Source organism: Micromonospora sp. NPDC005707 (assembly GCF_040631005.1).
Classification (GTDB): Bacteria; Actinomycetota; Actinomycetes; order Mycobacteriales; family Micromonosporaceae; genus Micromonospora.
This window is the reverse complement of sequence record NZ_JBEXYR010000001.1, coordinates 56017-113687: the sequence shown is the minus strand read 5'-3', so window position 1 is coordinate 113687 and position 57671 is coordinate 56017. Positions and strand designations below refer to the sequence as shown.

The window sequence follows — 57671 nt, the reverse complement described above, 5'->3', positions numbered from 1 at the left end:
AGCTCGCCCGAGCCGCCCAGCACCGCCACGGCGATGGCCAGGTCGAACGCGGAGCCGTATTTCGGCAGGGTGGCCGGCAGCAGGTTGAGGGTGATCCGGCGGTTCGGCCATTTCTGGCCCGAGTTGACGATGGCCGCGCGGACCCGGTCCCGGGCCTCGTGCAGCGCGGTGTCCGGCAGGCCGGAGATCACCACGCCGGGCAGCCCGGGGGCCAGGTCGGCCTCCACCTCCACCACGTGCCCGGCCACCCCGACCAGGCCGACGCAGAGCACCTTGGCGTAGCTCATGTCAGAACGCGCCCCTCACGTGCTCGACCCGGGCCGGCCCGGCGACCGGGAGCCGGACCGCCAGGACGTCGAAGCGGACCTCCTCGGCGGTGGTGCCCGTCGCGGCGAGCCAGCGTGCCGCCAGCCCGCGCAACCGCCGCGCCTTGGCCCGCACCACCGCCTCGGCCGGGCTGCCGAAATCCTCCGTGCGCCGGGTCTTCACCTCGCAGAAGGCGAGCACCGGCCCCTCCCAGGCGATGATGTCGATCTCGCCCTCGGGGCACCGCCAGTTCCGGGCGACCGGGCGCAGCCCCGCCTCGATCAGGTGCCGGACCGCGCACCGCTCGCCGTACGCCCCGACGGCCTGGTTCCGCTTCGTCATGCCGGCCAGCCTGCGGCGGCCGGGTGGGGGACGGGTCCCGAGCGGGGCGCCCTGTGGACGGCGGGGGCCCCTGTGGACGGACCCACGATCATGCTGCTGCTGTGCTAGAGCCTGGCACCGTCCTCGGTCGACCCGAGGAGGGTGACACCGGCCCTGTGCCCGGTAGGCCCGCCGCTGAGCCAGGTGCCCGTGATGACCGGCTATGTCGTCCGTGACCAGCGGCGATGCTCCGAGCGGCCCGAATGGCGCGCGTGGTGCCGGTCGCATACCGTGCCGGTCGTGGACGGACGACGGAGCTTTCCCGACGATCAGCAGGGGTCGCCCTGGGGCGACCGCGGGTACGAGCCGGACTGGCGCGCCGCCGGCGAACCGCGCTACCGCGACGACAACCTCCGGACCCCCGAGCAGCGCACGGGCGAGGACCGGTACGGCGACCCGGGCCGGTTCGGGACCGCCAACCCGCTGAGCGACGACACGGACGGCTGGCGGCCCCACCGGCTGGACGACCCGGTGGAGACCTCCGGTGAGCTGCCGGGGGAGCGCGGCGGCCGGCGGGCGGCCCGCGAGTCCGCCGATCCGCTCGGCACGGACCGCGCCGCCGATCCCCTGCGTGCCGCTCCGGTGGGCGGCTACCCCGCCCGCGAGTCCGCCGATCCGCTCGCCGCGGACCGCGCCGCCGATCCTCTGCGTGCCGCTCCGGTGGGCGGCTACCCGGTCGTCGAGGCGGGCCGTCCGGCCCACACCGGAGCGGCGCCGATCACCATGGCGGACCGGCCCGGTCCCGGCGCGGCGACCCCGCTGGTCGTCGGGGAGCGCCCGGGCGGCCCCGCGCCGGAGATGACGGCCGGGCCGACGCCGCACCCCCTGGAGATGCCGACCGGCCCCATGCCGTCGGTCGCGCCCCGGCCCGACGGCCCGCCGCCCGGCGACGGGGTCTACCGGACCCGGCGCCCGGCTCTCGCGGTGCTGCTCGCCGTGATGGTGCTGGTCCTGGAGGTCCCCGCGCTGCGCGTGCTGCTGCGCGGCGTGGTCGGCGACCCGGTTTCCACCTCGCACGTCGTGGTGGGCACGTTCCTGGTGCTCGGGCTGCCGATCTTCGGCACCGGCCTGTACGGGCTGCGCACCGGAGGACTGGCGCTCGCCGACGGCAGCCGCGGCTGGCTCCGCCCGCCGACCGCCTACCTGACCGTCGGACTGGTGCTCTTCCTCGCCGCCGCCCTCGCGGCCCGCTGACCCACCGTCCCGGCCGGCGAATCCCCGCTCGGACGGCCCGCCGCCCGCCCGACGGCCCCGCAGCCCGGGCGGCCCGGCCTGACGGCCCCGCGGCCCGGGTCCGGACCCTCCACCGCAGGGCTCGCCGCGCCGCGCGGAGCGCCCGGAAAGGGGCCGGACGGGCGTTCCCGAACCCCGGGACCTGGGGGCGGAGAAGGGGCGTACACTGGTCGACTGGCGACCGCCTTGCGCGGTCGACCTCGCGCGCCCTCTCCACGGATCTCGTGGGGCGGCGGCCTCCCTGGTCCCGATCCTGATCGGGCCCATCATGGCCGGCGACCGGGCGCCAGGCGTCCGGCCGCCGGCCGGACGGGACAACCAGGGACAAACAGGGAGTACCCACCATGGCCGTCGTGACCATGCGTCAGCTGCTGGAGAGCGGTGTCCACTTCGGGCACCAGACCCGGCGCTGGAACCCGAAGATGAAGCGCTTCATCTTCACCGAGCGCAACGGTATCTACATCATCGACCTGCGCCAGACCCTCGACTACATCGAGAAGGCGTACGACTTCGTGCGCACCACGGTGGCCGGGGGCGGCAGCATCCTCTTCGTCGGCACCAAGAAGCAGGCCCAGGAGGCCATCGCCGAGCAGGCGACCCGGGTCGGCCAGCCGTACGTGAACCACCGCTGGCTCGGCGGCATGCTGACCAACTTCCAGACGGTGTACAAGCGGCTCCAGCGGATGAAGGAGCTCGAGGCCCTGGGTGACCTGAGCGGCACGGCCGCCGGTTACACCAAGAAGGAGACCCTCCAGCTCTCCCGCGAGAAGGTGAAGCTGTCCAAGACCCTCGGTGGCCTGCGCGACATGCAGAAGCTCCCGGCCGCGGTCTGGATCGTCGACACCAAGAAGGAGCACATCGCCGTCGACGAGGCCCGCAAGCTGGGCATCCCGGTGATCGCCGTGCTCGACACCAACTGCGACCCGGACGAGGTCGACTTCCCGATCCCGGGCAACGACGACGCGATCCGCTCGGCCGAGCTGCTGACCAAGGTCGTCGCGGCCGCCGTCGCCGACGGTCTGATCGCCCGCTCCGGCCGTGGCCGTGGCGGCGACGAGAAGCCGGAGCCGGGCCAGGTCGGCGCCGACGAGCCGCTGGCCGAGTGGGAGCGCGAGCTGCTCGAGGAGCCGAAGAAGGCCGACGAGCAGCCGGCGACCGCCGCCGAGCAGCCCGCCGCCGAGCAGCCGGCCGCCGAGCAGCCGGCCGCCGAGCAGCCGGCGACCGCCGCCGCGGAGTGATCTCGCCGTCGCGTCCCCACCGTCCGTTTTCACGGTCGGTGGGGCGCGACGGGTACGCCGGGCAGAACCGGCCCGGAGCCGGGCAGACCGGCGGCCAGAAATCCGGGTAACCGGCAGCCAGACATCCGAACGCAGTCTCAAACACCGAAGAGAGAGTCATGTCCAACTTCACCGCCGCGGACGTCAAGAAGCTCCGCGACCTCACCGGCGCCGGCATGATGGACTCCAAGAAGGCGCTGACCGAGGCCGAGGGCGACTTCGACAAGGCCATCGAGATCCTGCGCGTCAAGGGCGCCAAGGACGTCGGCAAGCGGGCCGGTCGCACGGCCGCCAACGGCCTCATCGCCCACGCCGGCCAGGCGCTGCTCGAGCTCAACTGCGAGACCGACTTCGTCGCCAAGAACGACGCCTTCATCGCGCTGGCCCAGCAGCTGGTCGAGCACGGTGTGGCCAGCGGCGCGACCAACGCCGAGGAGCTGCTCGCCAGCACCATCGACGGTAAGACCGTGGCCGACCTGATCCAGGAGCAGTCGGCCAAGATCGGCGAGAAGCTGGTGCTCAACCGCTTCGCCAAGCTCGACGGCACCACCGCGGTCTACCTGCACCGCAAGAGCCAGGACCTGCCCCCGGCGGTCGGCGTGCTGGTGCAGTACTCGGGCAAGGCGGACGAGGCCGGCGACGCGGACGCCCGCGGCGTGGCCATGCAGATCGCCGCCATGCGCCCGAAGTACCTGACCCGCGACGAGGTCCCGGCCGAGACCGTCGAGTCCGAGCGGCGCATCGCCGAGCAGACGGCCCGCGAGGAGAACAAGCCCGAGGCCGCGCTGCCGAAGATCGTCGAGGGCCGGGTCAACGCCTTCTTCAAGGACTTCGTCCTGCTGGAGCAGGCGGCGGTCGCCGACAACAAGAAGACGGTGAAGCAGCTGCTGGCCGACGCCGGCATCGAGGTCACCCGTTTCGTGCGGTTCGAGGTCGGCCAGGCCTGAGCCGCCGCACCGGGCGCTTGACGCGCCCGTGCGCAGGGAAATCTTCGACGAGGAGGCCGCCGGTGTACGTGACAGGCACCGCGGCCTCCTCGTCACATAGGGTCGGCAGCGGCAGGTACGCGGTACGCGGCGCCCACGAGGTGCGCGACGGAAGGGGCGTGTCGGATGACGCAGGTTGTGAGTGACCGGAGCCTGGCGGCGGATGACCCGACCGCCCCGCCTCCCGGTCGGGCCCGCCGGGTGGTGCTGAAGCTCTCCGGTGAGGTCTTCGGCGGCGGCGCGATCGGCGTCGACCCCGACGTCGTGCAGGCCATCGCCCGGCAGATCGCCACCGTGGTGCGCCGCGGCGTGCAGGTCTCCGTGGTGGTCGGCGGCGGCAACTTCTTCCGCGGCGCCGAGCTGCAGAAGCGCGGTATGGACCGGGCCCGCGCCGACTACATGGGCATGCTGGGCACGGTGATGAACTGCCTGGCCCTCCAGGACTTCCTGGAGAAGGAGGGCATCGAGACCCGGGTGCAGAGCGCCATCACCATGGCCCAGGTCGCCGAGCCGTACATCCCGCTGCGCGCGATCCGGCACCTGGAGAAGGGCCGCGTGGTCATTTTCGGCGCGGGCGCCGGGATGCCCTACTTCTCCACCGACACGGTGGCCGCCCAGCGGGCGCTGGAGATCCGCGCCGACGTGGTGCTGATGAGCAAGAACGGCGTGGACGCGGTCTACACCGCCGACCCCCGGATCGACCCGTCGGCGAGCAAGCTCGACTCGATCACCTTCTCCGAGGTGCTGCGCCGCAACCTGCGGGTGGCCGATGCCGCGGCGTTCAGCCTCTGCATGGAGAACGGCCTGCCGATGCTGGTCTTCGGCGCCCAGGGCGACGACACGATCGTCCGTGCCGTCGGCGGTGAGAAGATCGGCACGCTGATCACCGCCTGACCGGTTTTGCCGAGCCGGCAGCGGTCCTCCGACAACAGCAGCACCAGCAGAGCCCACGACGAGCGACAGAAGGAGGCGAGGAGACCGGTGATCGACGACACCCTCCTCGAGGCAGAGGAGAAGATGGAGCGTGCCATCGAGCACGCCAAGGAGGAGTTCGGCGGGATCCGCACCGGTCGCGCCAACGCCGCCATGTTCTCCCGGATCGTCATCGACTACTACGGCAGCCCGACCCCGCTGCCGCAGATGGCGTCCATCGCCGTGCCGGAGCCGCGCATGGTGATCATCAAGCCGTACGACAACTCGCAGCTGAACGCCATGGAGAAGGCGATCCGCGACTCGGACCTCGGGGTCAACCCGAACAACGAGGGCAACCAGCTGCGCATCGTGCTCCCGCAGATGACCGAGGAGCGGCGCCGCGAGATGATCAAGGTCGCCCGGCACAAGGGCGAGGAGGCCAAGGTGGCGGTCCGCAACATCCGCCGCAAGGGCAAGGAAGAGCTGGACCGCCTGGTCAAGGACGGCGAGGTCGGCGAGGACGAGGGTCGGCGCGCGGAGAAGGAGCTGGACGACCTGACCCAGCGCTTCGTCGCCAACGTCGACGAGCTGGTCAAGCACAAGGAGAACGAGCTGCTCGAGGTCTGAGCGCCCGCGTACCGTCACGGCACCGGTGTGCCGCCGCCCGCCCGGGTGGCGGCCCGGTGCCGTCGTCGTGCCGGCCCACGTCCGCCGTGCGGGCTTCCCGGGTGCAGTAGGCTCGGCAGGATTCCCGCCCACCACGGGGTGAACGGCGGGGGTCGGCCGGCCGTCCGGCCGGTCAACCGGAACTGCTCGCGGCTGTAGGGGATGGTCTTGGTCTTGCGTCATGTGGTGGCTCCCGTACCGCCTGCCGGTGCGTGATGTCCCACCCCGACCCCTACGGCAACGCCGAGCCGCGCGGCTGGGACCGCCCGGCCCCGCTGCCCTGGCCGGAGACCGACCTGGAGCCCGGCCCCTGGCGCCGGGCGGGTGCCGGCCCGGAGGCGTACGCGCGCCCGCCCGGCCGTCCCGCCACCGACCCGCACGCCCGGCCGGCTGACGGCTACGACGCGTCGCGCGGTCGCCGCCCGTACGACGGACCGCCGGCCCCGGAGCGGGGCTGGCGCGACGAGCCGGCCCCCCGCGGCCCGGGCCACGTGGACGCGGCCCGCCGGGACGCCGGTCCCGGTGGTTTCCCGACCGCGGACCAGGAGCTGTGGGACCACGGCCCGCGCGACCGGAGCCGGGGCGCCGACCCGAGGGAACGCCAGGACGCGACCCCGCGGGGCCGGAGCTACGACCGGCCCGACGACGAGTACCCGACGGCCCAGATCGCTCCGGTACGCGACGAGCCGACCACCCAGCTCCCGGCGGTGCGCGACGATCCCGGACCGGACCCGGAGCCGGCGGCCCGCCGGTCGAGGGGCCGGCGGCGGGCCAGCGCGGACCGTCCGCCGACCGCCCAGCCGAAGGCGTCCAGGGCGGGGCGCAACCTGCCGGCCGCGATCGGCGTCGGGCTGGCCCTCGGCGCGGCGATCGTCGTGCCGCTCTTCTTCTACCTGCCGGCGTTCCTCGCGGTGGTCGCCGCCGCGGTGGCGATCGGCTGCTGGGAGATGGCCCGTGCGGTCCGCCGCAGCGGCGCCCACCCGCCGCTGGTGCCGCTGGTCGCCGGTGGCGTGATCACCGTGGGGCTGGCCTGGTTCGCCGGCCCGGACGCGCTCTGCCTCGGCCTGCTGGTCACCGTGCTGGGCACGATGATCTGGCGGCTGGGCGACGGGCCGGGCAACTACCAGCGGGATCTCACCGCGGCCACCCTTATCGCGGTCTACGTGCCGTTCCTCGGCGGTTTCGCGGCGATGCTGGCGGCCGCCCCCGACGACGGTCACCTGCGGGTGCTGGTCACGCTGGTCGCCGTGGTGCTCTCCGACACCGGCGGGTACGCGGCCGGCGTCGCCTTCGGCAAGCACCCGATGGCTCCCACGATCAGCCCGAAGAAGTCCTGGGAGGGCTTCGCCGGCTCGGTGACCGCGGCCGCCGCGGGCAGTGCCCTGCTGCTCTGGCTGCTGCTCGACGTGGCCCCGTGGTGGGGTGCGCTGTTCGGGGTGGCGATCGCCGGCGCGGCGGTCCTCGGCGACCTCGCCGAGTCCATGATCAAGCGGGATCTCGGGGTGAAGGACATGAGCAACCTGCTCCCGGGGCACGGCGGCCTGATGGACCGTCTCGACTCGATCCTGTTCGCGGTGCCGACCGCCTACCTGCTGCTGGCGATCTTCGTGCCGATGGCGGGCTGAGGCGTGAATCACGCGGGTGGCGTCGCCTCGGCCGGCCGGCCGGTGCCGATTCGGCACGCACGGACAGGTGCGTCCCCCGTTCGGCGTGTCAGACTGGACGCGCCATGACGAGCCTCCCGCTGATTTCCGTAGACCCCGACGCCCGCGGCCGCCGGCCCGCGATGCCACCCCGTCACCTCGCCGACCTGGACCTGCCGGGCCGGCAGGCGCTCGTCACCGAGCTGGGTGAGCCGGCGTTCCGCGCCAAGCAGGTCTCGAACCACTACTTCGGCCGTCTGGTCCGCGACCCGGCGCAGATGACCGACCTGCCGGCGGCGACCCGTGAGCGGCTGGCGGGCACGCTGCTGCCCACCCTGCTCAACCCCGTACGCGAGATGGCCTGCGACGACGGCGCCACGCGCAAGGCGCTCTGGCGGCTGCACGACGGCTCGTTGGTCGAGAGCGTGCTGATGGGCTACCCGGACCGGGTCACGGTCTGCATCTCCAGCCAGGCGGGCTGCGGCATGGCCTGCCCGTTCTGCGCCACCGGTCAGGCCGGGCTGACCCGGAACCTCTCCACCGCCGAGATCGTCGACCAGGCCGTCTACCTGGCCGGGGTGGCCGCCTCGGGGGCGGTGGCGGGTTCGCCGCCGCGCCTGTCGCACGTGGTGTTCATGGGCATGGGCGAGCCGCTGGCCAACTACGCCCGGGTGGTGGCGGCGATCCGCCGGCTGGTCGCCCCGGCGCCGGAGGGCCTCGGCCTGTCCCAGCGGCACATCACCGTTTCCACGGTCGGCCTGGTTCCGGCCATCCGCCGACTGGCCAGCGAAGACCTCTCAGTGACCCTTGCGTTGTCGCTGCACGCCCCCGATGATGAGCTGCGCGACGAACTCGTGCCGGTCAACCAGCGCTGGAAGGTGTCCGAGGTGCTGGACGCGGCGTGGGACTACGCGGACACGACGGGGCGTCGCGTGTCCATCGAATACGCGATGATCAAGGACGTGAACGACCAGCCGTGGAGAGCCGATCTGCTCGGGCGGCTGCTGGCCGGCAAGCTGGCCCACGTGAACCTGATCCCGCTCAACCCGACTCCGGGCAGCCGCTGGGACGCCAGCCCGAAGCCGGTCGAGCGGGAGTTCGTCCGGCGGTTGCGCGACGCCGGGGTGTCCACCACGGTGCGGGACACCCGGGGTCGCGAGATCGACGGGGCGTGTGGGCAGCTCGCCGCCGCCGAGGACAGGGACAGCGACCCACGCGCCGCAACGGCGTGACGGCGTAGCGGTAGAGACCAGGAGACATAGTGGCGAGTCAGGGTCAGCGTTTCCGGCGTAAGGCGCTCCGCCGGGGATACAAGGTCGACGAGGTGGACGCCTTCCTGGACCGGGTGGAGGCGACACTCGCCGGCCAGCCGGTCGGCGCGCCCGTGGCCTCCCAGGAGGTCCACGACGTCGTCTTCCGGGTCCGCTTCAACGGCTACGACGAGTGGCAGGTCGACCTGCACCTCGACCGGGTCGAGCGGCAGCTCGCCGAGCTGGAGGAGCGCGGCGGCGCCCCCGGCGGGCGGGGTGGCGACCCCCGGATGGCCGACCGGCTCGGCCCGCCGATGCGCGACGACCGTGGCCTCTCGCCCGTGCCGCAACCCCCGATGCCGCCCCGGCCGATGCCCGCGCAGGCCGGCCCGCCCGCCGACCGCTACGGCAACCGCTACGACGAGCCGACCGGCGCCTTCGCCGGCGGTTACGACGGCCCGCGCGGCGGCTACGACGCGCCCCGCGGCCCGGGCGGCCCCGGCCCGATGGGTCCGGGCGCCCCGATGGGGCACGGCGGCCCGCCCTCCCGTGGCCTGCCGCCCGGCCCGAGCGGCTACGGCCAGGACGAGCGCTTCGACGGTTTCGAGGCCGGCCGGCACGGCCACGCCGACATGACCGCCGAGTTCCGGATGCCGGAGCGGGACATGCGCGACCCGCGCGGTCGTGGCCCGGCCGGCCCGCCGCAGCTGCCGCAACAGGGCTACGGCCCGGACCAGGGCTACGGTGCCCCCGAGCAGGGCTACGGTGGCCCGGACCAGGGCTACGGCGGCGGCCCGGGGATGTCCGGCCCGCCCATGGCCGGTCCGCCGATGGTGGGACCGCCGATGGCCGGCCCGCCCGGCAGCGACCTCTACCGCGTGGACCAGATCCGCCGCAGCTTCCAGGTGCGCCGCTTCGGCAGCGGGTACGACCCGGACCAGGTCGACCGGTTCTTCGAGACCCTGCTCGGTGGCATGCAGGGCCGCAACCCGATGCCGGTGAACCCGAAGGACCTGGACACCCTGCGCTTCGGGCTGGTGCCCGGCGGCTACTTCGAGGCCGAGGTCGACGCCGCGCTCAAGGACGTGCAGGACATCCTGCTCGGCCGCTGAGCCCCCGCACGACGACGAAGGGCCCGCCCCCGATCGGGGGCGGGCCCTTTCGCGTACGGGTCGAGCGCGTGTGGGTCAGGACCGCAGGCCGTTGCGGCGCAGCACCGCGTCGCCGATGACGATGGCCAGCAGCAGCGCCGCGAGCCCGAACAGCCAGATGTTCTCCACGTTGCCCTCGTGGTTGCCGCAGAGCGCCATGACCACCAACACCACCGCCGAGAGCACCGCGCCGATCCGCCCCGACTTGCGGTGCCCCGGCCGGTGCTGGTCGGGCGCGGTTACCGGCTCACTTCCTGCCACTGTCGGTCCTTCCCTCGCGATCGGATCTCCGGTTAGTCTGGCACGCCCCGTGGCGGCGCCGGTGCGGGGTCCGACCTGATGGTGGGGGAGACATGACCCGCGAGGACGACCGCGAGCTGTACAAGCGGGCCCAGCAGGCGTGGGACGCCGAGGACTGGCCGGTCGCCGGTGAGCTGTGGGAGCGCCTGGCCCGGCGGTACCCGGACCTCCCCGCGGCCGAGTCGTGGTGGTACAACGCCGCGCTGGCGTACAAGTTCCTGCGGAACTGGGCCAAGGCGTACGAGCTGGGGCGGGAGGCGGCCGCCCGCTCGACGCCCGGCAGCGAGGACCCGGCGTTCTGGAACCTGGGCATCGCGGCGACGATCGTGGAGGACTGGGCGACGGCGCGGCAGGCCTGGTCGGGGTACGGGCTGGACATCCCGGACGGTGAGGGCGAGATCGAGGCGGACTTCGGCGTCACGCCGATCCGGCTCAGCGGCGGCGGTGAGGTGGTCTGGGCCCGGCGGCTCTGCCCCACCCGGGCCCGCGTGCTGAACGTGCCGACGCCGGGTTCGGGCCGCCGGTTCGGCGAGGTCGTGGTGCACGACGGTGCGCCCAACGGCGAGCGGGCGGTCGACGGGCGGACGTACCCGGTCTTCGACGAGCTGCTGCTGTTCCGGGCCTCGGAGCTGCCGACCACCACCGTCGAGGTGGCCGCCGCCACGCCGGAGGACGTCCGCGCGCTGGCCGCGCTCTTCGACGAGCACGGGTACGCGGCGGAGCCGGCCAGCGGCGTGCGGGCCCTGTGTGCCTGCTGCAGCGAGGGGACCGTGCACCAGGACCGCGACCACCAGGTCGCCGGCGGTCAGCGGGTACACCTCGCGGCGCCGGTGGACCGTATCGCCGGGCTGATGGACGCCTGGTGCGCGTCGGCCCCGCAGCGGCGGACCTGGACCGGAGTGATCGAGGGCTGACGCCGCCGGGCCGTTGGACCCGGCCGGCCGGGGCGGAAGGTCACTACCGGCGTCGCGGGACGGCGACCACACTGCCTCCGGTAGCGTCTTGACGTACGCCTGATGCCTTTTTGAGGGGGACTACGGTGCGAGTGACCGGTACGGGCCATGCCAGCATGCGGATCGACACGGCCGCGGGCAGCATCCTGTGCGACCCGTGGGTCAATCCCGCCTACTTCGCCTCCTGGTTCCCCTTCCCGGACAACTCCCAGCTCGACTGGGCGACCCTGGGCCAGTGCGACTACCTCTACGTGTCGCACCTGCACCGGGACCACTTCGACGCCAGGCACCTGCGCGACCACATCTCCAAGGACGCCACCGTCCTGCTGCCCGAGTTCCCCACCTCGGAGATGGAGGACGAGCTGCGGGAGCTGGGCTTCACGAAGTTCCTCAAGGCCCCGAACGAGCAGGTCGTGGAGCTGCCCGGCGGCCTGAAGATCATGATTCAGGCGCTGACCAGCCCGACCGACGGCCCGATCGGCGACTCGTCGCTCTGGGTGGAGTACGACGGGGTCCGGCTGCTCAACCAGAACGACGCCCGCCCCACCGACCTGACCGTCTTCGCCGAGCTGGGCCACGTGCACGCGCACCTGCTCCAGTTCTCCGGCGCGATCTGGTACCCGATGGTCTACGAGCTGCCCCAGGCGGCGAAGACCGCGTTCGGGAAGCAGAAGCGGGAGCGGCAGTTCGACCGCACCTGGCGCTACATCGACGACCTGAAGGCCGACCACGTCTTCCCGATCGCCGGCCCGCCCTGCTTCCTCGACGACGAGCTGTTCCAGTTCAACGACGTGTTCGGCGACGAGGGGAACATCTTCCCCGACCAGTCGGTGTTCCTGTCCGAGTACGCCAAGGTCGGCGGGACCAACGGCATCGTGCTGCTGCCGGGCAGCGTCGCGGAGGTGACCACCGACGGCGCGACCACCACCCACCCGGTGCCGGTCGAGGAGTTCTTCGCGAACAAGCGGGCCCACCTGGAGGAGATGCGGGAGCGCAAGCGCCCGATCATCGAGGCGGAGAAGGCGTCCTGGCGGCACCCCGAGGTCGACGTGCTCGGTGAGATGAAGCGCCGGATCGAGCCGCTGCTGGACGAGTCGATCTACCTGGCCAAGGGTGTGGGCGGGCCGGTCCGGTTCGACCTGGTCGGGTACGACGGCGAGAGCGTCGAGTCGATCGTGGTGGACTTCCCGGGCAAGGAGGTCCGGCCGTACGCGGACGAGAAGGTCCGCTACCGGTTCCGCACCGAGCGGGCGCTGATCGAGCACCTGCTGCACATCGGCGAGGTGGACTGGGTCAACTCGCTCTTCCTCTCCTGCCGGTTCTCGGCGGCCCGGATCGGCCAGTACAACGAGTTCGTCTACGCGTTCTTCAAGTGCTTGTCGGAGGAGCGTCTCCAGTACGCCGAGGGCTGGTACGACGAGCACGAGCGGGCCGTCGACGCCGAGGACATCACCCTGGACGGCTGGGTGGTGCAGCGCCGCTGCCCGCACCTGAAGGCGGACCTGAGCCGGTTCGGCATCGTCGAGGGCGACCAGCTCACCTGCCAGTTGCACGGGTGGAAGTTCGACATGGCGAGCGGCCGCTGCCTGACCAGCGTCGGCCACAAGATCCGCGCGCACCGCGCCGACGCGGAGACCCCCGCCCCCGCCGGCGAGGCGATCAGCTGAGTTTCCGCCCGCCCGCCGCCCCCGCCGGGTGACCATCAGGTCGGAAGGGGGCGGCGTGGCGGACGGCGCGGGCGGGAGCGGGTACCGGTTCGGGCGCGACCGGGAGATGACCCGGGACGCCTCCCGGGTGGAGACGTTCAGCGACGGCGTCTTCGCCGTCGTGCTGACCGTGATGGCCGTCGAGCTGCTGCAGAACGGCCCGGCCCGGGACCCCGGGAAGGAGCTCCCCGACGCCCTCGTCCAGGCCTGGCCGACCTACCTGGCGTACGTGATCACCTTCCTGATCGCCGGCCAGATCTGGCTCGGCCATCACAACATGTGGCGGTACGTGGTCCGGGTCGACCAGGTGCTGCTCATGTTCAACCTGCTCGTGCTGCTCTTCGTGGCGGCGATCCCGTTCACCGCCGACCTGCTGGCGGACAACCTGCGCGGCAGCGACACCGAGCAGCGGCTGACCGCCGCCCTCTACCTCGGCACCGTGCTGGGCGAGTCGCTCTTCTTCAACCTGAGCTGGTGGTGGGCCCGCCGGCGCCGGCTGCTCCACCCCGACCTGGACCCGCAACTGGCCCGGGCGGTCTCCCGGCGGCTGGTGGTGCGCCCGCTGCTCTACGCCTTCGCCTTCGCCTTCGTCTTCGTCGACCCGATCCTCAGCCTGCTCCTCTACCTGCTGCTGCTCGTCGGCCTCTCCCTCGTCCGCCGCCCCGGCGACCTGCCCCGCGCCGCCGAGGCCGGCGGTGCGGTCAGCGACCGAGGTCGCTGAGGATGCGCTGGGCGGCGTTGTGCCCGGCCGCGCCGATCACGCTGCCGGCCGGGTGGCAGCCGGCGCTGCCCGCGTAGACGCCGTCGACCCCGGTGGCGTAGGGCATCCGGTCGGTGAACGAGACGGTGTTGTCGACGTGGTGGATGTGCCCGCCGGTGATGCCGAAGTGCGCCTCGATGCCCGGCGGGGGCAGCGGCACCGCGTCGGCGATCAGGTCGCGGGTGCCCGGCGCGTACCGCTCGCAGATGTCGAGCAGGCGGTCGACGTAGCCGGGCAGCGCCGCGTCCCAGGTGGTGCCGGCCAGCTCGTAGGGGACCGACTGGACGAAGAGCGCCGACGAGTGGTGCCCGGCGCCGTCGGAGAGCGACGGGTCGACGGTGGTGTGCAGGTACCACTCGATGGTCGGCTCCTCGGGCAGCCGGCCGGCCTGCACGTCCGCCCACATGCCGCGCAGCGCGGCCATGGGCGCCTCGCCGCCGGCGCCGACCAGCGAGGCTGACCCGGGGAGCAGGTGGATGGTGGACCCGAACGGGCTCGGCGCGTCCGCCGGCAGGCAGGAGAAGCGGGGCAGGCCGGTGAGCGCCAGGTTGAGCTTGAGCGTGGTGCCGGGCCGGCGGACCGCCGCCATCCGCGCGCCCAGCTCCGCCGGGAGCGCGCCGTCGGGCAGCAGCTCCATCAACCGGTACGGGTCGCAGGCGCCGAGCACCACGGAGGCGGCCACCTCCCGCCCGTCGGCCAGCACCACCCCGCCCGCCGCGCCGCCGTTGAGGGTGACGGCGGTGACGGGCGTGCCGGTGACGATGCGGGCGCCGGCCGCCCGGGCCGCGTCGGCGAAGGTTCGGGAGACGGTGCCCATCCCGCCCTGGGCGATCATCCAGGTGCCCTCCGAGCCGGGCAGCCGGCACATGTTGTGCACCAGGAAGTTGTGCCCGGTGCCCGGGTCGTCCGGCCCGGCGTTGAGCCCGGAGAGGCCGTCGGTGACCGCGTACATGCTGACCAGCAGCTCGGAGCGGAAGTCGAAGCGTGCCAGGTAGTCGGCGACCGAGCCGCGGACCAGGTCGACGAAGACCTTCCGGAGGGCGGGCCGCACGTACCGTTCGGCGGTGTCCTCCACCGGCAGCGGCTCGGCCAGCCAGGCCGGCGCCAGGTCCTCCCGCAGCTGGGCCAGCTCCGCCTGGAGCGCGTCGTCGGCGGCCACGTCGGCGGGCGAGAAGAACTCCGCCAGCTGCCGCCGGGTGCTCGCCGTGTCGCTGCCGAAGAGCAGGTACGGCGAGCCGAGACCGCCCGGGGTGGGCAGGAAGTAGTGCGGGTCGCGGCGCAGCACCGGGATCGTCACGTCGAGGGTGGCGAGCAGCTCCGGCGGCATCAGCCCGAGCAGGTACGACCCGGTGGAGTGCCGCAGCCCGGGCACCTTGGGGAACGGGTTCTCGGTGCGGGTGGCCCCGCCGATCACCTCGGCCGCCTCCAGCACCAGCACGTCGAGGCCGGCGCGGGCCAGCAGGATCGCCGAGACCAGACCGTTGTGCCCGGAGCCGACCACGACGACGTCGGCGCGGGACGGCAGCTCACTCGCTTCGCTCATGCCCGGGCAGCCTAGCGGCGCGGGGCCCGGTCCGGGGAGAGGTCGGCGGGCGGAGCCGCGCCTCGCGCGCCGAGTCGGGCCGCCGCGGCCTCCGGCAGGCCCGGCCCGGCAGGCCCGGCCCCGGCAGGCCCGGCCCGGCAGGCCCGGCCCCGGCAGGCCCGGCAGGCCCGGCCCCGGCAGGCCCGGCAGGCCGGCCCCGGCGGTCAGGCGCGGGCGGCCGCCCGGGTGGCCCGCCAGCGGGAGAGCGCCAGGGTGGCCGAGTAGCCGGCCAGCACGATCACGTGGAACAGGTAGAGCCAGAGCAGCACGGCCACCCCGCCGCCGATCTCGTCGAACCCGCCGAACGGGGCTCCCAGGTCCAGCGGCAGCGAGCAGAACAGCACGAACCCGTGCAGGAACCCGGACAGGTTCGCCGCGGTGAACGAGCCCAGGCCCAGCGTGGCGAGCCAGTCCGGGGCGGCCGGCCCGACCACCCGGAACACCCACACCAGGACCGGGGTGAGCACCAGCCAGGTGGCCAGGAAGGACAGCACCACACCCAGCGCCCCGAGCCAGCCGCCCTGCTTGACCAGGTGGGTGGTGAGCGGCAGCGCCAGCAGCACCGACAGCAGCAGCGCCGGGGCCGGGGCGAGCAGGGGGAGCAGCAGCAGCCGCCCGCGCCAGCCGACCAGGGTCCCCGCCTGGCCGGGCGGGGTGGCGACCGAGACGAACGCCCGGCGCAGCCCCTCGCCGTAGAGCGACGCCGGCAGCAGCGAGGCCAGCGCCAGCAGCGGGGTCAGCCCCAACCCGGCCTCCACGAGCGCGGCCACCGCCCGGTTGGCGCCGATGTCGGTGGGCAGCGTGTCGATGGCGTACGACGTGAGCCGGCGCACCCGACCGTCCCCGGCCACCAGCCCGGTGAGCCAGATCGCCAGCAGCGCCACCGGCACCACGGCGATCGCCCCGTAGAACGTGATCGCGGCGGCGTGCAGCGAGAGGTCCCGCCCGCGTACCGGCCGGAACGCCACGCCGGTGATCCGCTTCGCCCGCTGCCACCCCGCACCCATCGCCATCCTGTTCCCCGTGGGACGCCTCGGCACGCATTACGATCCCGCGTGTGATCACCTCGACCGAGCGGCTGGTGGTCCGGGACTGGACGGCGTCGCCGGACGACCTGGCCCGGATCTACGACATCTACTCCCGGGAGGAGGTGATGCGCTGGCTGGGCGGCGGCGCGGGGCGGATGACCGACCCGGCCGAGGCCCTCGGGCGCGTGCACTCCTGGCGCGAGCGCTACGCGCCGTACGACGGCCGCTGGGGCCTCTGGGCCATCGAGCCGCGCGGGGCCGGCGGGGCGGTCGGCAGCGTCCTGCTCAAGCCGCTGCCCGGGCGCGACGGGGTCACGCCCACCGACGACATCGAGGTCGGCTGGCACCTGCACCCCGACGCGCAGGGGCACGGCTACGCCACCGAGGCGGCCCGGGCCGTGCTGGAGCGCGAGTTCGCCGCCGGCACCCGGCAGGTCCACGCCGTGGTGATGGCTGGCAACGAGCCGTCGATGGCGGTGGCCCGGCGACTGGGCATGACCCACGTCGGCACCCGCACCGACTGGTACGGCGGCGCCGAACTGGAGACCTTCGTCCTGGCCAGCCCGGCGTAGCCGTCCGGCGTCCGCCGGACGTATCGTCTCCGCTCGTGTTGATCACGTTTACGGCGCAGCCAGACCGGAAGCTGTTCGGCGTCGCGCTGCGCCGGGCCTTCCGCCGGACCCTGATCGTGTTGTGGCTCTGCCCCGGCGTGTCGGCGCTGGTGGCCCTCCTGGCGTGGTCCGGGGGTGACACCGCCGGGGTGGTGGTGGCGAGTGCCGCCGCCGTCGCGCTCGCGCTGGTCGCCTGGTGGGCCGGCCGCCGGACGGTCAGCATCAACTGGAAGCTCTACGGCCGCCCCATCGTCTGGACCGTCGGCGACGAGGGGGTGCGCTACGACGGCGAACTGGTGGACTGCCTGGTGCGCTGGCCCGCCGTGGAAGGGGTCGAGCCCGTCCCGTACCACCTGATCTTCCGGATCGGCCGGCACCAGGTGCTCCCCGCCCGGGTCGACGGGCTGGACGCGGAGCAACGCGACGGCCTGCTCGCCTTCCTGCATGCCCGGGGCCTGCTCGGCCAGCCGGCGGAGGAGGCCGCCCGTCGCCTCGCCCTCGCCCGCTAGAGCGCGCCGAATCTTGGCGACCTACCGTTCGTCACGAACCGGAAGTCGCCAAGATCCGCGCGCCGTCGACGACAGATGGGGCGGGGGAGTGAGGCTCCCAGCGGGCGCTCAGGAGGGCTGGGGAAGAATGGGCGGGTGACGTCTCCCCGCGCCCTCGTCCTGCTCGGCTCGACCGGGTCGGTCGGCACCCAGGCCATCGACATCGTCCGGCGTAACCCGGACCGGTTCCGGGTGGTGGCCCTCGGCGCCGGCGGCGGCAACGTGGAGCTGCTCGCCGGGCAGGCCCTGGAGCTGAGGGTGGAGGCGGTCGGGGTGGCCCGGGCGTCCGCCGCCCAGGACCTCCAGCTCGCGTTCTACGCCGAGGCGAGCCGGCGCGGCTGGGCCACGGGCGACTTCAAGCTTCCCAAGATCGTGGCCGGGCCGGACGCGATGACCGAGCTGGCCGGGTGGCCCTGCGACGTGGTCCTCAACGGGGTGGTCGGCTCGCTCGGGCTCGCGCCGACCCTCGCGGCGCTGCGCGCCGGGCGTACCCTCGCCCTGGCCAACAAGGAGTCCCTCGTCGCCGGCGGCCCGCTGGTCCGGGCCGCGGTGGCGCGGCCGGGGCAGATCGTTCCCGTCGACTCCGAGCACTCGGCGCTGGCGCAGTGCCTGCGCGGGGGCGCCCGGGGCGAGGTGCGCCGGCTGGTGGTGACCGCCAGCGGCGGGCCGTTCCGGGGCCGTCGGCGCGACGAGTTGACCGAGGTCACGCCGGAGCAGGCGCTGGCACACCCCACCTGGAACATGGGGCCCGTGGTGACGATCAACTCCGCCACCATGGTCAACAAGGCCCTTGAGGTGATCGAGGCGCACGAGCTGTTCGACGTGCCCTACGCCGACATCGAGGTGATGGTCCACCCGCAGTCGGTGATCCACTCGATGGTCGAGTTCACCGACGGCTCCACCCTCGCCCAGGCCAGCCCGCCCGACATGCGGCTGCCCATCGCCCTCGGCCTCGGCTGGCCGGACCGGGTGCCCGGTGCCGCCGCCGCGGTCGACTGGACGAAGGCCCACAGCTGGGAGTTCTTCCCGCTCGACGACGCCGCGTTCCCGGCGGTCGCCCTCGCGAAGGCGGCCGGCGAGGCCGGGCGGTGCCGGCCGGCGATCTACAACGCGGCCAACGAGGAGTGCGTGGCGGCCTTCGTGGCCGGGCGGCTGCCCTTCCTGGGCATCGTCGACACCCTGGAACGGGTGTTGGAGGACGCTCCGGACTTCGACGAACCAGGTACCGTCGAGGACGTGCTCGCCGCCGAGTCGTGGGCACGGGGGCACGCCCAGGCGATCATCGCCGGGTCGCTGGAAGGAGCTTGATGAGTTACCTGCTCGGGGTGGCGCTGTTTGCCCTGGCGATCCTCATCTCGGTGAGCCTGCACGAGGCGGGGCACATGCTCACCGCCAAGGCGTTCGGGATGAAGGTGACCCGCTACTTCGTCGGTTTCGGGCCGACGCTCTGGTCGTTCAAGCGGGGCGAGACCGAGTACGGCGTCAAGGGCATCCCGCTCGGCGGCTTCTGCAAGATCGTCGGAATGACCCCGCAGGACGACGACGTCGAACCGGGGGACGAGAAGCGCGCCATGTGGCGCTACCCGGTGTGGAAGCGGACGATCGTGATGTCCGCGGGCTCCATCACCCACTTCGCCCTGGCCCTCGTCACCCTCTGGATCCTCGCGGTCTCCGCCGGCCTGCCCAACCCGGAGTTCCCGAACACCGAGGACGGCTTCAAGGCCGAGCCGGCCGTGATCGCCCTGGCCCCGTGCGTGGTGGTGGAGAACGCGGCCCGGGCCTGCCAGGCCGGTGACCCGGCCAGCCCGGCCTCGAAGGCCCGGCTCCAGGACGGCGACCGCATCACCGCCGTCAACGGCCGCCCGGTCTCCACCTGGGGCGACATGCTGGACGTGGTCCGCGCCACCAAGCCCGGCGCGGCCACCGTCGACTACGTGCGCGACGGCCGCCCGGCCACCGCCACGGTCGACCTGGCCGCCGTGCAGCGCCCGCCGTTGGGCGACCCGAAGGGCGCCACCTCGGCGGTGTCCGCCCTCGGCGTCGCGCTCCGGCCGACCACCCCCACCCGGGTCGAGTACGGTCCGGTCGCCGCGTTCGGCGCGACCGCCGACTTCACCGGCAACATGGCGGTGCAGACCCTGCACGCCATGCAGCGGATCCCGCAGAAGGTGCCCGCCCTGTGGACCGCGGTCACCGGCGGCGAGCGGGACGTGGACACCCCGATCAGCGTGGTCGGCGCCAGCCGGCTCGGTGGCGAGGCCGTGGAGAACAACGCCTGGCTGGTGTTCTTCATGCTCTTCGTCTCGCTGAACTTCTTCATCGGCGTGTTCAACCTGCTGCCGCTGCTCCCGCTGGACGGCGGCCACATCGCCATCGCCTGGTTCGAGCGGGTCCGCTCCTGGCTCTACGCGCGGATCGGCCGGGCCGACCCGGGCCGCGTCGACTACCTGAAACTCATGCCCCTCACGTACGCGGTGATCCTCGTCGGTGGCGTGTTCACGCTGCTGACCGTCACCGCGGACGTCGTCAACCCGATCACGCTCTTCTCAAGGTGAGTGCCTGAAGTGACCGCTGTCAGTCTCGGTATGCCCCCCGTACCGCCGCCGCCGCTCGCCCCGCGCCGGGCCAGCCGCCAGATCATGGTCGGTTCGGTGCCGGTCGGTGGGGGCGCGCCGGTCTCGGTGCAGTCCATGACCACCACCCTGACCGCCGACGTGAACGCCACCCTCCAGCAGATCGCCGAGCTGACCGCGTCCGGCTGCCAGATCGTCCGGGTGGCGGTGCCCTCCCAGGACGACGTCGAGGCGCTGCCGGCGATCGCCAGGAAGTCGCAGATCCCGGTGATCGCCGACATCCACTTCCAGCCGAAGTACGTCTTCGCGGCGATCGACGCCGGCTGCGCCGCGGTCCGGGTGAACCCGGGCAACATCCGGCAGTTCGACGACAAGGTCAAGGAGATCGCCCGGGCGGCCGGCGACGCGGGCGTGCCGATCCGGATCGGCGTGAACGCCGGCTCGCTGGACAAGCGCCTCCTGGCCAAGTACGGCAAGGCCACCGCCGAGGCACTGGTCGAGTCGGCGCTCTGGGAGTGCTCGCTGTTCGAGGAGCACGGCTTCCGCGACATCAAGATCTCGGTCAAGCACAACGACCCGGTGGTGATGATCCGGGCGTACCGGCAGCTCGCCGAGCAGTGCGACTACCCGCTGCACCTGGGTGTCACCGAGGCCGGCCCGGCGTTCCAGGGCACCATCAAGTCCGCCGTGGCGTTCGGCGCGCTGCTCGCCGAGGGGATCGGCGACACCATCCGGGTCTCGCTCTCCGCCCCGCCGGTCGAGGAGATCAAGGTCGGCGCCGCGATCCTGGAGTCGCTGGGCCTGCGCGAGCGGGGCCTGGAGATCGTCTCCTGCCCGTCCTGCGGCCGCGCCCAGGTCGACGTCTACAAGCTGGCCGAGGAGGTCACCGCCGGCCTGGAGGGGCTGCCGGTGCCGCTGCGCGTGGCCGTCATGGGCTGCGTGGTGAACGGCCCGGGCGAGGCCCGCGAGGCCGACCTCGGTGTCGCCTCCGGCAACGGCAAGGGCCAGATCTTCGTCAAGGGCCAGGTCGTCAAGACCGTGCCCGAGAGCCAGATCGTGGAGACGCTGATCGAGGAGGCGCTGCGGATCGCCGACGAGATGGGCGCCGAGATCCCCGAGGAGCTGCGCGGCCTCGTTCCGGGCGGCGCCACGGTCACCGTGCACTGACACGCCGATCCACCGACGACGTGCGGCCGTTCCCACCCGGGGGCGGCCGCACGCGTCGTCTCAGGCCCGCGCCACCGCCCGGGGCACGGCGGCGAACTCGGAGAGGGTGAACCACCGGGGCAGGGCCCGGCGCAGCGCCTCCGGCCCCACCACCTCCACGGCGCCGCCGCGCAGCGCCCCGGGCCAGTCCAGGTCGCCCAGCCACACCTGGACCAGGGTGCGCAGGCTCGCGGTCACCGTCACGGCCACCTCGTGCCCGGGATCGACGTCGCAGACGTCGGCCTCCCCGGTGGCGATGACCAGCCACCAGTCGCGCAGCGCCGGCGGCACGTCCCGGAAGCGGAAGTGCACGACGGTACGCCCCGCCGGCACGGCGCCGTGGTCGACGTGCCGATGCATGTCCCACAGCAGGAGCTTCGGGTCCAGGTCGGCGTCGCCCAGCTCACCGATCCAGCGCACCCCCCACGCGCCGAGCGCCTCGAGCACCGGCCGCAGCTCCCGCCCGGCCTGGGTCGGGACGTAGCGCACGTCGGCGCCGTCGACGCGCCGCTCCACCACCCCGGCGCGGACGAGCTGGTGCAGCCGCCGGGACAGCAGGGTGGGCGACATCCGCGGCAGGCCCCGGCGCAGGTCGTTGAAGCGTTCGGACCCGCTCACCAGCTCCCGGACGACGAGCAGCGTCCAGCGCTCGTCGAGCAGCTCCATGGCCTTCGCGATGGGGCAGAACTGGTGGTAGGAGGCCCCCATGGCCCGGACGCTACGCCGGGGCCGACCGTGGGACCAGGAACCTGTCGGGAGCGGTACACATCTCGTACTGGGTGGCCGCTCCGCCGCTGCCTACCGTCCCCATCAGGACGAGTCGGAGGAGCGGAAATGATCGACGAGATGGAGCAGGACCGGGCCGTGAAGGCCGGACACCGGCGGATGTGGGCGCTCGGCAGCTACGCCACGGTCGCCGCCGAGGTCATCCCCGAGCTGGGGGCGGCGCTGGTCGAGGCGGCCGGGGTGGGGCCGGGTGACCGGGTGCTGGACGTGGCCGCGGGCACCGGTAACGCGGCCGTTCCGGCGGCCCTGGCGGGGGCCGAGGTGGTGGCCAGCGACCTGACCCCGGAGCTGCTGGAGATCGGGCGGGCGCTGGCCGCGGAGCGTGGCGCGGAGCTGGACTGGCAGGAGGCCGACGCCGAGGCGCTGCCGTACGCCGACGGCGAGTTCGACCGGGTGCTGTCCTGTGTGGGGGTGATGTTCGCGCCCCGGCACCGGGCCGCCGCCGACGAACTGGTCCGGGTCTGCCGGCCGGGCGGCACGATCGGCCTGGTCAACTGGACTCCGGAGGGCTTCATCGGTCAGTTGTTCGCCACCATGAAGCCGTACGCGCCCCCGCCGCCGCCCGGCGCGCAGCCGCCGCCGCTGTGGGGCGACGAGGCGCACGTCCGCGCGCTGCTCGGTGACCGGGTGACCGATCTCGTGCTGCGCCGCGAGGTGGTCACCGTGGACCGGTTCGCCGCCCCGGAGGACTTCCGCGACTACTTCAAGGCCCACTACGGGCCGACGATCGCGGTGTACCGGGCCAACGCCGCGGACCCCGAGCGGGTGGCCGCGCTCGACCGGGACCTCGCAGACCTGGCCCGGCGGCACACCGAGGCCGGGGTGATGTGCTGGGAGTATCTGCTGGTCACCGCCCGCCGGCGCGGCTGACGGCGGCGCCGGCCGGGGTGGCGGTCCCGTGACCACCCCGGCCGGCGCACCGGGTGCGGCGACTCACTCGGATTCGGCGAGGATCGCGTACAGCTTGCGCCGGGTCTCGTCGAGCACCTGGGCGGCGCGCGCCCGCTGGTCGTCGGTGCCGGTCATCATCACCTGCCGCAGGGCGTTCATGGCCTGCGCGCCGGCGTCGCGGATGTCGTGCCAGCTGTTCACGGTCTGCTCGGCGAACTCGCCCCAGGGCGGGGTCTGCGCCGCCTCGGCGGCCTCGGCCTGTCCCTGCTCGGTGAGGGCGAACCGCTTCCGCCCGCCGTCGGAGTCGGCGGCGGCCGCGATGACGCCCTCGTCCTCCAGCAGCTGCAGGGTCGGGTAGATCGAGCCGGGGCTGGGCCGCCAGGCCCCGCCGGTCCGGGAGTCGATCTCCTGGATCATCTCGTAGCCGTGCATGGGCCGCTCGGTGAGCAGGGCCAGCACGGAGCCGCGCACGTTGGGCCGGCGGCCGCGCCCGCGGCCCCGTCCGCCCCGGCCGTGGCCGTGACCGAACGGGCCGGGCGGGAACGGCGGCGGTCCCGGGGGTACGGGCGGGAAGCCGAAGCCCCGCATCCGCATCTCGTCGTGCACGGCGTGCATCCGTCGGTGGAAACCCATCGGGCTCTCCTTCTGTCGTCCTATCACTGATGCATCAACGATATATCGGCAATGCATCGGCGACAAGCCGAATGTGGGACGGGACCGCAAACCGTACGTACGTCTTGCTATGGTCTCGGGGTGCGCCTGCTTCCCGAACCGGGCCCGTCCCGGACCCTCGCCCTGTCCAGCCTCGTCAACACCGTCGGCCGGGGCACCTGGCTCACCGTCAGCGCGCTCTTCCTCACCCGCTCGGTCGGGCTCACCGTGGCCCAGGTCGGCCTCGGCCTCACCCTCACCGCGCTGGTGAGCCTCGTGACCAGCACGCCGATGGGCTACCTGGCCGACCGGCTCGGCCCGCGCGGTCTCCAGATCACCGCGCTGCTCGCCTCCGCCGGGTTCACCGCCGCCCTGGTGGCCGTCCGCTCCTTCGCGGGGTTCCTGGTGGTCGGGGTGCTGATGGCGGTCGCCGACTCGGCGACCCGGGGCGCCCGGGGCGCGCTGATCGCCGGCGCGGTGCCACCGGACCAGCGGGTGCGCACCCGGGCCTACCTGCGCGCGGTCACCAACGTCGGCATCTCGGTGGGCACCGTGCTGGCCGGCTTCGGCCTGGCCGCCGACACCCGGACCGCGTACGTGTCGCTGATCCTGCTCGACTGCGCCACCTACCTGGTGGCCGCGGCGGTGCTGCTCCGGCTGCCACCCGTGCCGCCGGTGCCGGCGCCGACCCACGGGCCGCGGCTCATCGCCCTGCGGGACCGGCCGTTCCTCGCCTTCACCGTGCTCGACGGGCTCATGTCGATGCACTTCAGCCTGATCAACATCGCCCTGCCGCTGTGGATCGCCGGGCACACCACTGCGCCGCGCTGGCTGATCTCCGCCTGCCTTCTGGTGAACACCGTGGTGGTGGTGCTCTTCCAGGTCCGCGCCTCGCGGGGCACCGAGGACCTCGCCGGCGCCGGTCGGGCGGCCCGCCGGGCCGGCGCGGTGATCGCGGTCGCCTGCGCGCTCTTCGCGGCCGGCGGGGGCGTACCGGTGGCGGTGGCGGTGCCGCTGCTGCTCGGCGGCGCGCTGGTGCACGTGGTGGGGGAGCTGTGGCACGCGGCGGCCGGCTGGGGCATCTCGTTCGGGCTGGCCCCCGCCCACGCGCAGGGCCAGTACCAGGGCGCCTACGGGATGGGCATGCAGCTCGGCTCGATGGTCGCCCCGGTGGTGGTGACCACCCTGGCGGTCGGCTGGGGCGTACCGGGGTGGCTGCTCCTCGGCGGGCTGTTCCTGGTGCTCGGGGCGCTGGTGCCGCCGGTGGTGCGCTGGGCCGCCCGCACCCGGCCGGCCGTGCCGGAGCCGGCGGCCGTCCCGGTCGGCTGAGCCGCCACTCACCACCGATCGTCCGGCGTCCTCAGGTCGACCCGCGCGGGCCCGGGTGCATCTGGCAGGCTGGTATTCGTGCTCACGGTGCCGGTACGCCAACTCGGGGAGTCGGAGCGCCGTGCCGTTGAGCGGCTGCTCGACCTCGACCCCTACGCGGGCGCGCAGGTCGCCGAGCGGGTGGCGGCGCGCGGGCTGGCCTGGTGGCGGGCCGAGGGGCGGATCCTGGGCTACGGCCCGCGCCGCAACCTGGAGTCCATCTGCTGGCTCGGCGGCAACCTCACCCCGGTGCTCGCCTCGGAGTCGGCGGTGGCCGCCTTCGCCGACCAGCTGAGCACCGAGGAGCGGCTCTGCTCCTCGATCGTGGGCCGGGCCGACGCGGTGCTCGGGCTGTGGGACCGCCTCTCCGCCTACTGGGGGCCGGCCCGGGACGTACGCCCCAACCAGCCCCTGCTGGCCACGGACGCGCTGCCCGCCGTGGCGCCCGACCCCGAGGTGCGCCGGGTGCGCGGCGGTGAGGTCGACCGGCTCTTCCCGGCGGCGGTGGCCATGTACACCGAGGAGGTCGGGGTGTCGCCGCTGGCCGAGGACGGCGGGCGCGGCTACCGGCGGCGGGTGGGTGACCTGGTCCGCGCGGGCCGGGCCTACGCCCGGTTTGTGGACGGCAGGGTGGTCTTCAAGGCCGAGCTGGCCGTGGTCACCCGGCGCACCGCGCAGGTGCAGGGGGTCTGGGTCGCGCCGGAGTGGCGGGGTCGCGGCATCGCGACCGCGGCCATGGCGGCCGTGGTGCGGGACGCGCTGGAGCGCGTCGCCCCCTCGGTGAGCCTCTACGTGAACGACTTCAACCTGCCCGCCCGCCGGGTCTACGAGCGCTGCGGCTTCCGGCCGGTCGGCACGCTCGCCACCGTGCTGTTCTGATCTTCCGCCCTGCCGGCATGGCCGGGATCACGCGACGTCGTCTTGCCTCGAACCGGACACCCGACGCTATGCTGGGCATGTTTTTGTACTGACCAGTCAGTTTAGAAGTCGGGGAACGGTGCGATGAAGATCGTCGAGGCCAACGGACTCGGGCTGCGGACCCGCCGCGGCTGGGTCTACCGCGAGGTCGACCTCACCGCCGAGGCCGGCGAACTGCACGCCGTCACCGGCCCGCCGGGCAGCGGGCGTACCTCGCTGCTGCTCGCCCTGGCCGGGCGCTTCCCGCACACCCACGGCGAGCTGCGCCGCCGGGGGCCGGCCGCGCTCGGGCAGGTCGCCGGTGTGCACGAGCCCGACCCCACGCTGACCGTCGCCGAGCACATCCAGGAACGGCTGCTGCTGCTCGGGCCGGTGCCGCGCCGCCGCCGGCAGCTCGTCCCGGTCGCCGCCGTCCGCGCCCGGCGGGCCTACCGCCGGGACGCCTTCGCCGCCGCGATCGACGGCGCCGGCTTCACCGACGCCCCGCTCGACCCCGACCGGTACGGCCGCGATCTCACCCCCGTCGAGCGCCAGGTGCTCGGGCTGGTGCTGGCCAGCCTGAGCGGCCCGAGCCTGATCGTCGCCGACGACGTGGACGCCGGCGCCGACGCGCCCGAGCGGGCGTGGATCTGGGCCGCGCTGGCCCGCCTCGCCGACCAGGGGTACGCCGTGGTCGCCAGCGCCCGCGCCGTCGAGCCCGGCGTGACCGCCGTCGCGCACCGGATCGGCGACCCGATCCTGCCCAGCCCGGCCCTGACCCCCGAGGTGACCGCATGAGTGTCGTACGACTCGCGCTGTTCGAGCTGCGCCGGATGACCCGGGGCCGGCTGCCGCGCGCCGCGCTCGCCGTCCTCACCGTCATCCCGCTCCTCTACGGCGCCCTCTACCTCTACGCCTTCTGGGACCCGTACGGGAACCTCGACCGGATCCCGGTGGCCCTGGTCAACGCCGACCGGGCCGCGAAGGCGAGCGACGGCAGCGAGGTGCACGCCGGCCGCGACCTCACCGACGAACTGCTCGACCGGAAGGTCTTCGGCTGGACCGTGACCGACCAGGAAGACGCCACCGAGGGGCTCCGCGACGGCCGCTACCACCTGGTCTTCTCCATACCGGCGGACTTCTCCGCCACCCTGGCCGCCAGCCCCGAACCCGACCGGCCGGCCCGCCGGGGCGAGCTGAAGGTGGTCAACGACGACGCCACCAACTACCTCTCCGGGCTGCTCGCCCGCTCCGCCTTCAGCGAGATCCGGGCCGCCGCCGCCGAGAGCACCGCCGCGTCCTACTTCGACAAGATGCTCATCGGCTTCACCGACGCCAAGGCCGAGACCGGCCGAGCCGCCGACGGCGCCGGAAGGATCCACGACGGGCTCGACACCTCGCAGCAGGGCGCCGGCCAGCTCGCCGACGGGCTGGGCACCGCCGAGGACGGCGCCGGGCAGCTAGCCGGCGGGCTCACCACCTCCGTGCAGGGCGCGACCAAGCTCGCCACCGGCCTGGACCAGCTCTACACCGGGGCCGCGCAGATCGCCGACGGCGCCAACCGGGCGGCCACCGAGACCCGCGCCGCCGCGAAGCAGGTCGACGCCGCCGCGGACAAATACGAGCCGCTGCTCCGCAGGAACGCCGGCGACATCCAGCGGGCCGCCACGCTGGTCGCCGAGGGCGCGCAGGCGCTCGCCGACGGCCTCGACGCGCTGCCGGCCAGGGCCGACGAGGTGATCGGCCAGGCGGAGAAGGTGCGCGACCGGCTCGACGCGCTGGTGAAGGAGCACCCGGAGCTGGCCGACGACCCGAACCTGGTCGCCGCCCGCAAGGCCGCCGACCAGGCGGTCACCGCGGCCCGGGCCATGGTCGCCGCGCTGGACAAGACCGACCTCGCCGCGCTGAAGAAGCAGATGACCGAGGTCGCGAAGACCGCCCGGGAGGTGGCCGCCGCCGCGCCGCACCTGGCCGACGACGTGGCCTCGGCCCGGGCCAAGGTCGACCAGCTGGCCGGCGGGCTCACCACCCTGGCCCAGGGCAGCGCCAAGCTCCGCGACGGGCTCGGCGGCGCCGCCGACGGCGCCGACCAGCTCCGCGGCGGCCTCTACCGGCTCGCCACCGGCGCCCGGCAGCTCGACGGCGGCCTGGCCCAGCTCAGCACCGGCAGCAACCGCCTCGCCGACGGGCTGACCAAGCTGGAGGGCGGCGCCGGCGACCTCGCCGACGGGCTCGCCGCCGGGGAGAAGAAACTGCCCGGGTACGACGACGCGGGCAGCCGCGCCGACATCCTCGGCGACCCGGTCGGGCTGATCCGCCACTCCGACCACCCGGCCGGCTCGTACGGCGTGGGCTTCGCCCCCTACTTCCTGGCCCTGGCGCTCTGGGTCGGCGCGATGATCACGTACATGCTGCTGCGGCCGGTGAACCGGCGGCACGTGATGTCCGGCGCGCCCGGCTGGCGGGTCGTGCTCGCCGGCTGGCTGCCCGCCGCGGGGATCGGGCTGGCCCAGGTCGCGGTGCTCTACACCGTGGTCACCCTGGCGCTGGGCCTCGACCCGCGGCACGGGCCGGCGACCTTCGGGCTGCTCGCGCTCACCTCGCTGGCGTTCACCGCGATCATGCAGCTGCTCGGCGTGGCGCTCGGCCCGGCCGGCCGGCTCGCCGCGCTGGCCCTGCTCATGCTCCAGCTCACCTCCTCCGGCGGCACCTACCCGGTGCAGACCTCGCCCGGCTTCTTCCAGGCCATCCACCCGTGGCTCCCCATGACGTACGTGGTGGGCGGCCTGCGGCACACGATCAACGGCGGTCCGGCCGGGCCGGTGGTCACCGGCGCGCTGGTGCTGCTCGCGTTCGGTGCGGGCGCCCTGGCGCTCACCGTCGGCGGGGCCCGCCGGTCCCGCCGGCTCACCCCGGCCAAACTGCACCCCGAGCTGACCATGTGAGGATGGGCGGGTGACGGACGGACGGACCCGCCGGCGGGTGGACACCCGGCAGCGCCTCTTCGTGGCGGCGGTGGAGCTCATCGCCGAGCAGGGCTTCTCGGCCACCACGGTCGACGACATCGCGACCCGGGCCGGGGTGGCGAAAGGGACCGTCTACTACAACTTCGAGTCCAAGACGGTCCTCTTCGAGGAGCTGCTGCGGCACGGCATCGGCCTGCTCACCGCCGAGTTCCGGGCCGCCGTCGCCGGGCTGCCACCACGCGAGGCGCTCGCCGCGCTGGTCCGCGCCGAGCTGGACTACATCCGCCGCTACCGGGCCTTCGCCCAGCTCCTGCTCTCGGAGATGTGGCGGACCAACCGGGAGTGGCAGCAGACCCTGCGGCTGCTGCGCGGCGAGGCCATCGAGGTGATCGCGGAGACCGTCCGCGCCGGGGTGGCCAGCGGCGATCTCCCCGCCGACCTGGACGTGCGCACGGCCAGCTCGGCGCTGTTCGGCGTCGGGCTGGTGGTGGCCGTGGACTGGCTGGTCTTCCAGCCCGAGCGGCCCATCGAGGACGTGCAGGAGGCGCTGCTCGGCATCGTCCGCCGGGTCGCCCAGACGTGACGCCGCGGCGGTAAATCGTTTGAGCGGCAGGGCCGGCCGGGTGAAGGCTGGGGGTACCGCCCCCACCGACCCGAGTCCGGAGGACTGTCCATGCGCCTGCTCCGCGACCTCTGGGCCACCGCACCGCGTCGGATGGCGGTCGTCCTGCTGCTCATCCTGCTCGGCGCGGGCGGCCAGGCCGCCGCCTCCGCGCTGGCCGGGCCCGTGCTGGTGCACCGCTCGCCCGGCTCGTTCACGGTGCTGGCCGTGGCGCTGGTCGCCGCCGTCGTCACCGACCTGCTCATCGGCCTGCTGATGGCCGGCCTCACCGCCGACTGGTCCGCCGACGTCCGCCGCCGGCTCTGCCGGGTCGCGCTCGGGCAGGACCTGCCCACCCTGGAGACCACCCCGGTCGGCGAGCTGCTCGACCGCATCGACAACGACGTCTACCAGGTCGCCGCCGAGATGCGGAACACCGGCGTACGGCTCGTGCAGGGCGTCGCCGTCTGCCTGCTCGCCACGGTCAGCGCGCTGGTCGTCTGGTGGCCGGCCGGCGTCGGGATGATCCTGCTCACGGCGCTGCTCGGCGTGGTGCTGCGCAGGCCCACCGCCCGGATCGCCCCGGCCCGGATGGTGGAGGAGGAGGCCTGGTCCGACCTGGCCGCCGTCATGGAGGAGGCGGTGCACGGCCAGGACGACGTGCGCACCAGCCTGGCCCGCCCGTACGTGCTGCGCCTCTACGCCCGGCGCGCCGCCGAGGTGATCGCCCGGGGCGGCCGGGTCTTCCGGCTGTCCGCCCGGGTCACGGCGCTGGCCGCCGGCGGCGTCCGGGTCGGCATCGCCGCCGTGGTCCTGGCCGGGGCCTGGGCGCTGGCCACGGGCCAGGTGGACGCGGCCCGGCTCACCGCGATCTGGCTGCTGGCCCTGGCCTTCGGCGCGACGGTCGAGCACATCGCCCGCTGGGTGCCGCACCTGCAACAGGCGCTCGGCGCGTGGGCGCGGGTGCAACTGCTCGCCGACTCTCGGCAGGAGCCGACCGGCGGCGCCGCCCCGGTCGACGGGGACCTGACCGTCCGCGGGCTCACCTTCCGCTATCCCGCCACCGGCGAGGATCGCGGCCCGGCGCTGCGCGACGTCACGCTCTCGTTCGCCCGGGGTCGGTCCTACGCCCTGGTCGGCCGGACCGGATCCGGCAAGTCGACGCTGGCCAAGGTGCTCACCCGGGCCGTGGACGTGCCGTCTGGCACCGTCTTCCTGGGCGACACCGACCTGGTCGACCTGGACATCGAGGCGCTGCGCCGGTGGATCGCCGTGGTGCCCCAGCGCACCGAGATCCTGGCCGGCACCCTCGCCGAGAACGTCGCGCTCTTCGACCCCGACCTGCTCGACGACGCCACCCGGGCGCTGGGGGAGCTCGGGCTGGCCGGCTGGATCGCCGAACTGCCCGACGGGGTGCACACCCGGCTCGGCGAGGGCGGGCACGTGCTCTCCGCGGGGCAGGAGCAGCTCGTCGCGTTCGCCCGCATCCTGGTCCGGGACCCGCACGTGGTGATCCTCGACGAGGCCACCGCCCGGCTCGACCCGGTCACCGAGAACCGCGTACGCCAGGCCACCGAACGGCTCCTCACCGACCGGATCGGCATCGTCATCGCACACCGGCTCTCCTCGGTGCGCCGCTGCGACGAGGTCGTGGTGATGGCCGACGGCGCGGTGCTGGAGGCCGGCCCGCTGCGCGAGTCCGCCCGCTTCGCCGAGCTGCTGGCCACCAGCCACGCCAGCGTCTACGCGGGCGCCGGCGGCCGCCGCGGCGGGGTGGAACTGCTGGACGGCCCGGACGGGTGGCCCGACGAGCCGTCCGACAGCGCGGTCCCGGCCACCGCGCCGCGCCAGGTCGCGGTGCCGCGCGCCGACCCGCCGCCGCTGCCCGCCCCACCGCGCGCGCGGACCCTGCGGGAGATCCTGCGGCTCGGCACCAACGACCCGAGGTACGGGCTGGTCTCCATCTGCGTGTTCATCGTGATGACCCTGCTCGGGCTGGACGGCTCGGTGCTGCCCTGGCTCTGGGCCGAGGTGGTCGGCGGGGGCGACCCGTGGCTGCCGGCGCTGGGCATCGTCGCCGCGCTGCTGGTGGTGCTGCCGCTGCCGTACCTGACCAACCTCTGGTTCCCGCAGTGGTGGATCCGGCAGATGCTGCGGATCAGCGCGCGGCTGGTGCACGGGCAGACCGGGGCCCGCCGGGTCAGCGGGCACACCCCGGCCGAGGTGGTGGCCCAGGGCGGCGACACCGACCGGGTGGTGCAGCTCGCCGACAACCTGATGGACCAGTTCATCTCGCTGGCCATCGTGATCACCATGACGCTGGTGACCGGCAGCTTCGTACCCGCGCTGTTCTTCGTCGGGACCATGGTGGTCTCCGGGCTGGCGGCCACCCTGTTCGGGCCGCGGCTGGAACGCACGGCCGGCGGCACCGTCAAGGCGCGCGCCGCCTTCGCCACCGCCCTGGTGTCCTCGCTCTCCGCCGCCCGCACGGTGAAGCTCGCCGGCGCCACCCGCCCGGTGCTGCACCACCTCGCGAAGCTGGACACCGTGCGCAGCGACCGGCAGCGCCGGGAGATCGCCATGCAGGTGTGGGCCCGGTCCACCCCGTCGATCGCCAGCGGCCTGCTGCCGATCGGGGCCTGGGCGCTCTACCTGACCGGCGGGCTCTCCGCCGGGGCCACCCTGGTCGCCGTCTCGACCCTCGGCGCGGCCCGCTGGTTCGCCTGGACCACCGCGTCGCTGGTCTCGCACTACCCGTCGGCGCGCGTCTGGACCAGGCGGACCGTCGCGATGAGCGGGGTGGCCACCTACTCGGCGGCGGTGCCCGGGCTGGACCTGGCCGCCGGCACCGCCCCGGCGCCGGAACCGCCGCCGCGGCACCCCCTGCGCCGGCTGGAGTTGACCGGCTTCGGCGCGCTGCACTCCGACGGCACCCTCGCCGTCCGCGACGTCGACCTGACCGTCGACCGCGGGCAGCTCGTGCTGGTGGTCGGGCCGGTCGGCGCGGGGAAGTCGTCGCTGCTGCGGGCCCTCGCCGGGATCGTGCACCACACCGGCACGCTGCGCTGGAACGGCGAGCCGGTCACCGAGCCGGAGCTGTTCCTCCGCCCCAACCAGGTCGGCTACGTGGGGCAGCTGCCCCGGGTGCTCTCCGGCACGGTGGCGGACAACATCGCGCTCGGGCACCAGGTGGACGCCGCCGGCGCGGTGTCGACCGCCCAGCTCGACCACGACCTGGCGGCCGCCGGGGGCGGGCTCGGGCTGCTCATCGGCCACAAGGGCACCCGGCTCTCCGGCGGGCAGCTCCAGCGGCTGGCGCTGGCCCGGGCGCTCGCGCCGCGTACCGAGCTGCTGGTCGCCGACGACGTCTCGTCCGCGCTGGACGTCACGACGGAGCTGGCGCTCTGGGCGGCGCTGCGCGAGCACGGGGTGACGGTGGTCGGCTCGACCGCGAAGCGGGCGGCGCTGGTGCGCGCGGACCACGTGGTGGTGCTGATCGACGGCACGGTGGCGGCGCAGGGCCCGTGGCAGGACCTGGAGTCCCGCTGGGGCCACCTGGCCGGCTGACCGGGCCTGGCCCTTCCCTGGCGCCCGCGGCGCCCACCCCGGTGATCATGAAGTTAGCGGCGACAAATCGGACGGATTCTGCCGCTAACTTCATGATCAAGCCCCGAAGCCGCGGGCGGCGGGACGGGAGGGGTTAGAAGGCGCGGGTGTACTGGTTGGGCCAGGCCGGGGTGTTGGTCAGTTTGGCGGCGGCTCGGTGGGGCCAGTACGGGTCGCGGAGGAGTTCGCGGCCGAGGAGCACCAGGTCGGCCTCGCCGCCGGCGACGATCTGCTCGGCCTGCTCGGGCTCGACGATCAGGCCGACGGCGCCGGTCGGCACGCCCGCCTCGCGGCGGATCCGCGCGGCGAGGGGCACCTGGTAGCCGGGTCCCAGCGGGATGCTCGCCCGGGCGGCGGCGCCGCCGGAGGAGGCATCCACGAGGTCCACGCCGGCGGCGGCCAGCTCGCCCGCGAGCACCACGCTGTCCTCGACGGTCCAGCCGCCGTCCACCCAGTCGGTGGCGGAGATCCGGGTGAGCACCGGCACGGCCTCGCCGACCGCGGCGCGGACCGCCCGGGCCACCTCCAGGGTCAGGCGCATCCGGCCGGCGCGGTCGCCGCCGTAGCCGTCGGTGCGGTGGTTGGTGAGCGGGGAGAGGAACTCGTGCAGCAGGTAGCCGTGCGCCGCGTGGATCTCCACGGCGGCGAAGCCGGCGTCGAGGGCCCGGCGGGCGGCGGTGCCGAACGCCTCGACCACCCCGGCGATGCCGGCCGCGTCCAGCGCGGTCGGGTTGCGGTAGTCGGGCAGGAACGGCTCGGCGCCGGGGCTGACCGGGGTCCAGCCGCCCTCGGCGTCCGGCACGCCGCCCTTGTGCTCGGCCCACGGCCGGTACGTGGACGCCTTGAACCCGGCGTGCGCGAGCTGCACGGCCGGCACCGAACCCTGGGCGGCGATGAACGCGGCGATCGGCCGCCACGCCTCGACGTGCGCCTCGGACCAGAGACCGGTGTCCTGCGGGGTGATCCGCCCCTCGGGAACCACGGCGGTCGCCTCGGTGATGATCAGCCCGGCGCCGCCGACCGCGCGGGAGCCGAGGTGGACGCGGTGCCAGTCGGTGGGCAGGCCGTCCGGCCCGGCGCTGTACTGGCACATCGGGGCGAGCGCCACCCGGTTGGGCAGGGTGACGCCGCGCAGGGTGAGCGGGGTGAACAGGGCACTCATACGGTCATCCTTCAACGCGGCGGGGGGAGGGCCGAAGCCCTCCCCCCGGGGAAACGGTGTGCTCAGGCGGCTACCGGCGTGAGCTGCTCACTCTCCGGGGCGTCGACCAGGTCGCGCTTGCCGGCCGAGTCGTACGCGGTCCGGTCCAGGGTGCCCTCGCGGGCGGCCACGACGGTCGGCACCAGGGCCTGGCCGGCCACGTTGGTGGCCGTGCGGATCATGTCGAGGATCGGGTCGATGGCCAGCAGCAGGCCGGCGCCGGCCAGCGGCAGGCCCAGCGTGCTGAGGGTCAGGGTGAGCATGACGATCGCCCCGGTCAGGCCGGCGGTGGCGGCCGAGCCGACCACCGAGACGAAGGCGATCAGCAGGTAGTCGGTGACGCCAAGGTGCACCCCGAAGACCTGCGCCACGAAGATCGCGGCGAGGGCCGGGTAGATGGCGGCGCAGCCGTCCATCTTCGTGGTGGCGCCGAACGGCACGGCGAAGGAGGCGTACTCGCGGGGGACGCCGAGGCGCTCGACCGAGCGCTGGGTCACCGGCATGGTGCCCACCGAGGAGCGGGACACGAAGGCCAGCTCGATGGCCGGCCAGGCGCCGGCGAAGAAGCGCAGCGGGTTGAGCCGGCCGGCGGCGATCAGCACCACCGGGTAGACCACGAACAGCACGAGCGCGCAGCCGACGTAGACGGCGGTGGTGAACTTCGCGAGCGGGGCCAGCAGGTCCCAGCCGTACGAGGCGACGGCGTTGCCGATGAGGCCGAGGGTGCCGATCGGGGCGAGCCGGATGACCCACCAGAGCGCCTTCTGCACGATGGCCAGCACCGAGCGGTTGAGGGTCACGAACGGCTCGGCGGCCTCGCCGATGAGCAGCGCGGCGGCACCGATCACCAGGGCGAGGAAGACGATCTGGAGGACGTTGCCCTCGACGAACGCGCCGACCGGGTTGGTGGGCACGATGCCGGTGAGGAAGTCGGTCCAGGAGCCGGTCCGCTTCGGCGCGGTGGCGCCGGCCAGGTCGAGGGTGACGCCCTTGCCCGGGTCGGTGAGCAGGCCGAGGCCGATGCCGATGCCCACCGAGATCAGGGCGGTGATGCCGAACCAGAGCAGCGTCTTGAGCGCCAGCCGGGCGGCGTTGGCCACGCCGCGCAGGCTGACCACGCTGACCACGATGGCGGTGAAGACCAGCGGCGGCACGGCCAGCTTGAGCAGCTGGACGAAGAGGCCGCCGACGGTGTCGAGGGTGCTGGTCAGCCAGGCGAGGTCGTTGGCGCGGGCGAGGAAGCCGAGCGCGACGCCGAGAACGAGGCCGAGCAGGATCTGCACGGAAAAGGGGATCTTGCGCAGGGCGGAAGCCATGGGGATCTGTCCAAGGTCTGGTGGCGGGTGAACGGGGCAGCGTCAGGAGAGCGGCTGCGCCGGACAGATGCCGCTGGCCTGCCGTCGGAGATCGACGTACAGGCGCACGGTGAGGTGCCAGACATTGGTCATCGCCTGCCGACGCTACTCCCGGCCGACGGGAGGCGGAAGGATCGACCCGGGTGACGCTCCTTACAAGCCCGGCAGCACCTTGCCGGGATTCATCAGCCCGCGCGGATCGAACAGCTGCTTGATCCCCCGCATCAGGTCCAGCCCGTGGCTGTCCGCGTAGTCGGCGATGATCTCCCGCTTCGACTGCCCGAGTCCGTGCTCGGCGCTGATGCTGCCGTGGAACGCGTGTGTCGAGTCGTAGACAAGGCGAGCGAGGGCTTCCGCCCGCGTCAGGAACTCCTCGTCATCGCCGCCCACCGGCTTGCTGAGGTTGTAGTGGAGGTTGCCGTCGCCGACATGTCCGTACGTCACGATCCGGATGCCCGGGACGGCCTCCCGCAGGGCCCGGTCGGTGCGATCCACGAACGCCGGGATGCGACTCACCGGCACCGTGACGTCGTGCTTGATGCTGGGGCCCTCGTGGTTCTGCGCCTCGGAGATGCCTTCGCGGAGCGCCCACAGGGCGGTGGCCTGCGCCGGGCTGGAGGCGATCACGGCGTCCCGCACCACACCCCGGTCGAACGCCTCGCCCAGCGCGGCCTCGATCACCTCGTCGAGGTCGGCGTGGGGGAGCGTGTCGCCCAGCTCCACGAGCGCGTACCAGGGGTGGTGGTCGCCGAACGGGTCCCGCGCGCCCGACGAGTGGCGCAGCACGAACTCCACACTCTGCCGGGACATGATCTCGAAGCCGGTCAGCCGGTCGCCCGCGATGTCCCGGAGGATCCCGATCAGGTCGACCGCGGCCTGCGGACCCGGCAGGGCCACCCAGGCCGTCGCGCGGCTGCGGACGGCGGGAAAGAGCTTCAGCACGGCGGCGGTGATGACGCCGAGGGTGCCCTCCGCGCCGATGAACAGCTGCTTGAGGTCGTAGCCGGTGTTGTCCTTCCGCAGCCCGCGGAGCCCGTTCCAGATCCGCCCGTCGGGGAGTACGACCTCCAGGCCGAGGGTCAGGTCGCGCATCGTCCCGTAGCGGAGCACCCCGGTGCCGCCGGCGTTGGTCGCGAGGTTGCCGCCGATCGTGCAGCTTCCCTCTGCGCCCAGGGAGAGCGGGAAGAGCCGGCCGGCGGCCGCCGCGGCCTCCTGCACCGACCGCAGGACCGCGCCGGCCTCCACGGTGATGGTCTGGTTGGCGACGTCGAGGTTCCGGATGCGCCGCATGCGGGTGAGGGAGAGCACCACCTGACGGCCCGAGGAGTCCGGGACGGCGCCGCCACAGAGCCCCGTGTTGCCGCCCTGCGGGACCACCGCGACGCCCGCGTCGCGGCACAGGGTGACGACCGCGGCCACCTGCCCGGTGTCGCCCGGCCGCACGACGGCCGCGGCGGTTCCGGAGTACGTGTTGCGCCAGTCGGTGAGGTAGCCCGCCATCCCGCCCTGGTCGCTGATCAGGCCGGCGGGCCCGACGATCTGCCGCAGCCGGCCGACGAGGTCAGCGCTGCTCGACTTGATCACGGTGCCACGCTAGGAGCCACGACGATGCCTGTCCAAGTCCGCCCGGGCATGGGTGGATACCCCCGCGACATCGCGTCAGCCGAGCAGCACGGCGATGCCGACGAGCACGGGAGCGGACAGGACGGTGGTGAGCAGGATGACGTCCCGCGCCAGCAGGGTGCTCCGGTCGTAGGACGCGGCGTAGACGAACACGTTCTGCGCGGTCGGCAGGGCCGAGGTGACGGTGACCGCGAGCAGCGCCACCCCCGAGAGCCCGGCGACCCAGCGACCGAGTCCGTAGGCCAGCGCCGGCTGGACGAGGGTCTTGAGCGCCACGGCCAGCCACACCCGGCGGGCGCCGTCGCCGGACGCCGGGCGTGGTGCGCCGTGCAGGCTCATGCCGTACGCCAGCAACGCCGCGGGTACCGCGAGCGCGGCGGTGAGCTCGACCGGCTCCCGTACCAGCGGCGGAAGGTCCACGCCGGTGGCCGCGACGAGCACGCCCAGACCGCAGCCCACCACGACCGGCGTGCGGAGTGGCTGGGTGAGCAGCTGCCAGCGGGGCGGGGCGTCGCCCGCGGTGCGCGAGCCGGCCAGCACGGCCAGCCCGACCGGGGCCATGACCAGCACCTGGAACAGCAGCACCGGGGCCACGAAGGACGCGTCGCCGAGGGCGTACACCGAGATGGGGACGCCCAGGTTGCCCGCGTTGACGTACGACGAGGTGAGGGCGCCGACCGTCAGCTCGGCCGGCGACAGCCGCCAGCGCCACCGGGCCAGCGCCACGTACAGCAGCGCGCTGAGCACCGCGCTGCCGGCGGTCGCCACGAGTGCCGCCGACAGGAGCGCCGCCGGATCCGCCTCCGCGAGCGTGAGCAGCAGCAGGGCCGGCGTCGCCACGAAGTAGGACAGCCGCGACAGCACGCCACCGGCGTCGGCGCCCAGCGCGCCGGTCCGGCCGACGATCCAGCCGACGGCGATCACCGCGACCAGGGCGGCGAAGCCGCCGATGACCCCGTTCACCCGGCCGTGCCCGCCGCCGCGCGGTTCACGCCACGGCGGCGGGCGCGGTGTCCGGCCGCCCCCATGGCGTGCGCCGCATGGTCATCGCGGCAACTCCAGGACGCCGTCGACGCGCCGCGGGATGCCTCGGTGGTCGTCGGTCAGCTCGGGCGGGAGCAGGTCGGCGGGCGCCCCCTGCCAGGTGACCGGACGCAGGAAGCGCCGGATCGCGGTGGTGCCCACCGAGGTGTGCTGGGAGTTGGTCGACGGCCACGGTCCACCGTGGTGCTGGGCCCAGGAGACGGCCACGCCCGTGGGGTAGGCGTCGTAGATCATCCGGCCGGCCCGCGGACGCAGCTTCGCGGAGACCGCCAGCGGCAGCTCCGTCTCGTCCTGCCCGCGCAGGACGGTCGCGGTCAGCGACGAGGGCAGCTCCGCCAGCGCCCCGAAGAGGTCCGCCGTGCCCTCGTAGCGGGCCACGACCGACACCGGCCCGAAGCACTCCTCCGTGACCTCGTGAGGCAGGTCGGCGGCCGCCGTGGTGAGGAGCAGCGGCGCGGCCTGGAAGCCGGCTCCCGCCGGCTGCGCGCCGCGGGCCAGCACCTCGACACCGTCGGCGTCGGAGAGCCCACCGGCGATCCGCCCGTACGCGGTGGCGATGCCCTCGTTGAGCAGCACCGGCGCTCCGGCCTCCCGGACCGCCGCGGCCATCGCCTCGACCACCTCGTCGCCGTCGGCGCCGGCCGGCACGAACACCAGCCCCGGCTTGGTGCAGAACTGGCCGCCGCCGAGGGTGAACGAACCGACGAGTTCGGTCCCGATCGTCGCGCCGCGTTCGGCGGCGGCCTGCGGCGTCACGACGACCGGATTGAGGCTGCTGAGCTCACCGAAGAACGGCACGGGGTCCGGGCGCTGTTCGATGATCTGCAGCAGCGCCCGTCCGCCGGTGACCGAGCCGGTGAAACCGACGGCGCGGATCGCCGGGTGGGCGACGAGGTCGGCGCCGGCCTGGACGCCGTGGACGACGCCCAGCGTGCCGGCCGGGGCGCCGGCCTTCTCCGCCGCCGCCACGAGGATGTCGAACACGAGCTGCGACGTCGCGGGGTGGGACCCGTGCGCCTTGACGACGACCGGGCAGCCGGCCGCGAGCGCCGAGGCGGTGTCGCCGCCGGGCACGGAGAAGGCCAGCGGGAAGTTGCTGGCGCCGAAGACCGCGACCGGGCCGATCGGGACGAGCATCCGGCGCAGGTCGGGGCGGGGACCCATCGGAGTGTCCCCGGCGTGGTCGATCGCCGCCTCGACGTAGCTGCCCTCGTCCAGGACCTCGGCGAACAGGCGCAGCTGGTAGGAGGTGCGGGTCAGCTCACCGTTCAGCCGCACCGGTCCGAGCGCCGTCTCCCGGTCGGCGACGGCGACGACGTCCTCCCGCCGATCCTCCAGCGCGTCGGCCAGGGCACGCAGCAGTGTCGCCCGCCCGTCGCGGCCCAGCGCCTCCAGTCCGGCGGCGGCGGCCTGCGCCGCCGAGCAGAGCCGGTCCACCTCCTCGGTGGTCGTCTCCCGGGCGACGACCTCGACCGCCTGGCCGGTCCGGGGGTCGATGCTCACGACGTCGGACATGCGGGGTACCTCCATGTTGTGGTTCAGCGGGGGGCGTCGACGTGGACGCGGTCGACGGTCCAGGCGCGGGCCTGATCGCTCAGGGTGATGCCGAGACCGGGGCGGTCCGAGATGTACATGCGCCCGCCGCGGGTCTCCAGGCGCTCGTTGAACAGCGGGTACAGCCAGTCGAAGTGCTCCACCCACGGCTCGTGCGGGTAGGCGGCCGCCAGGTGCACGTGGATCTCCATCGCGAAGTGCGGCGCCAGTTGCAGGTTGCTGTGGTCGGCCAGGGTGGCGAGCTTGAGGAACTGGGTGATGCCGCCGATCCGGGGGGCGTCCGGCTGCAGGATGTCCACCGCGCCGGCCCGGATCAGCTCGTAGTGCTCCGCGACGCTGGTCAGCATCTCTCCCGTCGCGACGGCGGTGTCCAGCGACCGGGCGAGCTGGGCGTGCCCCTCCGCGTCGTACGCGTCCAGCGGCTCCTCGATCCAGACCAGGCCGAACTCCTCCAGCGCCCGGCCCACCCGCATGGCGGTCGGCCGGTCCCACTGCTGGTTGGCGTCCACCATGAACGGGACGCCGTCACCGAGGTGCTCCCGCACCTTGCGCACCCGGCGCAGGTCCTCCGCCGAGTCCGGCTGACCGACCTTGATCTTGATGCCGCCGACGCCCGATTCGAGGGTGCGGGTGGCGTTCTCCAGCACCTGCCCGATCGACTCGTGCAGGAAGCCGCCCGACGTGTTGTAGCAACGGACCGAGTCGCGGTGCGCGCCCAACAGCTTCGCCAGCGGCAGCCCGGCGCGCTTGGCCTTGAGGTCCCAGAGCGCGACGTCGATCGCGGCGAGCGCCTGGGTGGACGCGCCGCTGCGCCCCACCGACGCGCCGGACCAGACGAGCTTCGTCCACAGCCGGCCGATGTCGCTCGGGTCCTCGCCGATCAGGTCCGGGGCGACCTCCCGGGCGTGCGCGAACTGCGCCGGCCCGCCGGCCCGCTTGGAGTAGCTGAAGCCGACACCCTCGTGCCCGGCCTCGGTGCGGATCTCGGCGAAGAGGAACGCGATCTCCGTCATCGGCCGCTGCCGGCCGGTGAGCACCTTCGCGTCGCTGATCCCGGTGGGCAGCGGGAGGGTGACCGACGAGAGCGTCACCGACTCGATCCGGTCGAGGACTGCGGGGGCGGCGTCGGAAGCGCTGGCGGTGGTCATGTCTCTCCTTCGTCGGGCGCCACGGGTGGCGGTCAGCGGACCAGGCAGGGTCGCTTGGGGTCGAACGCCCAGCCGGGCACGAGGTACCGCATTGCCACGGCGTCGTTCCGGGCGCCGAGGCCGTGCTCCAGGTACAGCTCGTGCGCCGCGGCCAGGGCGTCCCGGTCCAGCTCGACGCCCAGTCCGGGTGCGGTGGGGACGGCGATCCGCCCGTCCCGGATGGACAGCGGCGCACGGGTGAGCGCCTGCCCGTCCTGCCAGATCCAGTGCGTGTCCAGGGCGGTGATCTCGCCGGGCGCGGCCGCGCCCACGTGGGTGAACATCGCCAGCGAGATGTCGAAGTGGTTGTTGGAGTGCGAACCCCAGGTGAGGCCGAAGTCGTGGCAGAGTTGCGCGACCCGGACCGAGCCGCGCATCGTCCAGAAGTGCGGATCGGCGAGGGGGATGTCGACCGCGTTCGACCGGACCGCGTGGGCCATCTGCCGCCAGTCCGTCGCGATCATGTTGGTGGCCGTCGGCAGCCCCGTGGCCCGCCGGAACTCTGCCATGACCTCGCGCCCGGAGAACCCGCCCTCGGCGCCGACCGGGTCCTCGGCGTACGCGAGCACCCCGGCCAGGTCTCGGCAGAGGTCGACGGCCTCGGCCAGCAGCCAGCCGCCGTTCGGATCGAGCGTGATGCGGGCGTCCGGGAACCGCTGGGCGAGGGCGCGGACCGCCGCGATCTCCTGCTCGCCGGCCAGCACGCCGCCCTTGAGCTTGAAGTCGGTGAACCCGTAGCGCGCCTGTGCCGCCTCGGCGAGCGCCACGATCGCGTCGGGGGTCAGTGCCGGTTCGCGGCGCAGCCGTTCCCAGTCGTCGGCCGGTGCGGCCTCCGCCAGGTAGGGCAGGTCGGTGCGGCGGCGGTCACCGATGTAGAAGAGGTAACCGAGCATCGGTACTGTGTCGCGCTGCTGCCCGTCGCCGAGGAGCTCCGCCACCGGCACGCCCAGGTGCTGACCCAGCAGGTCCAGCAGCGCTGACTCCAGCGCGGTCACCGCGTGGACCGTCGTGCGCAGGTCGAAGGTCTGCAGCCCGCGCCCGCCGGCGTCGCGGTCGGCGAACCGGTCGGCCACCGCGCGCAGCAGCCGGGCGAACCGGGCGACCGGCTGCCCGACGAGCAGCTCGCCGGCGTCGGAGATGGTCCGGTGGATCGCCTCGCCGCCCGGCACCTCGCCGACGCCGATCCGCCCCTCGCTGTCGGTGACGACGGCGATGTTGCGGGTGAAGAAGGGCCCGTGCGCGCCGCTGAGGTTGAGCAGCATGCTGTCGTACCCGGCGACGGGCACCACCTCGACGCGGGCCACGGTTGGGGTGCGGCCGGTCATCGCCGTCCTCTCGGGGCCGGGAGCTGGGTCAGGGAGATCTTCTCGACCAGGGTGGTCAGCTCGGCCAGTTCGGTCTCCGTCAGGTCCGCCAGCGGGGGGCGGACCCGGCCGCCGTCGCGGCCGACCGCGGTCAGGCCGGCCTTCACGATGGAGACGGCGTACCCCTTGGTCCGGTCCCGGATGTCCAGGTACGGGATCACGAAGTCGGTGAGCATCTGGTAGACCGCGGGGCGGTCCTGGGCGCGTACGGCGGCGTAGAACCGGAGCGCGAACTCGGGCAGGAAGTTGTACAGCGCGGAGGAGTATGTGCTCACCCCGAGCTGGAGCAGAGGCAGTGCGAACGTCTCGGCGGTCGGCAGCCCACCCACGTAGATCAGCCGGTCGCCGACCCGGGCGTAGGTCCGGGTCATCTGCTCGATGTCGCCGATCCCGTCCTTGAGCCCGATCAGGTTGGGGTTGCGGTCGGCAATCTCGGCCACGGTGGCGTCGGTGAGCACCGCGTTCGCGCGGCTGTAGACGATGACGCCGAGGTCGGTCGCGCGGCACACGGCGCTGACGTGCTCGACCAGGCCCTGCTGGCTGGCCTCGGTGAGGTACGGCGGGAACAGCAGCAGACCGTCGGCGCCGGCGGCCTGGGCGGCCTGGGCCTGGGCGACGGCGACGGCGGTGCCGCCGGTGGCCGGCGCGATGACGGGAACCTTCCCGGCCACCTCCCCGACGGCGGCCCGGACGACGCGGTCCATCTCGGCCGAGGTCAGCGAGAACCCCTCGCCGGTGCCGCCCGCGGCGAACAGGCCGGCCACGTCGAAGCTCGCCTGCCACGCGAGGTGCTCCCGGTACCGGGCCTCGTCGAACTGCAGGTCGGCGTCGAAGTGGGTGACCGGGAAGGAGAGCAGGCCCGACTTCAGCCGGTCAGCGAGAACGTCCGGGGGCAGCAGCGTCACGGTGATCGTGTCCTTGGGAGTCCGGGTCCGCGCCGGAGTCAGCCGGCGGTGCGGACGGTGGTCACGATCACGGTAAGAACCGGCCATGATGCATGTCCAAGAGCAGTTCCGCATCGAACGATGCCCACCAGGTATCAGGAGGCGGCCGGCCGCTCCAGCGCGGCCAGCGCCCGCCACAGGGCCGGGTTCTTCGAACTCCTGGCCCACAACAGGTGCAGCTCGACCGGCTCGGGTGTGGGGGTCTCCAGCCGGACGAACCCCACCCCCTCGATGGGCAGGCGTGCGGCGGACGCGGGGACGAACGCGACACCACGACCTGCTGCCACGAGCCAGAGCATGGTGAGCACCTGGCTCACGGTGTGCACGGTGTTCTCGGCGGCGATCGGTACGACGCCCGCGACCAGGTCGTAGAAGTACTTGGCCTTGGTCGGCGAGTGCATGACGACGGGCTCGCCCGCCAGGTCCGCAGCCACCGCCGGCCGGCCCAGTTCGAGCAGCCGGTGACCCGCGGGCGCGGCGACGAGCAGCGCCTCCCGGTGCAGCAGCCGAGAGCCGAAGGTCTCCTCGTCGAAGGGTGGTCGGGCCAGCCCGAGATCGACCTCCTCCTTGAGCAGGCCGGCCACCTGCTCGCGGGTCACCATCTCGGTCAGGTCGACGGCGACGTCGGGCAGCTCCCGGCTCAGGCCGTTCAGCAGCTCTCCGAGGACCCCGTACGCCGACGCGGCCGTGAACCCGATCCGGACCACACCGCTGGCCCCGGACGACACCCGCCGGGCCAGCTCAGGTGCCGAGTCGGCGAGAATGAGCAGGCGGCGGGCCTCGACCAGGAATGCCGCGCCCGCCGCCGTGAGGGTGACCCGGCGGTTGTCCCGCTCCAGGAGCTGGGCACCCACCACCCGTTCCAGCTTCTGGATCTGACGGCTCAGGGGAGGCTGCGTCATCTGCAGCCGGGCGGCGGCGCGGCCGAAGTGCAGCTCGTCGGCGACGGCCACGAAACCGCGAAGTTGCTCCAGCGTGAACGCCATGTCAAGAAGGTATCAATTGATGCTCCATTGGATTTGGACAGGCATGAGCCGAGGTTCTTACGCTGCCGTCATCCAGGCGTCCGTGACCCCACTCACAGCGCCCACGGCTGAAACATGGCTCTGCTAAGGGAGAACAACATGAGCATCAACCGCGTGCGCCAGTGGGCGACGGCGGGTGCCGGGATGGCCCTGGCCCTCTCGCTCGCCGCCTGCGGCGGCAACGTCGGCGGCGGATCCAGCGACGAGGCGAAGTTCCCGGGTGACTCCCCGATCACGATTCTCGTCGGGCAGGACCCGGGCGGCAGCACGGACCTCATCGCCCGGGCGCTGGCCGACCAGGTCAAGACCGACCTCGGTGTGCCCGTCACGGTGGAGAACAAGCCCGGCGCGAACGGCGCCCTCGCCGCCAAGGAGTTGGCCGGCAAGAAGGCCGACGGGCACACCCTGATGGTCTACAACGGCAGCCTGGCGTACATCACGCCGCTGGCCGTCGCCAAGGGCCAGGCGCCGGACATCGCGGACTACGAGATCGTCACCGGCATCAGCCAGGACGACTACGTGCTCGTGACGGCGCCGAAGTCCGGCTTCAAGACCGTCGACGACCTGGCCAAGGCCGGGCGGCAGATCACCTTCGGCACCACGGGCGTCGGCACGGGCAGCCAACTCTCCCAGGAGCTGCTGTTCCGGCAGGCGAACATCAACGCCAAGGCGGTTCCGTTCGACGGCGGGTCGCCCACGCTGACCGCGGTCCTCGGCGGCCAGGTGGACGTCGGCTCGATCCAGCTGGGCGAGGCGATCGAGCAGATCCAGGCCGGCAAGCTGACCCCGATCGTCACCTTCGCCGAGAAGCGGCCGTCGTACCTGCCCGACACCCCGACCGCGGTGGAGGCGGGCCACGACGTGCCGGTGCAGCAGTCGCGGGCGATCTTCGCTCCGAAGGGCACGCCGAAGGAGGTCGTCGACCGGCTCCGTCAGGCCTTCCAGAAGGCGTTCCAGGCCGACGCGTACAAGAAGTTCAACGAGGACAACCAGCTCACCCCGAACGAGGCCGACGGCGAGGAGCTGCGCAAGCAGTGGACCGGAAACCTGGACAAGTACCGCGCCGTGGTCGAGAAGTACTCCATCAACCTCGGCGGAGCGAAGTGACCGCTGCCCACGGCGGCGTGCCGACCCAGGGAAGCCCCGGTGGCCACGCGGCCGCCGGGGCCACCCGGGCGGAGACGGACGAGGAACGTCCCCTCGAAGAGCTCAGCCTCGACGAGGCGATCCACCGGGTCGAGGAGGCCGAGCACGAGGGCCGGCCGCCCGCGGCCGGGCCGCTGAGCAACGTTCTCGTCGCTGTCGCCGTCGTCGCACTCGGTGTCGCCGCGTTGGTCGGCTCCGCCCGCCTCGGACTCGGGACGGTGCGCAGCCCCGACTCCGGCACCTGGCCGCTGCTGGTGAGCGGCGCGCTCGTCGTGCTGGGCCTCGGCCTCCTCGCCGCCGCCCGGCGGACGACGGACGCGGAACGCTTCTCCAGGGCGAGCTGGCTGGTTCTCGGCGGCCTGGCCACCATGGTCGTGTTCGTGGCGGTCATCGGAACCATCGGTTTCGAGATCCCCGCCGCCCTGCTCGCCTTCGTCTGGCTGCGGTTCCTCGGCCGGGAGGGCTGGCGGACGTCCGTCCTGACGAGCCTCGGCGTGGTGGTCGGGTTCTACCTCGTCTTCGTCGCGGCCCTCTCCGTTCCCATCCCGCACCTCTTCTAGGAGGGCCCGTGGACTTCGCGCCCGTGCTCGACGGCTTCGGCGTCGTACTCGAACCGACGAACCTGCTGTACTGCCTGATCGGCGTCGTCATCGGCATGCTGGTCGGCGTCCTGCCCGGCCTCGGTCCCGCGGCCACCATCGCGATCCTGCTGCCGGTCACCTTCGGCATCGAGCCGGTGACCGCGATCATCATGCTCGCGGGCATCTTCTACGGCGCCCAGTACGGCGGCACCATCACCTCGGTGCTCCTCCGGCTGCCCGGCGAGGCGTCCTCGGTGGTGACCGTCTTCGACGGCCACGCGCTGGCCCGGCAGGGTCGGGCCGGTACCGCCCTCGGCGTCGCCGCGGTCGGTTCCTTCATCGGCGGCACCGTCTCGATCATCGCGTTGACGCTGGTCGCGCCCGTGGTGGCCGGGTTCGCGCTGGACTTCGGCCCGCCCGAGTACACGGCCCTGGCCCTGCTCGGCATCCTGCTGGTGGCCACCGTGAGCAGCGGCGGACGGCTCAAGGCCGTGATCGCCGCCTGCGTCGGCCTGCTGCTGGCCACGGTCGGTCGGGACAGCTTCACGGGCGCCGAGCGGTTCACCTTCGAGAGCCTGTCACTGGCCGATGGCCTGGACTTCGTGCCGATCGCGATGGGTCTCTTCGGCCTCGGCGAGATTCTCTACAACCTGGAGGAGCGCCACCGGGCGGTGCACGCGCCGACGAAGGTCGCCAACGTGTGGCCGTCGCGCGCGGACCTCCGCGAGTCGTCGGGGGCCATCGGACGCGGTTCCGTCCTGGGCTTCGTCCTGGGCATCCTGCCCGGCGGCGGTGCGACGCTGGCCTCGCTGGCCGCCTACGCGCTCGAGAAGCGCCGGTCCAGGAACCCGGAGCGGTTCGGCAGAGGCGCCGTCGAGGGCGTCGCCGCCCCGGAGACGGCGAACAACGCGGCCGCGACGTCCTCCTTCATCCCGCTGCTCACCCTCGGCATCCCCGCCAACGCGACCATGGCGGTCATCTTCGGTGCGCTGCTGATCCAGGGGGTCAGCCCCGGCCCCCAGCTGGTCAGCCAGGAGCCCGAGCTGTTCTGGGGCGTGGTCAACTCGATGTACATCGGCAACATCCTGTTGCTGATCATGAGCATCCCGCTGGTCGGCCTGTTCGTGAAGATCCTGCGGGTACGGGCCACGATCCTCGCGCCCATCACGGTCCTGATCACACTGGTCGGCGTCTACACGGTCAACAACGACGTCTTCGACATCGGGCTGGTGATCGTCTTCGGCGCCCTCGGGTACCTGATGAAGAAGTTCGGCTTCGACCCGGGCCCGCTGGTGCTGGCCTTCGTGCTGGGCTCGCTGCTGGAGGACTCGCTCCGCCGCTCACTGCTGATCTTCGACGGGGACGCGACCGGCTTCCTCACCCGGCCGATCTCGGGCACCCTGCTCGCCCTGTTCCTGCTCGTCGCCCTGCTCCCGCCGGTCCGGGCCGCCCTCGCCCGCCGACGGTCCACGTCCCGTCCCGACCCCGTACCCCACGACACCAAGGAGCTCGTGTGACGGTTCTCGTCGCGTACGTCCCCACGCCCGAAGGGGACGCGGCCCTCACCGCGGGCCTCGCGGAGGCCGCACGCCGCCGGGAGCGGCTGGTGGTCCTCAACACGCCGCGGGAGGGCGCGCCGGTCAGCGCGGAGATGGCCGCCGCGGACGCGGTCCGCGCCATGGTCGAGCGGGGCGCGGCGGACGGCGTCGCCGTCGAGGTCCGCCAGCACCCGCACGCCGGGGACCTCGCCGACGAGGTCGTGCGCGTCGCCGAGTCGGTCGACGCCTCGGTGATCGTGATCGGCCTGCGCCGCCGCTCACCGGTCGGCAAGCTGATCATGGGCAGTGCCGCGCAGCGCATCCTGCTCGACGCCGACCGGCCCGTGCTCGCCGTCAAGCCCTGACCGTCGGGGCCGGCCCGGCGGCTGACGGCGGCTGCCGCCGGCCCGGCCCGAGCACGGCGGCGGTGGCCAGGCCCCAGGCGGCGGCCACCGTCAGCAGGAGCCGTTCCAGCACGCCGACCAGGCCGCCGCGCCCGACGGTCAGCATGGCCAGCCCGATCGCGGCGGACAGCGGCAGTGCCAGGGCCGCGCCGATCCCGGCCACCCGGCGCAGCGACCGGCCCGCCGCGGGGGAGAGCAGCAGCGCCAGCATGGCGAAGACCACCGCGGCGGTGGCCGCGATGCTCGCGCCGCCGTGCACCAGATCGGCCACCGTGGCGGCCTCGAACGGCGGCAGCGGGCAGCCGGTGGAGCAGGTCACCGCCCCGGACAGCGCCGTGCCGGCCGCGCCGGCCACGAGCAGGCCGGCCGCCGCCCGCAGCGCCGGGGGCAGCGCCGCGGCGAGCAGCAGCAGGGCCGCCGCCAGGGCGAAGACCCCGATCCGGTACGCCCCGGCGTACCCGCTGTCGGTGACGCCGGCCTCGCTGACGTACCCGGTCAGGCCCGGGCCGGGACCGGCGACCACGGCGACCGTCACGGCGACCACCCCGGCCACGACGCAGCCGGCGGCGGCGGACGCGGCGGCGGCCCGGAGGACGCCGGGGTCAGCCACGCCCGTGCGGCGTGGTCCAGCCGGACAGATCCGGACCGAGCGGCACGATGCGGGTCGGATTGATCATCTCGTGGGTGGCGTAGTAGTGCCGCTTGATGTGGTCGAAGTCGACCGTCTCGCCGAAGCCCGGGGTCTGGAACAGGTCCCGGGCGTACGCCCAGAGCACCGGCATCTCGGTGAGCTTCTGCCGGTTGCACTTGAAGTGCCCGTGGTACGCCACGTCGAAGCGGACCAGCGTCGTGAACAGCCGCACGTCGGCCTCGGTGATCTGCTCGCCCATGAGGTAGCGACGCCCGGCCAGCCGCTCCGACAGCGCGTCCAGCCGGGCGAACAGCGCCGTGTACGCCTCGTCGTAGGCCTCCTGGGAGGTGGCGAAGCCGCACCGGTAGACGCCGTTGTTGACGTCCCGGTGGATCTCCGCCATCAGCGCGTCCAGCTCCGGCCGCAGCTCGACCGGGTAGAGGTCCGGCGCGTCCGGCTTGTGGAACCGCCGCCACTCCGTGGAGAAGTCGAGGGTGAGCTGCGGGTAGTCGTTGGTGACCACCCGGCCGGTCAGCGTGTCGACCAGCGCCGGCACGGTCACCCGGCCGGTGTAGTCGGGGTCGGTGGCCAGGTACGCGTCGCTGAGGTACCCGATGCCGAGCACCGGGTCGAAGCCGTCCTGGTCGAGGCTGAACCGCCAGCCCCGCTCGTCCCGGATCGGGTCGACGGTGCCCAGCGAGATCACCTCGTCCAGCCCGAGCAGGCCGCGCACGATCCGGGCCCGGTGCGCCCACGGGCAGGCCCGGCACCAGATGAGCCGGTAGCGGCCCGCCTCCAGCGGCCAGCGGCCCTGGTCGTCGGGCCCGCCGCCCTCCGGGGAGGTGGAGTGCGGGGTGACCCGACCGGTGAACCGGTTGGGCTGGCGGACGAACGCGCCGCCGCCGGCGTTCTCTGCGCTGAACTGGGCCCGGGCCATGCGGCCAACCTATCCGTTCCGGCCGTGGATATCCTGGCGCCGGGCGTCCCCGTGATCCGGTGGGCGACCCGCCACCACCCCCGTCCACCCCCGAAGGACTGAGCGCCGATGACCGTCGCATACCTCGTGGCCGGTGTCCGCACCCCGATCGGCCGGTACGCCGGCGCCCTCGCCGGGGTCCGTCCCGACGACCTGGCCGCGCACGTGATCCGCGAGCTGGTCGCCCGCCACCCCTCGGTGGACTGGGCCCGCACCGACGACGTGATCCTGGGCTGCGCCAACCAGGCCGGCGAGGACAACCGCAACGTGGCCCGGATGGCGGCGCTGCTCGGCGGGCTGCCGGAGGAGGTGCCGGGCAGCACGGTCAACCGGCTCTGCGGCTCCGGGCTGGACGCCCTCGCCACCGCCGCCCGCGCCGTCGTGGCCGGGGAGGCCGACCTCATGGTCGCCGGCGGCGTGGAGAGCATGAGCCGGGCGCCCTTCGTGATGCCGAAGGCGGCCACCCCGTTCGCCCGCACCGCCGAGGTCTACGACACCACCATCGGCTGGCGGCTGGTGAATCCGCTCATGAAGAAGCAGTGGGGCATCGACTCGATGCCGGAGACGGCGGAGAACGTCGCCGCGGACTTCGGCGTCGAGCGGGCCGCGCAGGACGAGTTCGCGTTCCGTTCCCAGCAGCGGGCCGCCAAGGCGCAGGCCGACGGGCGGCTGGCCGAGGAGATCGTGCCGGTGACCGTGCCGGCCGGCAAGCGGGAGACCAAGCTGGTCGAGGTCGACGAGCACCCCCGGGAGACCTCGCTGGAGAAGCTGGCCGCGCTGCCCACCCCGTTCCGCGAGGGCGGCACGGTGACCGCCGGCAACTCCTCCGGCGTCAACGACGGCGCGGTGGCCCTGCTGGTCGCCTCCGCGGCGGCCGTCGAGCGCTACGGCCTCACCCCGCTGGCCCGGGTGAGCGGGGCCGCGGCGGCCGGCGTGCCGCCGCGGATCATGGGCATCGGGCCGGTCCCGGCCACCCGCAAGCTGCTCGACCGGCAGGGCCTCGGCCTGGCCGACCTCGACGTGATCGAGCTGAACGAGGCGTTCGCCGCCCAGTCGGTGGCGGTGCTGCGCGAGCTGGGGCTGCCCGAGGACGCCGAGCACGTCAACCCGAACGGCGGGGCGATCGCCCTGGGCCACCCGCTCGGTGCCAGCGGCGCCCGGCTGGCCCTCACCGCCGCGCTGGAGCTGCGCCGCCGGGGCGGCCGGCGGGCCCTGGCCACCATGTGCATCGGCGTCGGGCAGGGCATCTCGCTGCTGCTGGAGTCCGCCGGCTGACGGCGGGCGGGCCCACGGTCGAGAGTGGATCTCCCGTTCCTGGGCGTGCCCGCCTAGAGTGGTGTGGACCACACCATGCCGCGGGTCGGCCCGGTCGCCGGGCTGCCCGCGCGGCGACGACCTGGGGGACCGAGCGATGCAGACGCCGGACGGACTTCCCGCCGAGATCGACCTGAGTCGGCCCAGCGCGGCCCGGGTCTACGACTACTTCCTCGGCGGCGCGCACAACTTCGAGATCGACCGGCAGCTCGCCGAGCAGATCGCCGCCATGACGCCGAACCTGGCGGCCACCATGCGCTCCGGGCGGGAGTTCCTGCGCCGGGCTGTCCGGGTGCTGCTCGACGCCGGCATCGACCAGTTCCTCGACATCGGTTCGGGGATTCCCACGGTCGGCAACGTGCACGAGGTGGCCCAGGCGGCCGACCCGCAGGCCCGGATCGTCTACGTCGACATCGACCCGGTCGCCGTGGCGCACAGCCGGGAGCTGCTCGCCGGCAACGACCGGGCCACCGCGATCCTGGCCGACCTGCGCGAGCCGAAGCTGATCCTCGACCAGGCCCGCGCCAGCGGGCTCATCGACTTCGACCGCCCCGTCGGCATCCTGCTCGCCGGGGTGGTCCACTTCATCCCCGACGAGGACCGGCCGGGCGACATCCTGGCGACCCTGCGGGCCGCCGCGGCCCCCGGCAGCTTCCTGGTCATCTCCCACTCCACCTTCGAGGACCAGCCGCAGGAGATGCTCGACGCGCAGCGGCTGTCTGCGCGCACCGCCACCGAGATCACACTGCGCTCCCGGGCCGAGATCACCGGCTTCTTCGGCGACTGGACCCTGCTCGACCCGGGCGTCGTGCACATGCCGCTCTGGCGGCCCGACTCGCCGTCCGACGTGGACGAGCACCCCGAGCGGTTCGGGGCGTTCGGCGGCGTCGCCCGGCACGACCGCACAGCCGGCTGAGCCGACATGCGCGCCCCGGACCCCGACGGGGGCGACTTCAGCCGACCGGGCGCCGCGGCGTACGCCGCCGAGTGGGCCCGGGCGGTGCGGCGCATCGGGTTCGTGCCGCTGAGCGCAGCCGAGACCGAGCGGCTGCTGCTCGTGCACACCGTCCGGCTCGGCCGGGCGCTGCTCGCCCCGACGTTCTCCGCCCAGCCGGCGGAGGACGTCGGGCGGGCCCTGGTCGAGGCGCACCTCACCGAGCCCGGGGTGCTCGACTGGTCGGTGCGGGCGCTCGGCGACCGCTTCCTGTCGTGGGTGCTGCCCGCCCGCGTGGAGCTGCCGGAGGTGCGGGAGCGGATCGCCGCCATGCAGGGCGCGTTCGCGGCCGGCTTCGGCCGGGCGCTGCGCGACCGGGTGTTCAGCCAGCAGGAGCGCATCGCCCGCTCGGCCTGGCAGGCCCGGGACGCGGTGGAGCAGGCGCTGCGGGACAGCGAGGCGCGATTCCGGGCGGTCTTCACCGGTGCCGCGATCGGCATCGGCATCGCCGGCGTGGACGGGCGGATCATCGAGGTCAACCAGTCCTTCGCGGACATGCTCGGCTACACGGTCGACGAGCTGCGGGAGCTGACCGTCGACGGGCTGTTCCACCCCGACGACGCCGCCGGCATGTGGGAGCTGTACCAGGAGCTGGTCGAGGGCAAGCGGGACAGCGCCCGGGTGGAGAAGCGCTACTACCGCAAGGACCGCAGCGTCGTCTGGACCGACCTCGCCGTCTCGCTGATCCGCCACGACGACGGCCGCCCCCGGTTCACCGTCGCGATGATCGAGGACATCACCGAGCGCTACCAGCTCCAGCAGCGGCTGCGCTTCCAGGCGCTGCACGACCCGCTCACCGGCCTGCCCAACCGGACGCTCTTCTTCGAGACACTCGGCCAGGTCTTCGACACCGCCGAGGCGGAGCAGCGGGTCGGGCTCTGCTTCATCGACCTGGACGGCTTCAAGGCGATCAACGACAGCCTCGGCCACGACCTGGGCGACCGGCTGCTCAAGGTGATCGGCCGCCGGCTGGCCGACTGCGTGTCGGGCCGCGGCCACCTGGTCGCCCGGATGGGCGGCGACGAGTTCGTCATCCTTGTCGACTCCGACGGCGGCCTCGACGACGCCGTCGAGGTGGCCGAGCTGGCGCTGGCCGCCGTCTCCGCCCCGGTGCACGTCGGCGACCAGCAGCTGGCCGTGTCGGCGAGCATCGGCATCGTGGAGTGCCCGGCCGCCGAGACCAGCGTCTCCGAGCTGATGAAGGCCGCCGACACCACGCTCTACTGGGCCAAGGCGGAGGGGCGCGGCCGCTGGGCCGTCTACGACCCGGAGCGCAGCGCCGCCGACATCGCCCGGTCGGCGCTGGCCGCCAACCTGCCCGCCGCGCTGGACCGGGGCGAGTTCGTGCTGCACTACCAGCCGATCGTCTCGCTGGTCGACGGCGCCATGGTGGCGGTGGAGGCGCTGGTCCGCTGGCAGCATCCGGAGCTGGGGCTGATCGGGCCGGACCGGTTCATCGGGCTGGCCGAGGAGACCGGCCTGATCGTCCGGCTCGGCGCCTGGGTGCTCCGGCAGGCGTGCCGCGACGCCGAGGGCTGGCGGCGGGCGTACCCGGAGGCGCGGCTCATGGTCAACGTCAACCTGGCGGCCCGGCAGGCCGACGACCCGGGCATCGTGGAGACCGTCGCCGAGGCGCTGCAGCACGCCGGGCTCCCCGCCGAGCTGCTGCAACTGGAGCTGACCGAGAGCGCCGTGATGGGCACCGCCGGTGAGCCGCTGCGCGCCCTGCACCAGCTCGCCGACCTCGGGATCCGGCTGGCCATCGACGACTTCGGCACCGGCTACTCGAACCTGGCGTACCTGCGGCGGCTGCCGATCCACTGCCTGAAGCTCGCCGGCCCGTTCGTCGAGGGGATCCGGGGCGACGGCGCGGACGTGGTCGCCGACCACCGCGACGAGCGGATCGTGGACGCGCTGGTCCGGCTGGCCCACGCCCTGGAGCTGTGGGTGACCGCCGAGGCGGTGGAGACCGAGGAGCAGGCCGAGCGGCTGCGGTCGCTGCGCTGCGACACCGGGCAGGGGCGCTGGTTCGGTCCCCCGATGCCCGCGGCCGGCATCCGCCGCCGGCTGGAGGGTAAGGAGGGACCCCACGGGTCCACGTCGCGCCTTACCGAGCAGCGCGCGGGGCAGGCGCAGGTCCGTGCGGCGGGGGAGGAGACGCGGTGAGCCTGGGCGATTCGCAGGCGGTGGTGTCGGTGGTGGCCGCGCTGGCCATCCTTGCCGGGCTGGCCGGGGTGGTGGTCCCCGGCCTTCCGGCGTTGCCGCTGTGCTGGGGCGGGGTGCTGGTGTGGGCGCTCTTCGGCGACGCCGGGCCGGGCCGCTGGGCGGTGCTGGCCGCCGCCACCGTGGTCGCCGTCGGCGGCGGTGTCGTCAAGTACCTCTGGCCGGGGCGGAACCTGAAACGGACCGGCGTGCCGACCTCGTCGCTGCTGGCCGGCGGGCTGCTCGGCCTGGTCGGTTTCTTCGTCATCCCGGTGGTCGGCCTGCCGATCGGCTTCGTCGGCGGGATCTGGGGCGCGGAACGGCTGCGGCTGGGCAGCAACCAGCTCGCCTGGCCGGCCACCGTGCAGGCGCTCAAGGCGGCCGGGCTGTCCATGCTTGTCGAGTTCCTGGCCGGGCTGGTCATCGCCGTGCTCTGGGTGGCCGGGCTGCTGTTCGCCTGACCGGATCGGGGCACCGTTCGCCGATACCGGCGGTTAGGGTCGCACCCGTGCGGATCACCGTCCTCGGTGGGCTCGGCGCCTGGCCCACCGCCGAGCAGTCCTGCTCCGGCTTCCTGGTTGAACACGCGGGCTTCCGGCTGCTGATCGACCCCGGGTACGCGACCCTGCAACCGCTGCTGGCGCGCGTCCCGGCGGCGCGGGTGGACGCGGTGTACGTCAGTCACGGCCACCCGGACCACTGCGCCGACCTCCAACCGCTGCTGCGGGCCCGGGTGCTCGCCGACCGGGCCGGCCCGCCGCTGCCCGTGTACGCGCCCGCCGGTGCCCTGGACCGCCTGCTGGGCATCGACGAGCCGGGCCTGGTCGACGGGGCGTACCGGTTGTCCGCCCTCGCGCCGGGAGAAGCGTTCGACCTCGGGCCGTTCCGGGTGGACACCTGGTCGCTGCCGCACTGGGTCCCGAACATCGGCGCCCGGTTCACCGGTCCGGACGCCGTACTTGCCTACACGGGGGACACCGGACCCAGCCCGGACCTGGTCGAGCTGGCCCGGGACGCCGACCTGCTGATCGCCGAGGCGACGTATCCGGTGGGGATCCCGGACCGGCACCTCGGCAACCTGTCCAGCGCCGCCGAGGTGGGCCGGTACGCCGACGCCGCCGGGGCGCGGCGGGTCCTGCTCACCCACCTGTGGCCCGGGACCGACCCGGCGGAGGCGGTCGCGGCCGCGCGGCGCGGGTACGCCGGGCCGGTCGACGTCGCCGCGCCGGGCCTGGTGCGCACTCTCGGGAGGTAGGAGCGGCGGCGCGGGCGTCCGGGGGTACGGCGAACCGCCGTACTTCAGTGAGAGAGAGGTGGACGCCGCGCGCCGCCGCGGGCCGGGCGTTGCCGAGCGCCCGGCGGTGGCCCGTCGCGATCGGGCCTGGTCACGGGCTCAAGGATGCCCCGGAACGGTCCCGGGCGGCAACGCAATTAGCCGTGCCGGCTGTGAGATTCCCACGGCTGCCGTATTGACCGCCTTGATCGGCGGGATCACACTTTGCCCACTCGCACCGGGGAACCACCTCGAGGAGGTGTGCAGTGGCCACGACGCCCGCGCCGACCGCCGAGCAACCGATGGACGACGACGCCCGACGGCTCGCCGAGCTCGGCTACAAACAGGAGCTGCACCGCAAGTGGAGCGGCTTCTCCAACTTCGCCATCTCGTTCTCGATCATCTCGATCCTGGCCGGCTGTTTCACCACCTTCGGCCAGGCGTGGAACAACGGCGGCCCGGTCGCCATCTCCTGGGGCTGGCCGCTGATCTCGATGTTCATCCTGATCATCGGCTTCTGCATGGCCGAGCTGGTCTCGGCCTACCCGACCGCCGGCGGGATCTACTGGTGGGCCGCCACCATGGGCCGGCCGGTGCACGGCTGGTTCACCGGCTGGCTCAACCTGATCGGCCTGGTGGCGGTGACCGCCTCGGTCGACTACGGCTGCGCCACCTTCCTCAACCTCACCTTCTCGGCGCTCTTCGACGGTTGGGCCGGCACGGCGCACCAGACCTTCGGGCTGTTCGTGGTGATCCTCGCCCTGCACGGGCTGATCAACATCTACGGGCACCACATCATCGACGTCCTCCAGAACGTCTCGGTCTGGTGGCACGTGGCCGGAGCCGCCGCGGTGGTGCTCATCCTGCTGCTGGTCCCCGACGACCACCAGAGCTTCAAGTTCGTCTTCACCGAGCGGTTCAACAACTCCGGCTTCGGCGACGGCGACACCGGCGGGCTCACCTTCTGGTTCTACGTGCTGCCGCTGGGCTTCCTGCTCACCCAGTACACGATCACCGGCTTCGACGCCTGCGCGCACGTCTCCGAGGAGACGCGGGGGGCCTCGAAGGCCGCCGCCCAGGGCCTCTGGCGGTCGATTTTCTACTCCGCGGTCGGCGGCTGGATCCTGCTGCTCGCCTTCCTCTTCGCGGCCACCGACGTGGACGCGATCAACTCCGCGGGCGGCTTCTCCGGGGCCATCTTCGAGTCGGCGCTCACCCCGTTCTTCTTCAAGGCCGTCATCATCATCTCCACCATCGGCCAGTTCTTCTGCGGGATGAGCTGCGTGACCTCGATGTCGCGGATGGCGTACGCGTTCAGCCGGGACCGCGCGGTGCCGGGCTGGCGGCTCTGGTCGCGGGTGAACCGCAACGGCACCCCGGTCAACGCGATCATCGCGGCCACCCTGGCCGGTCTGGTGCTCACCCTGCCCGCGCTCTACCAGAAGGCCGGCGTGCCGGTCGCCTTCTACGCGGTGGTCTCGGTCGCGGTGATCGGGTTGTACCTGTCCTTCCTCATCCCGATCTTCCTGCGGCTGCGGATGGGGGACCGGTTCGTCCCCGGCCCGTGGACGCTGGGCCGGAGGTACAAGCTGCTCGGCTGGATCGCGGTGATCGAGATCGCGGTCATCTCCGTCTACTTCGTGCTGCCGATCGTGCCGGCCGGCGTGCCCGGCAACGCGGACTTCACCTGGACGGCCGTGAACTACGCCCCGCTCGCCATCGGCGGGGTGCTGCTCGGCGTGGCGCTCTGGTGGTACGCCTCGGCCCGGAAGTGGTTCACCGGCCCTCGCCGTACCGTCGACGTGCCGGTGCAGCGCCCCGCCGCGGACGCCGCACCGGCCGACGAGGAGCGGCTCGGTCCGGGAAGAGTTGCGGGTCGCCGCCACCGAACGGGGAGCAGACTTGTCCACCGTCACCACCGCGTTGTTCACCTGGCCGCTGGGGGACGACGCCGTCCTGATCCCGCGCACGGCCGCGGTCGCCGAGGCCCATCTGGCGCTGGTGGAGGCCAACTACCAGCGCCTCGCCCAGTGGTTCCCGGACGCGTTCCAGGAGCCGCCGACGCTGGCCGGGGTGCGCGCGAACCTGGAACGGGCCGGCCGGGCGTGGCAGGAGGGATCGTTGTTGCCGCTGTCCATCGCGGTGCCGGCCGAGGAGGGCTGGCGCCTGGTCGGCTGGGCTCAACTGGTGATCGACGCTCCGGCCCGGTCGGGCGAGGTGGGCTACTGGCTCGACGCCGGCCACGTGGGGCGCGGCCTGGTCACCCGGGCGGTCACGGCCCTGCTCGACCACGCGTTCGGCCCGCTCGGCCTGGAGCGGATCGGGCTGCCCACCACCGTCGACAACACCCGCAGCCGGAGCGTCGCCGAGCGACTGGGGTTCACGCAGGAGGGCGTGCTGCGGGAGGCGGCGGCCTTCCCCGACGGACGGCGTGATCTCGTGGTGTACGGCCTCCTGGCACGCGAGTGGCGCACGTG

Annotated in this window: 51 protein-coding genes and 1 pseudogene (2 of these 52 only partly in view); 34 read left to right on the top strand and 18 right to left on the bottom strand. The window is 73.6% G+C overall.

Features of this window, described 5'->3' with window-relative positions; all coding sequences use genetic code 11:
• Positions 1-287, bottom strand: partial view of a YifB family Mg chelatase-like AAA ATPase gene (locus ABZ452_RS00535; protein ID WP_357937364.1) — the 5' portion only. Its footprint begins 1234 nt before the window's first position; only the first 287 of its 1521 coding nucleotides appear in the window; the start codon lies at positions 285-287; its stop codon lies off the left edge, out of view.
• Between the two features lies 1 nt (position 288).
• Positions 289-648 (bottom strand): YraN family protein, encoded by a 360-nt coding sequence (locus ABZ452_RS00530; protein ID WP_357937362.1) that lies wholly within the window; start codon positions 646-648, stop codon positions 289-291.
• Positions 649-927: 279 nt separating this feature from the next.
• On the opposite strand from ABZ452_RS00530, the gene ABZ452_RS00525 reads away from it, so the two are divergent.
• The 8 genes from ABZ452_RS00525 to ABZ452_RS00490 all read left to right on the top strand — a co-directional run bounded on the left by ABZ452_RS00525 (position 928) and on the right by ABZ452_RS00490 (position 9766).
• Positions 928-1881, top strand: coding sequence for a hypothetical protein (locus ABZ452_RS00525; RefSeq protein ID WP_357937360.1), 954 nt, complete (start codon positions 928-930; stop codon positions 1879-1881).
• A gap of 383 nt (positions 1882-2264) precedes the next feature.
• Entirely contained in the window at positions 2265-3158 is an 894-nt protein-coding gene (gene rpsB, locus ABZ452_RS00520; protein WP_357937358.1) for a 30S ribosomal protein S2, read from the top strand.
• 158 nt (positions 3159-3316) lie between these two features.
• Positions 3317-4144: a translation elongation factor Ts gene (gene tsf, locus ABZ452_RS00515; protein ID WP_357937356.1), complete on the top strand. Its 828-nt coding sequence runs from the start codon at positions 3317-3319 to the stop codon at positions 4142-4144.
• Between the two features lie 165 nt (positions 4145-4309).
• Entirely contained in the window at positions 4310-5077 is a 768-nt protein-coding gene (gene pyrH, locus ABZ452_RS00510) for a UMP kinase (RefSeq protein ID WP_154225180.1), read from the top strand.
• A gap of 87 nt (positions 5078-5164) precedes the next feature.
• Entirely contained in the window at positions 5165-5722 is a 558-nt protein-coding gene (gene frr / locus ABZ452_RS00505; protein WP_357937355.1) for a ribosome recycling factor, read from the top strand.
• A 254-nt stretch (positions 5723-5976) separates the two neighbouring features.
• On the top strand, positions 5977-7386 hold the full coding sequence (locus ABZ452_RS00500) for a phosphatidate cytidylyltransferase (RefSeq protein WP_357937353.1): 1410 nt from the start codon (positions 5977-5979) through the stop codon (positions 7384-7386).
• 104 nt (positions 7387-7490) lie between these two features.
• Positions 7491-8636: a 23S rRNA (adenine(2503)-C(2))-methyltransferase RlmN gene (gene rlmN / locus ABZ452_RS00495; RefSeq protein WP_262281395.1), complete on the top strand. Its 1146-nt coding sequence runs from the start codon at positions 7491-7493 to the stop codon at positions 8634-8636.
• Positions 8637-8665: 29 nt separating this feature from the next.
• Positions 8666-9766 (top strand): DivIVA domain-containing protein, encoded by a 1101-nt coding sequence (locus ABZ452_RS00490; protein ID WP_357937350.1) that lies wholly within the window; start codon positions 8666-8668, stop codon positions 9764-9766.
• A gap of 75 nt (positions 9767-9841) precedes the next feature.
• Here the strand turns inward: ABZ452_RS00490 and ABZ452_RS00485 are convergent, their stop codons facing one another.
• Positions 9842-10066, bottom strand: a complete 225-nt coding sequence (locus ABZ452_RS00485) for a DUF2631 domain-containing protein (RefSeq protein WP_091268655.1) — start codon at positions 10064-10066, stop codon at positions 9842-9844.
• A 92-nt stretch (positions 10067-10158) separates the two neighbouring features.
• Here ABZ452_RS00485 and ABZ452_RS00480 point away from each other — a divergent pair, with 92 nt between their 5' ends.
• From ABZ452_RS00480 to ABZ452_RS00470, 3 genes are all read left to right on the top strand, one after another.
• A complete protein-coding gene (locus ABZ452_RS00480; protein WP_357937348.1) occupies positions 10159-11019 on the top strand; it encodes a hypothetical protein in 861 nt (286 codons plus the stop codon).
• 125 nt (positions 11020-11144) lie between these two features.
• Entirely contained in the window at positions 11145-12725 is a 1581-nt protein-coding gene (locus tag ABZ452_RS00475) for a Rieske 2Fe-2S domain-containing protein (RefSeq protein WP_357937346.1), read from the top strand.
• 106 nt (positions 12726-12831) lie between these two features.
• The gene (locus tag ABZ452_RS00470) at positions 12832-13485 is read left to right on the top strand and encodes a TMEM175 family protein (protein ID WP_357938155.1); all 654 of its coding nucleotides are present in this window, start codon (positions 12832-12834) and stop codon (positions 13483-13485) included.
• Here ABZ452_RS00470 and ABZ452_RS00465 read toward each other — a convergent pair.
• Positions 13466-15067: an NAD(P)/FAD-dependent oxidoreductase gene (locus ABZ452_RS00465; RefSeq protein ID WP_357937344.1), complete on the bottom strand. Its 1602-nt coding sequence runs from the start codon at positions 15065-15067 to the stop codon at positions 13466-13468. The two genes, ABZ452_RS00470 and ABZ452_RS00465, sit on opposite strands and share 20 nt — an antisense overlap.
• 203 nt (positions 15068-15270) lie before the next feature.
• The gene (locus tag ABZ452_RS00460; protein WP_357937342.1) at positions 15271-16113 is read right to left on the bottom strand and encodes a YhjD/YihY/BrkB family envelope integrity protein; all 843 of its coding nucleotides are present in this window, start codon (positions 16111-16113) and stop codon (positions 15271-15273) included.
• 50 nt (positions 16114-16163) lie between these two features.
• Here ABZ452_RS00460 and ABZ452_RS00455 point away from each other — a divergent pair, with 50 nt between their 5' ends.
• The 5 genes from ABZ452_RS00455 to ispG all read left to right on the top strand — a co-directional run bounded on the left by ABZ452_RS00455 (position 16164) and on the right by ispG (position 21033).
• Positions 16164-16706, top strand: coding sequence for a GNAT family N-acetyltransferase (locus ABZ452_RS00455; RefSeq protein WP_357937340.1), 543 nt, complete (start codon positions 16164-16166; stop codon positions 16704-16706).
• Between the two features lie 35 nt (positions 16707-16741).
• Positions 16742-17254, top strand: coding sequence for a YcxB family protein (locus ABZ452_RS00450; RefSeq protein ID WP_357937338.1), 513 nt, complete (start codon positions 16742-16744; stop codon positions 17252-17254).
• A gap of 135 nt (positions 17255-17389) precedes the next feature.
• Complete coding sequence (dxr, locus tag ABZ452_RS00445) at positions 17390-18601, top strand: 1-deoxy-D-xylulose-5-phosphate reductoisomerase (protein WP_357937336.1); 1212 nt, start codon at positions 17390-17392, stop codon at positions 18599-18601.
• Positions 18601-19848 (top strand): site-2 protease family protein, encoded by a 1248-nt coding sequence (locus tag ABZ452_RS00440; protein WP_357937334.1) that lies wholly within the window; start codon positions 18601-18603, stop codon positions 19846-19848. The genes dxr and ABZ452_RS00440 overlap by 1 nt, the downstream gene beginning before the upstream one ends.
• Before the next feature lie 9 nt (positions 19849-19857).
• Positions 19858-21033 carry a flavodoxin-dependent (E)-4-hydroxy-3-methylbut-2-enyl-diphosphate synthase gene (gene ispG, locus ABZ452_RS00435; protein ID WP_357937333.1) on the top strand — a complete coding sequence of 392 codons (1176 nt, stop codon included), beginning with the start codon at positions 19858-19860 and terminating at the stop codon, positions 21031-21033.
• 60 nt (positions 21034-21093) lie between these two features.
• Here ispG and ABZ452_RS00430 read toward each other — a convergent pair whose 3' ends face one another.
• Complete coding sequence (locus ABZ452_RS00430; protein WP_357937331.1) at positions 21094-21780, bottom strand: helix-turn-helix domain-containing protein; 687 nt, start codon at positions 21778-21780, stop codon at positions 21094-21096.
• A 126-nt stretch (positions 21781-21906) separates the two neighbouring features.
• Between ABZ452_RS00430 and ABZ452_RS00425 the strand changes: the two genes are divergently transcribed.
• Positions 21907-22728 (top strand): methyltransferase domain-containing protein, encoded by an 822-nt coding sequence (locus ABZ452_RS00425; protein WP_357937330.1) that lies wholly within the window; start codon positions 21907-21909, stop codon positions 22726-22728.
• Between the two features lie 63 nt (positions 22729-22791).
• Here the strand turns inward: ABZ452_RS00425 and ABZ452_RS00420 are convergent, their stop codons facing one another.
• Positions 22792-23382 (bottom strand): PadR family transcriptional regulator, encoded by a 591-nt coding sequence (locus ABZ452_RS00420; RefSeq protein WP_357937328.1) that lies wholly within the window; start codon positions 23380-23382, stop codon positions 22792-22794.
• Positions 23383-23502: 120 nt separating this feature from the next.
• Here ABZ452_RS00420 and ABZ452_RS00415 point away from each other — a divergent pair, with 120 nt between their 5' ends.
• From ABZ452_RS00415 to ABZ452_RS00390, 6 genes are all read left to right on the top strand, one after another.
• Positions 23503-24729: an MFS transporter gene (locus tag ABZ452_RS00415; RefSeq protein ID WP_357937326.1), complete on the top strand. Its 1227-nt coding sequence runs from the start codon at positions 23503-23505 to the stop codon at positions 24727-24729.
• Between the two features lie 78 nt (positions 24730-24807).
• Complete coding sequence (locus ABZ452_RS00410) at positions 24808-25647, top strand: GNAT family N-acetyltransferase (RefSeq protein ID WP_357937324.1); 840 nt, start codon at positions 24808-24810, stop codon at positions 25645-25647.
• A 123-nt stretch (positions 25648-25770) separates the two neighbouring features.
• Positions 25771-26463, top strand: a complete 693-nt coding sequence (locus ABZ452_RS00405; RefSeq protein ID WP_357937322.1) for an ATP-binding cassette domain-containing protein — start codon at positions 25771-25773, stop codon at positions 26461-26463.
• Entirely contained in the window at positions 26460-28610 is a 2151-nt protein-coding gene (locus ABZ452_RS00400; RefSeq protein ID WP_357937320.1) for a YhgE/Pip domain-containing protein, read from the top strand. The genes ABZ452_RS00405 and ABZ452_RS00400 overlap by 4 nt, the downstream gene beginning before the upstream one ends.
• 10 nt (positions 28611-28620) lie before the next feature.
• Positions 28621-29214, top strand: coding sequence for a TetR family transcriptional regulator (locus tag ABZ452_RS00395; protein WP_357937319.1), 594 nt, complete (start codon positions 28621-28623; stop codon positions 29212-29214).
• A gap of 90 nt (positions 29215-29304) precedes the next feature.
• Positions 29305-32799, top strand: coding sequence for an ABC transporter ATP-binding protein (locus ABZ452_RS00390; protein ID WP_357937317.1), 3495 nt, complete (start codon positions 29305-29307; stop codon positions 32797-32799).
• Positions 32800-32932: 133 nt separating this feature from the next.
• Here the strand turns inward: ABZ452_RS00390 and ABZ452_RS00385 are convergent, their stop codons facing one another.
• The 9 genes from ABZ452_RS00385 to ABZ452_RS00345 all read right to left on the bottom strand — a co-directional run bounded on the left by ABZ452_RS00385 (position 32933) and on the right by ABZ452_RS00345 (position 44096).
• Positions 32933-34000 (bottom strand): NADH:flavin oxidoreductase/NADH oxidase, encoded by a 1068-nt coding sequence (locus tag ABZ452_RS00385; RefSeq protein WP_357937315.1) that lies wholly within the window; start codon positions 33998-34000, stop codon positions 32933-32935.
• A gap of 62 nt (positions 34001-34062) precedes the next feature.
• On the bottom strand, positions 34063-35343 hold the full coding sequence (locus ABZ452_RS00380; protein WP_357938153.1) for a dicarboxylate/amino acid:cation symporter: 1281 nt from the start codon (positions 35341-35343) through the stop codon (positions 34063-34065).
• Positions 35344-35547: 204 nt separating this feature from the next.
• The gene (locus tag ABZ452_RS00375) at positions 35548-36978 is read right to left on the bottom strand and encodes an FAD-binding oxidoreductase (RefSeq protein ID WP_357937313.1); all 1431 of its coding nucleotides are present in this window, start codon (positions 36976-36978) and stop codon (positions 35548-35550) included.
• A gap of 75 nt (positions 36979-37053) precedes the next feature.
• Positions 37054-37980, bottom strand: coding sequence for an AEC family transporter (locus ABZ452_RS00370; RefSeq protein ID WP_357937311.1), 927 nt, complete (start codon positions 37978-37980; stop codon positions 37054-37056).
• An 81-nt stretch (positions 37981-38061) separates the two neighbouring features.
• Positions 38062-39576 (bottom strand): aldehyde dehydrogenase (NADP(+)), encoded by a 1515-nt coding sequence (locus ABZ452_RS00365; RefSeq protein WP_357937310.1) that lies wholly within the window; start codon positions 39574-39576, stop codon positions 38062-38064.
• Positions 39577-39599: 23 nt separating this feature from the next.
• A complete protein-coding gene (locus ABZ452_RS00360) occupies positions 39600-40763 on the bottom strand; it encodes a mandelate racemase/muconate lactonizing enzyme family protein (protein ID WP_357937308.1) in 1164 nt (387 codons plus the stop codon).
• Between the two features lie 32 nt (positions 40764-40795).
• On the bottom strand, positions 40796-42127 hold the full coding sequence (locus tag ABZ452_RS00355; RefSeq protein ID WP_357937306.1) for an enolase C-terminal domain-like protein: 1332 nt from the start codon (positions 42125-42127) through the stop codon (positions 40796-40798).
• Complete coding sequence (kdgD, locus tag ABZ452_RS00350) at positions 42124-43071, bottom strand: 5-dehydro-4-deoxyglucarate dehydratase (protein WP_357937304.1); 948 nt, start codon at positions 43069-43071, stop codon at positions 42124-42126. The genes ABZ452_RS00355 and kdgD overlap by 4 nt, the downstream gene beginning before the upstream one ends.
• Before the next feature lie 134 nt (positions 43072-43205).
• The gene (locus ABZ452_RS00345) at positions 43206-44096 is read right to left on the bottom strand and encodes a LysR family transcriptional regulator (RefSeq protein ID WP_357937303.1); all 891 of its coding nucleotides are present in this window, start codon (positions 44094-44096) and stop codon (positions 43206-43208) included.
• Between the two features lie 138 nt (positions 44097-44234).
• On the opposite strand from ABZ452_RS00345, the gene ABZ452_RS00340 reads away from it, so the two are divergent.
• Genes ABZ452_RS00340 through ABZ452_RS00325 form a run of 4 tightly spaced genes read left to right on the top strand, consistent with a single transcriptional unit; the run spans position 44235 to position 47765 of the window.
• Positions 44235-45242 (top strand): tripartite tricarboxylate transporter substrate binding protein, encoded by a 1008-nt coding sequence (locus tag ABZ452_RS00340; RefSeq protein WP_357937301.1) that lies wholly within the window; start codon positions 44235-44237, stop codon positions 45240-45242.
• Positions 45239-45841 carry a tripartite tricarboxylate transporter TctB family protein gene (locus ABZ452_RS00335; RefSeq protein WP_357937299.1) on the top strand — a complete coding sequence of 201 codons (603 nt, stop codon included), beginning with the start codon at positions 45239-45241 and terminating at the stop codon, positions 45839-45841. The genes ABZ452_RS00340 and ABZ452_RS00335 overlap by 4 nt, the downstream gene beginning before the upstream one ends.
• A gap of 8 nt (positions 45842-45849) precedes the next feature.
• The gene (locus ABZ452_RS00330; protein WP_357937297.1) at positions 45850-47379 is read left to right on the top strand and encodes a tripartite tricarboxylate transporter permease; all 1530 of its coding nucleotides are present in this window, start codon (positions 45850-45852) and stop codon (positions 47377-47379) included.
• Positions 47376-47765 (top strand): universal stress protein, encoded by a 390-nt coding sequence (locus ABZ452_RS00325; RefSeq protein ID WP_357937295.1) that lies wholly within the window; start codon positions 47376-47378, stop codon positions 47763-47765. Before ABZ452_RS00330 ends, ABZ452_RS00325 begins: the two co-directional genes overlap by 4 nt.
• Here ABZ452_RS00325 and ABZ452_RS00320 read toward each other — a convergent pair.
• Positions 47755-48414 carry a DUF998 domain-containing protein gene (locus ABZ452_RS00320; protein ID WP_357937293.1) on the bottom strand — a complete coding sequence of 220 codons (660 nt, stop codon included), beginning with the start codon at positions 48412-48414 and terminating at the stop codon, positions 47755-47757. The genes ABZ452_RS00325 and ABZ452_RS00320 overlap by 11 nt on opposite strands.
• The gene (locus ABZ452_RS00315; protein ID WP_357937291.1) at positions 48407-49372 is read right to left on the bottom strand and encodes a glutathione S-transferase C-terminal domain-containing protein; all 966 of its coding nucleotides are present in this window, start codon (positions 49370-49372) and stop codon (positions 48407-48409) included. The genes ABZ452_RS00320 and ABZ452_RS00315 overlap by 8 nt, the downstream gene beginning before the upstream one ends.
• Positions 49373-49480: 108 nt before the next feature.
• Between ABZ452_RS00315 and pcaF the strand changes: the two genes are divergently transcribed.
• The 7 genes and pseudogenes from pcaF to ABZ452_RS00280 form a co-directional block, all read left to right on the top strand.
• On the top strand, positions 49481-50686 hold the full coding sequence (pcaF, locus tag ABZ452_RS00310; RefSeq protein ID WP_357937289.1) for a 3-oxoadipyl-CoA thiolase: 1206 nt from the start codon (positions 49481-49483) through the stop codon (positions 50684-50686).
• Positions 50687-50822: 136 nt separating this feature from the next.
• Positions 50823-51641 (top strand): SAM-dependent methyltransferase, encoded by an 819-nt coding sequence (locus ABZ452_RS00305; protein ID WP_357937287.1) that lies wholly within the window; start codon positions 50823-50825, stop codon positions 51639-51641.
• A 6-nt stretch (positions 51642-51647) separates the two neighbouring features.
• Positions 51648-53885, top strand: coding sequence for an EAL domain-containing protein (locus tag ABZ452_RS00300; RefSeq protein ID WP_357937285.1), 2238 nt, complete (start codon positions 51648-51650; stop codon positions 53883-53885).
• Positions 53882-54382 carry a DUF456 domain-containing protein gene (locus ABZ452_RS00295; protein ID WP_357937283.1) on the top strand — a complete coding sequence of 167 codons (501 nt, stop codon included), beginning with the start codon at positions 53882-53884 and terminating at the stop codon, positions 54380-54382. Before ABZ452_RS00300 ends, ABZ452_RS00295 begins: the two co-directional genes overlap by 4 nt.
• Positions 54383-54429: 47 nt before the next feature.
• Complete coding sequence (locus ABZ452_RS00290) at positions 54430-55176, top strand: MBL fold metallo-hydrolase (protein ID WP_357937281.1); 747 nt, start codon at positions 54430-54432, stop codon at positions 55174-55176.
• A 320-nt stretch (positions 55177-55496) separates the two neighbouring features.
• Positions 55497-56957, top strand: a pseudogene (locus tag ABZ452_RS00285) (amino acid permease); the annotation flags it as partial.
• Between the two features lie 238 nt (positions 56958-57195).
• Positions 57196-57671: the 5' portion of a GNAT family protein gene (locus ABZ452_RS00280; protein ID WP_357938151.1), read on the top strand. The gene runs 1 nt beyond the window's last position; only the first 476 of its 477 coding nucleotides appear in the window; its start codon is at positions 57196-57198; only part of the stop codon is in view: it crosses the right edge, with 2 bases visible at positions 57670-57671.

Coding starts and splice junctions, on each gene's coding strand:
- ABZ452_RS00530 (WP_357937362.1), bottom strand. CDS start 648: ATGACGAAGCGGAACCAGGCCGTCGGGGCGTACGGCGAGCGGTGCGCG.
- ABZ452_RS00460 (WP_357937342.1), bottom strand. CDS start 16,113: ATGGGTGCGGGGTGGCAGCGGGCGAAGCGGATCACCGGCGTGGCGTTC.
- ABZ452_RS00345 (WP_357937303.1), bottom strand. CDS start 44,096: ATGGCGTTCACGCTGGAGCAACTTCGCGGTTTCGTGGCCGTCGCCGAC.
- pyrH (WP_154225180.1), top strand. CDS start 4,310: ATGACGCAGGTTGTGAGTGACCGGAGCCTGGCGGCGGATGACCCGACC.
- tsf (WP_357937356.1), top strand. CDS start 3,317: ATGTCCAACTTCACCGCCGCGGACGTCAAGAAGCTCCGCGACCTCACC.
- rlmN (WP_262281395.1), top strand. CDS start 7,491: ATGACGAGCCTCCCGCTGATTTCCGTAGACCCCGACGCCCGCGGCCGC.
- ABZ452_RS00500 (WP_357937353.1), top strand. CDS start 5,977: ATGTCCCACCCCGACCCCTACGGCAACGCCGAGCCGCGCGGCTGGGAC.
- ABZ452_RS00355 (WP_357937306.1), bottom strand. CDS start 42,127: ATGACCGGCCGCACCCCAACCGTGGCCCGCGTCGAGGTGGTGCCCGTC.
- ABZ452_RS00390 (WP_357937317.1), top strand. CDS start 29,305: ATGCGCCTGCTCCGCGACCTCTGGGCCACCGCACCGCGTCGGATGGCG.
- ABZ452_RS00400 (WP_357937320.1), top strand. CDS start 26,460: ATGAGTGTCGTACGACTCGCGCTGTTCGAGCTGCGCCGGATGACCCGG.
- ABZ452_RS00465 (WP_357937344.1), bottom strand. CDS start 15,067: ATGAGCGAAGCGAGTGAGCTGCCGTCCCGCGCCGACGTCGTCGTGGTC.
- ABZ452_RS00365 (WP_357937310.1), bottom strand. CDS start 39,576: ATGTCCGACGTCGTGAGCATCGACCCCCGGACCGGCCAGGCGGTCGAG.
- ABZ452_RS00430 (WP_357937331.1), bottom strand. CDS start 21,780: ATGGGGGCCTCCTACCACCAGTTCTGCCCCATCGCGAAGGCCATGGAG.
- ABZ452_RS00300 (WP_357937285.1), top strand. CDS start 51,648: ATGCGCGCCCCGGACCCCGACGGGGGCGACTTCAGCCGACCGGGCGCC.
- pcaF (WP_357937289.1), top strand. CDS start 49,481: ATGACCGTCGCATACCTCGTGGCCGGTGTCCGCACCCCGATCGGCCGG.
- ABZ452_RS00340 (WP_357937301.1), top strand. CDS start 44,235: ATGAGCATCAACCGCGTGCGCCAGTGGGCGACGGCGGGTGCCGGGATG.
- ABZ452_RS00315 (WP_357937291.1), bottom strand. CDS start 49,372: ATGGCCCGGGCCCAGTTCAGCGCAGAGAACGCCGGCGGCGGCGCGTTC.
- ABZ452_RS00360 (WP_357937308.1), bottom strand. CDS start 40,763: ATGACCACCGCCAGCGCTTCCGACGCCGCCCCCGCAGTCCTCGACCGG.
- ABZ452_RS00305 (WP_357937287.1), top strand. CDS start 50,823: ATGCAGACGCCGGACGGACTTCCCGCCGAGATCGACCTGAGTCGGCCC.
- ABZ452_RS00425 (WP_357937330.1), top strand. CDS start 21,907: ATGATCGACGAGATGGAGCAGGACCGGGCCGTGAAGGCCGGACACCGG.
- ABZ452_RS00470 (WP_357938155.1), top strand. CDS start 12,832: ATGACCCGGGACGCCTCCCGGGTGGAGACGTTCAGCGACGGCGTCTTC.
- rpsB (WP_357937358.1), top strand. CDS start 2,265: ATGGCCGTCGTGACCATGCGTCAGCTGCTGGAGAGCGGTGTCCACTTC.
- ABZ452_RS00385 (WP_357937315.1), bottom strand. CDS start 34,000: ATGAGTGCCCTGTTCACCCCGCTCACCCTGCGCGGCGTCACCCTGCCC.
- ABZ452_RS00440 (WP_357937334.1), top strand. CDS start 18,601: ATGAGTTACCTGCTCGGGGTGGCGCTGTTTGCCCTGGCGATCCTCATC.
- ABZ452_RS00480 (WP_357937348.1), top strand. CDS start 10,159: ATGACCCGCGAGGACGACCGCGAGCTGTACAAGCGGGCCCAGCAGGCG.
- ABZ452_RS00405 (WP_357937322.1), top strand. CDS start 25,771: ATGAAGATCGTCGAGGCCAACGGACTCGGGCTGCGGACCCGCCGCGGC.
- ABZ452_RS00420 (WP_357937328.1), bottom strand. CDS start 23,382: ATGGGTTTCCACCGACGGATGCACGCCGTGCACGACGAGATGCGGATG.